This is a genomic window from Streptomyces sp. NPDC088733, from assembly GCF_044751185.1.
Taxonomy (GTDB): Bacteria; Actinomycetota; Actinomycetes; order Streptomycetales; family Streptomycetaceae; genus Actinacidiphila.
Genome location: NZ_JBIVLH010000031.1, coordinates 1 through 55632, shown reverse-complemented (window position 1 = coordinate 55632; position 55632 = coordinate 1). Strand labels below are relative to the sequence as shown.

55 protein-coding genes and 1 pseudogene (1 of these 56 only partly in view) are annotated in these 55632 nt (G+C 73.0%); 33 read left to right on the top strand and 23 right to left on the bottom strand.

The genetic code is table 11. The features are described from left to right. The 6 genes from ACIP64_RS36665 to ACIP64_RS36640 all read right to left on the bottom strand — a co-directional run. Positions 1–516, bottom strand: partial view of a GDSL-type esterase/lipase family protein gene (locus ACIP64_RS36665; protein WP_401595821.1) — the start only. It extends 666 nt beyond the left edge of the window; the window shows 516 of its 1182 coding nt (coding positions 1–516); the start codon lies at positions 514–516; the stop codon falls past the left edge of the window. 52 nt (positions 517–568) lie between these two features. After that, positions 569–1555 carry a zinc-binding dehydrogenase gene (locus ACIP64_RS36660; RefSeq protein ID WP_401595819.1) on the bottom strand — a complete coding sequence of 329 codons (987 nt, stop codon included), beginning with the start codon at positions 1553–1555 and terminating at the stop codon, positions 569–571. Positions 1556–1653: 98 nt separating this feature from the next. Beyond that, the gene (locus ACIP64_RS36655; protein WP_401595817.1) at positions 1654–2097 is read right to left on the bottom strand and encodes an SHOCT domain-containing protein; all 444 of its coding nucleotides are present in this window, start codon (positions 2095–2097) and stop codon (positions 1654–1656) included. Positions 2098–2167: 70 nt separating this feature from the next. Beyond that, complete coding sequence (locus tag ACIP64_RS36650) at positions 2168–2662, bottom strand: hypothetical protein (protein ID WP_401595815.1); 495 nt, start codon at positions 2660–2662, stop codon at positions 2168–2170. Next, on the bottom strand, positions 2659–3213 hold the full coding sequence (locus ACIP64_RS36645) for a GNAT family N-acetyltransferase (RefSeq protein ID WP_401595813.1): 555 nt from the start codon (positions 3211–3213) through the stop codon (positions 2659–2661). Before ACIP64_RS36645 ends, ACIP64_RS36650 begins: the two co-directional genes overlap by 4 nt. 56 nt (positions 3214–3269) lie before the next feature. Beyond that, on the bottom strand, positions 3270–3845 hold the full coding sequence (locus tag ACIP64_RS36640; RefSeq protein ID WP_401595810.1) for a TerD family protein: 576 nt from the start codon (positions 3843–3845) through the stop codon (positions 3270–3272). Positions 3846–3979: 134 nt separating this feature from the next. Here ACIP64_RS36640 and arfB point away from each other — a divergent pair, with 134 nt between their 5' ends. Then, on the top strand, positions 3980–4423 hold the full coding sequence (gene arfB, locus ACIP64_RS36635) for an alternative ribosome rescue aminoacyl-tRNA hydrolase ArfB (RefSeq protein WP_401595807.1): 444 nt from the start codon (positions 3980–3982) through the stop codon (positions 4421–4423). Positions 4424–4441: 18 nt separating this feature from the next. On the opposite strand, the gene ACIP64_RS36630 is transcribed toward arfB, so the two are convergent. Continuing rightward, the gene (locus ACIP64_RS36630) at positions 4442–4915 is read right to left on the bottom strand and encodes a flavin reductase family protein (RefSeq protein WP_401595887.1); all 474 of its coding nucleotides are present in this window, start codon (positions 4913–4915) and stop codon (positions 4442–4444) included. 432 nt (positions 4916–5347) lie between these two features. Here ACIP64_RS36630 and cdgB point away from each other — a divergent pair, with 432 nt between their 5' ends. The 4 genes from cdgB to ACIP64_RS36610 all read left to right on the top strand — a co-directional run bounded on the left by cdgB (position 5348) and on the right by ACIP64_RS36610 (position 9748). Next, positions 5348–6991 (top strand): diguanylate cyclase CdgB, encoded by a 1644-nt coding sequence (gene cdgB, locus ACIP64_RS36625; protein ID WP_401595805.1) that lies wholly within the window; start codon positions 5348–5350, stop codon positions 6989–6991. 122 nt (positions 6992–7113) lie between these two features. Further along, positions 7114–8307, top strand: a complete 1194-nt coding sequence (locus ACIP64_RS36620) for a sensor histidine kinase (RefSeq protein ID WP_401595802.1) — start codon at positions 7114–7116, stop codon at positions 8305–8307. Between the two features lie 88 nt (positions 8308–8395). Beyond that, on the top strand, positions 8396–9100 hold the full coding sequence (locus ACIP64_RS36615; RefSeq protein ID WP_401595799.1) for a response regulator: 705 nt from the start codon (positions 8396–8398) through the stop codon (positions 9098–9100). Between the two features lie 90 nt (positions 9101–9190). After that, complete coding sequence (locus ACIP64_RS36610) at positions 9191–9748, top strand: HD domain-containing protein (RefSeq protein WP_401595797.1); 558 nt, start codon at positions 9191–9193, stop codon at positions 9746–9748. A gap of 299 nt (positions 9749–10047) precedes the next feature. Here the strand turns inward: ACIP64_RS36610 and ACIP64_RS36605 are convergent, their stop codons facing one another. After that, the gene (locus ACIP64_RS36605; RefSeq protein WP_401595794.1) at positions 10048–11178 is read right to left on the bottom strand and encodes a threonine aldolase family protein; all 1131 of its coding nucleotides are present in this window, start codon (positions 11176–11178) and stop codon (positions 10048–10050) included. Positions 11179–11279: 101 nt separating this feature from the next. On the opposite strand from ACIP64_RS36605, the gene ACIP64_RS36600 reads away from it, so the two are divergent. The 10 genes from ACIP64_RS36600 (at position 11280) to ACIP64_RS36555 (ending at position 19326) form a co-directional block, all read left to right on the top strand. After that, positions 11280–12269 carry a Rossmann-like and DUF2520 domain-containing protein gene (locus ACIP64_RS36600; protein WP_401595792.1) on the top strand — a complete coding sequence of 330 codons (990 nt, stop codon included), beginning with the start codon at positions 11280–11282 and terminating at the stop codon, positions 12267–12269. Beyond that, the gene (gene panC, locus ACIP64_RS36595; protein WP_401595789.1) at positions 12266–13120 is read left to right on the top strand and encodes a pantoate--beta-alanine ligase; all 855 of its coding nucleotides are present in this window, start codon (positions 12266–12268) and stop codon (positions 13118–13120) included. Before ACIP64_RS36600 ends, panC begins: the two co-directional genes overlap by 4 nt. Continuing rightward, entirely contained in the window at positions 13117–14889 is a 1773-nt protein-coding gene (locus ACIP64_RS36590; protein ID WP_401595786.1) for an L-aspartate oxidase, read from the top strand. Before panC ends, ACIP64_RS36590 begins: the two co-directional genes overlap by 4 nt. Then, entirely contained in the window at positions 14886–15911 is a 1026-nt protein-coding gene (nadC, locus tag ACIP64_RS36585) for a carboxylating nicotinate-nucleotide diphosphorylase (RefSeq protein WP_401595783.1), read from the top strand. Before ACIP64_RS36590 ends, nadC begins: the two co-directional genes overlap by 4 nt. Next, positions 15911–16708: a type III pantothenate kinase gene (locus tag ACIP64_RS36580; protein WP_401595780.1), complete on the top strand. Its 798-nt coding sequence runs from the start codon at positions 15911–15913 to the stop codon at positions 16706–16708. The genes nadC and ACIP64_RS36580 overlap by 1 nt, the downstream gene beginning before the upstream one ends. A gap of 128 nt (positions 16709–16836) precedes the next feature. Beyond that, a complete protein-coding gene (locus tag ACIP64_RS36575) occupies positions 16837–17541 on the top strand; it encodes a hypothetical protein (protein WP_401595777.1) in 705 nt (234 codons plus the stop codon). Positions 17542–17611: 70 nt separating this feature from the next. After that, the gene (locus ACIP64_RS36570; RefSeq protein ID WP_401595774.1) at positions 17612–17800 is read left to right on the top strand and encodes a hypothetical protein; all 189 of its coding nucleotides are present in this window, start codon (positions 17612–17614) and stop codon (positions 17798–17800) included. Positions 17801–17858: 58 nt separating this feature from the next. Continuing rightward, complete coding sequence (locus tag ACIP64_RS36565; RefSeq protein WP_401595771.1) at positions 17859–18290, top strand: BlaI/MecI/CopY family transcriptional regulator; 432 nt, start codon at positions 17859–17861, stop codon at positions 18288–18290. Positions 18291–18299: 9 nt separating this feature from the next. Further along, entirely contained in the window at positions 18300–18818 is a 519-nt protein-coding gene (locus tag ACIP64_RS36560; RefSeq protein WP_401595768.1) for an amino-acid N-acetyltransferase, read from the top strand. A 166-nt stretch (positions 18819–18984) separates the two neighbouring features. Continuing rightward, a complete protein-coding gene (locus tag ACIP64_RS36555) occupies positions 18985–19326 on the top strand; it encodes an Lsr2 family protein (RefSeq protein WP_360910298.1) in 342 nt (113 codons plus the stop codon). On the opposite strand, the gene ACIP64_RS36550 is transcribed toward ACIP64_RS36555, so the two are convergent. Further along, complete coding sequence (locus tag ACIP64_RS36550; RefSeq protein WP_401595765.1) at positions 19257–19823, bottom strand: SCO3374 family protein; 567 nt, start codon at positions 19821–19823, stop codon at positions 19257–19259. The two genes, ACIP64_RS36555 and ACIP64_RS36550, sit on opposite strands and share 70 nt — an antisense overlap. 442 nt (positions 19824–20265) lie before the next feature. On the opposite strand from ACIP64_RS36550, the gene ACIP64_RS36545 reads away from it, so the two are divergent. The 3 genes from ACIP64_RS36545 (at position 20266) to ACIP64_RS36535 (ending at position 25760) form a co-directional block, all read left to right on the top strand. Next, entirely contained in the window at positions 20266–22794 is a 2529-nt protein-coding gene (locus tag ACIP64_RS36545; protein ID WP_401595762.1) for an ATP-dependent Clp protease ATP-binding subunit, read from the top strand. Between the two features lie 331 nt (positions 22795–23125). Beyond that, on the top strand, positions 23126–24781 hold the full coding sequence (locus ACIP64_RS36540) for a ricin-type beta-trefoil lectin domain protein (RefSeq protein ID WP_401595759.1): 1656 nt from the start codon (positions 23126–23128) through the stop codon (positions 24779–24781). Positions 24782–25085: 304 nt separating this feature from the next. Beyond that, positions 25086–25760 (top strand): M23 family metallopeptidase, encoded by a 675-nt coding sequence (locus ACIP64_RS36535; RefSeq protein ID WP_401595756.1) that lies wholly within the window; start codon positions 25086–25088, stop codon positions 25758–25760. Positions 25761–25822: 62 nt separating this feature from the next. On the opposite strand, the pseudogene ACIP64_RS36530 reads toward ACIP64_RS36535, so the two are convergent. Next, positions 25823–26395 (bottom strand): annotated as a pseudogene (locus ACIP64_RS36530) (TetR/AcrR family transcriptional regulator); the annotation flags it as partial. Positions 26396–26519: 124 nt separating this feature from the next. Here ACIP64_RS36530 and ACIP64_RS36525 point away from each other — a divergent pair. The 3 genes from ACIP64_RS36525 to ACIP64_RS36515 all read left to right on the top strand — a co-directional run bounded on the left by ACIP64_RS36525 (position 26520) and on the right by ACIP64_RS36515 (position 29115). Then, on the top strand, positions 26520–28082 hold the full coding sequence (locus tag ACIP64_RS36525; RefSeq protein WP_401595753.1) for an MDR family MFS transporter: 1563 nt from the start codon (positions 26520–26522) through the stop codon (positions 28080–28082). A gap of 90 nt (positions 28083–28172) precedes the next feature. Continuing rightward, entirely contained in the window at positions 28173–28589 is a 417-nt protein-coding gene (locus tag ACIP64_RS36520; RefSeq protein ID WP_401595750.1) for a helix-turn-helix transcriptional regulator, read from the top strand. 55 nt (positions 28590–28644) lie between these two features. Beyond that, positions 28645–29115, top strand: coding sequence for a VOC family protein (locus tag ACIP64_RS36515; RefSeq protein ID WP_401595747.1), 471 nt, complete (start codon positions 28645–28647; stop codon positions 29113–29115). Positions 29116–29128: 13 nt separating this feature from the next. On the opposite strand, the gene ACIP64_RS36510 is transcribed toward ACIP64_RS36515, so the two are convergent. From ACIP64_RS36510 to ACIP64_RS36490, 5 genes are all read right to left on the bottom strand, one after another. Then, positions 29129–30382, bottom strand: a complete 1254-nt coding sequence (locus ACIP64_RS36510) for a sensor histidine kinase (protein ID WP_401595744.1) — start codon at positions 30380–30382, stop codon at positions 29129–29131. Positions 30383–30387: 5 nt separating this feature from the next. Continuing rightward, positions 30388–31071: a two-component system response regulator CseB gene (cseB, locus tag ACIP64_RS36505; protein WP_401595741.1), complete on the bottom strand. Its 684-nt coding sequence runs from the start codon at positions 31069–31071 to the stop codon at positions 30388–30390. Beyond that, positions 31064–31816 carry a hypothetical protein gene (locus ACIP64_RS36500; protein ID WP_401595739.1) on the bottom strand — a complete coding sequence of 251 codons (753 nt, stop codon included), beginning with the start codon at positions 31814–31816 and terminating at the stop codon, positions 31064–31066. Before ACIP64_RS36500 ends, cseB begins: the two co-directional genes overlap by 8 nt. Further along, positions 31801–32370 (bottom strand): SigE family RNA polymerase sigma factor, encoded by a 570-nt coding sequence (locus ACIP64_RS36495; protein WP_401595736.1) that lies wholly within the window; start codon positions 32368–32370, stop codon positions 31801–31803. Before ACIP64_RS36495 ends, ACIP64_RS36500 begins: the two co-directional genes overlap by 16 nt. Positions 32371–32527: 157 nt before the next feature. Continuing rightward, entirely contained in the window at positions 32528–33406 is an 879-nt protein-coding gene (locus ACIP64_RS36490) for an A/G-specific adenine glycosylase (RefSeq protein ID WP_360910322.1), read from the bottom strand. A gap of 195 nt (positions 33407–33601) precedes the next feature. Between ACIP64_RS36490 and ACIP64_RS36485 the strand changes: the two genes are divergently transcribed. Continuing rightward, a complete protein-coding gene (locus tag ACIP64_RS36485) occupies positions 33602–34432 on the top strand; it encodes a hypothetical protein (protein ID WP_401595732.1) in 831 nt (276 codons plus the stop codon). A 72-nt stretch (positions 34433–34504) separates the two neighbouring features. On the opposite strand, the gene disA is transcribed toward ACIP64_RS36485, so the two are convergent. Together disA and radA are read right to left on the bottom strand one after the other, a co-directional pair. After that, positions 34505–35635, bottom strand: coding sequence for a DNA integrity scanning diadenylate cyclase DisA (disA, locus tag ACIP64_RS36480; protein ID WP_360910326.1), 1131 nt, complete (start codon positions 35633–35635; stop codon positions 34505–34507). 66 nt (positions 35636–35701) lie between these two features. Continuing rightward, the gene (radA, locus tag ACIP64_RS36475) at positions 35702–37090 is read right to left on the bottom strand and encodes a DNA repair protein RadA (protein ID WP_401595729.1); all 1389 of its coding nucleotides are present in this window, start codon (positions 37088–37090) and stop codon (positions 35702–35704) included. Between the two features lie 226 nt (positions 37091–37316). Between radA and ACIP64_RS36470 the strand changes: the two genes are divergently transcribed. Next, positions 37317–39014, top strand: a complete 1698-nt coding sequence (locus ACIP64_RS36470; protein ID WP_401595726.1) for a sigma-70 family RNA polymerase sigma factor — start codon at positions 37317–37319, stop codon at positions 39012–39014. On the opposite strand, the gene ACIP64_RS36465 is transcribed toward ACIP64_RS36470, so the two are convergent. Beyond that, on the bottom strand, positions 39011–39862 hold the full coding sequence (locus ACIP64_RS36465; protein WP_401595724.1) for a hypothetical protein: 852 nt from the start codon (positions 39860–39862) through the stop codon (positions 39011–39013). The genes ACIP64_RS36470 and ACIP64_RS36465 overlap by 4 nt on opposite strands. A gap of 101 nt (positions 39863–39963) precedes the next feature. Here ACIP64_RS36465 and ACIP64_RS36460 point away from each other — a divergent pair, with 101 nt between their 5' ends. From ACIP64_RS36460 to ilvD, 4 genes are all read left to right on the top strand, one after another. Further along, positions 39964–40902: a Ppx/GppA family phosphatase gene (locus tag ACIP64_RS36460; protein WP_401595721.1), complete on the top strand. Its 939-nt coding sequence runs from the start codon at positions 39964–39966 to the stop codon at positions 40900–40902. A gap of 157 nt (positions 40903–41059) precedes the next feature. Continuing rightward, complete coding sequence (locus tag ACIP64_RS36455; RefSeq protein ID WP_401595885.1) at positions 41060–41863, top strand: sugar phosphate isomerase/epimerase family protein; 804 nt, start codon at positions 41060–41062, stop codon at positions 41861–41863. Then, the gene (locus ACIP64_RS36450; RefSeq protein ID WP_401595718.1) at positions 41863–42537 is read left to right on the top strand and encodes a TetR family transcriptional regulator; all 675 of its coding nucleotides are present in this window, start codon (positions 41863–41865) and stop codon (positions 42535–42537) included. The genes ACIP64_RS36455 and ACIP64_RS36450 overlap by 1 nt, the downstream gene beginning before the upstream one ends. Before the next feature lie 133 nt (positions 42538–42670). Next, positions 42671–44524, top strand: coding sequence for a dihydroxy-acid dehydratase (ilvD, locus tag ACIP64_RS36445; RefSeq protein ID WP_401595716.1), 1854 nt, complete (start codon positions 42671–42673; stop codon positions 44522–44524). Between the two features lie 45 nt (positions 44525–44569). Here the strand turns inward: ilvD and ACIP64_RS36440 are convergent, their stop codons facing one another. Continuing rightward, a complete protein-coding gene (locus ACIP64_RS36440) occupies positions 44570–46777 on the bottom strand; it encodes a serine/threonine-protein kinase (RefSeq protein WP_401595713.1) in 2208 nt (735 codons plus the stop codon). Positions 46778–46899: 122 nt separating this feature from the next. On the opposite strand from ACIP64_RS36440, the gene ACIP64_RS36435 reads away from it, so the two are divergent. The 3 genes from ACIP64_RS36435 to ACIP64_RS36425 all read left to right on the top strand — a co-directional run bounded on the left by ACIP64_RS36435 (position 46900) and on the right by ACIP64_RS36425 (position 48554). Next, on the top strand, positions 46900–47217 hold the full coding sequence (locus ACIP64_RS36435) for an SH3 domain-containing protein (RefSeq protein WP_401595711.1): 318 nt from the start codon (positions 46900–46902) through the stop codon (positions 47215–47217). Positions 47218–47361: 144 nt separating this feature from the next. Next, on the top strand, positions 47362–47667 hold the full coding sequence (locus ACIP64_RS36430) for an SH3 domain-containing protein (RefSeq protein ID WP_401595882.1): 306 nt from the start codon (positions 47362–47364) through the stop codon (positions 47665–47667). Positions 47668–47729: 62 nt separating this feature from the next. After that, positions 47730–48554, top strand: coding sequence for a class I SAM-dependent methyltransferase (locus ACIP64_RS36425; RefSeq protein ID WP_401595708.1), 825 nt, complete (start codon positions 47730–47732; stop codon positions 48552–48554). Here the strand turns inward: ACIP64_RS36425 and ACIP64_RS36420 are convergent. The 3 genes from ACIP64_RS36420 to ACIP64_RS36410 form a co-directional block, all read right to left on the bottom strand. Beyond that, complete coding sequence (locus ACIP64_RS36420) at positions 48551–49027, bottom strand: hypothetical protein (RefSeq protein WP_401595706.1); 477 nt, start codon at positions 49025–49027, stop codon at positions 48551–48553. The two genes, ACIP64_RS36425 and ACIP64_RS36420, sit on opposite strands and share 4 nt — an antisense overlap. A gap of 185 nt (positions 49028–49212) precedes the next feature. Further along, positions 49213–50697, bottom strand: coding sequence for a SulP family inorganic anion transporter (locus ACIP64_RS36415; protein WP_401595704.1), 1485 nt, complete (start codon positions 50695–50697; stop codon positions 49213–49215). 330 nt (positions 50698–51027) lie between these two features. Then, the gene (locus ACIP64_RS36410; RefSeq protein ID WP_401595702.1) at positions 51028–51411 is read right to left on the bottom strand and encodes a hypothetical protein; all 384 of its coding nucleotides are present in this window, start codon (positions 51409–51411) and stop codon (positions 51028–51030) included. A gap of 159 nt (positions 51412–51570) precedes the next feature. Here ACIP64_RS36410 and ACIP64_RS36405 point away from each other — a divergent pair, with 159 nt between their 5' ends. From ACIP64_RS36405 to proC, 3 genes are all read left to right on the top strand, one after another. Then, complete coding sequence (locus ACIP64_RS36405) at positions 51571–52377, top strand: ABC transporter ATP-binding protein (RefSeq protein ID WP_401595699.1); 807 nt, start codon at positions 51571–51573, stop codon at positions 52375–52377. Beyond that, complete coding sequence (locus ACIP64_RS36400; protein WP_401595697.1) at positions 52374–53111, top strand: ABC transporter permease; 738 nt, start codon at positions 52374–52376, stop codon at positions 53109–53111. The genes ACIP64_RS36405 and ACIP64_RS36400 overlap by 4 nt, the downstream gene beginning before the upstream one ends. A gap of 93 nt (positions 53112–53204) precedes the next feature. Next, the gene (proC, locus tag ACIP64_RS36395; RefSeq protein WP_360910359.1) at positions 53205–54014 is read left to right on the top strand and encodes a pyrroline-5-carboxylate reductase; all 810 of its coding nucleotides are present in this window, start codon (positions 53205–53207) and stop codon (positions 54012–54014) included. 55 nt (positions 54015–54069) lie between these two features. On the opposite strand, the gene trpS is transcribed toward proC, so the two are convergent. Then, positions 54070–55068: a tryptophan--tRNA ligase gene (gene trpS / locus ACIP64_RS36390; protein ID WP_401595694.1), complete on the bottom strand. Its 999-nt coding sequence runs from the start codon at positions 55066–55068 to the stop codon at positions 54070–54072. Positions 55069–55632 lie beyond the last annotated feature (564 nt).

Below are 55632 nucleotides of genomic sequence, written 5' to 3'. Positions count from 1 at the left end.
CCGCGGCGGGAGCACCTCGGCGTCCGCCCGCAGCCCGACCACTTCCGTACGGGTCTGCTGGGGCAGCCACAGTTCGAGGTCCTTCTCGCCCTCCGGCAGGCCCGCGAAGCGCACCCGGCCCGGCCGCCCCCGCTGCCGGCGCGCGGGCGGCGCGAAGAGGTCCGGCTTGTGCAGGACATGGCCGCGCGGGGCGGGCCGCGTCCCCGCGTACACGCCGTCCACGGTCAGGTCGACCGCGCCCGCGGGCAGCGGCTCCGGGCTGCCGTCGAGCTGCCACACCGAGGTCAGCAGCTCCAGTTCGACGGCGCGGGCCGCGGTACGGAACGCCAGCCGCACGCCGGACGGCAGCGCGGTGACCTCGTCCATGAAGACGTCCGGGTACTGCGAGCGCGTCCACGCGGGCAGCCGGCGCGGCAGCAGACCGGCCTCGGTGCGCTCCAGGTCGAGGGCGCCCCGGAACTCCACCGGCCCGCCGTCGAGCGGGATCTCGCGCAGGGTGCGCAGGGCAGTTGTCATGATTTCTCCCTGCCCGCGACCCGCGCCCTGCACACCGCGGCGCCCCGGCCCGTCAGGGGATCAGGACGACCTTGCCCGTCGTGCCCCGGGTCTCCAGCGCGCTGTGGGCGGCCGCCGCGTCCGCGAGCGGGAAGCGGTGGACCGTCGGCCGCAGCCGTCCGGCCGCCGCCTCGGCCAGGGCCTCCTCCTCCAGGGCGCGCAGGCCGCCGGGACCGCCGGCCCGCGCCATCGCGGGCCCGAGGACCACCGCGGAGGTGATGCCGCGCGCGGCCCGTTCCTCCTCGGGCAGGGCCGGCGACCCGCCGGAGGCCCACCCGTACACCACATGCCGCCCGCCGCGGCCGAGCAGGCCGACCGCCCCGCGCCCGAGGTCCCCGGAGACCGCGTCGAAGACGACGGTGGCGGCCCGCCCGCCCAGCGCGGCCCGCGCGGTGTCCGTCCACCCGTCCGCGGTGTAGTCGACGGCCGCGCCGGCGCCGGACTCCCGGACCCGCGCGGCCTTCGCCGGGCCGCCGGCGAGCCCGAGCACGGTGGCCCCGGCGTTCCGGGCGGCCTGGACGAGCAGGGTGCCGATGCCGCCCGCGGCCGCGGTCACGACGGCCACGTCCTCCGGCCCGAGAGGGGCCTGCCGCAGGATGCCCATGGCCGTACGGCCGGTGCCGACCATGGCGACGGCCTCGGCGAAGCCCAGCCCGTCCGGCAGGACGTGCAGCCGCTCGACGGAGGTCACGGCGCGTTCGGCGTAGCCCCCGGGCACCATGCCCAGGTGGGCGACGACACGCCGGCCGAGCCACTCGCGGCCGGTGCCCTCCCCGACCGCGTCGACGGTGCCGGCGACCTCGCGCCCGGGGACCGTCGGCAGGTCGGGCAGCGGATAGGGCCCGTCGAAGGCGCCGGAGCGCAGCGCGGTGTCGATCACGTGGACCCCGGCCGCGGCGACCGCGATCCGCACCTGCCCGGGGCCGGGTTCGGGGTCCGCGGTCTGCTCGTACCTCAGGTTGGCGGCGGGGCCGAAGGCATGGAGACGGATGGCGTGCACGAAGTGCCCCCCAGGGAGATGCGGACAGATGTGCGGGCGGCCGGACCGGGTCCGCACCGCCCACTGTTCGTCCTCAACCGTGCTTGAGGTCAACCGCGTCACGCGAGGATGCGCGCCTTGGCCTTCTGGTACTCGTCCTCGGTGATGTGCCCGTTGCTCTTCAGGTCGGCGAGCTTGGCGAGCTGGTCGACCGGGCTCCCGGCGGACGCGTGCGCACCTGCCGTGCCCGCCGTACCGGTGGAGCTGCCGTCACCGCCGCTCGCGGCAGCCTCCCGGACGTACTGCTTGAACGCCGCGTCCGCCTCCTTGACCTGCTTCTGATCGCGTTCGGCCATGCTCTTGCCGCGGGCGATCACGTAGACCAGCACACCGAGGAACGGCAGGAAGACGAGGACGATGATCCAGCCCGCCTTGGCCCAGCCGCTCAGCGAGTGGTCGCGGAACAGGTCGCCGATGATCCGGAAGAGCAGGAAGAACCACAACACCCAGCAGAAGATCAGGAGCATGGTCCAGAACAGGTTCAGCAACGGGTAGTCGTCCATGGCCCCAGTGGACGGCGGCCCCCCGGGCGCCGCACTCCGGATGCGCCCGTCCGGGCGATCCGTGGACGGGTCAGACGCGCGGGAAACGGGCCTGCAGGTCCCAGATCGCCGGGTTGGCGTCCAGGCCGTCGTGCAGGTCGGTGAGGTCCGCGACCAGGTCGTGCAGGAAGTCGCGGGCCTCGCGCCGCAGGTCGCTGTGCGCGAAGGCGAGCGGCGGCTCGTCCGGGGCCCAGTCGGCGACGACGTCCACCCAGCCGAAGCGGCGCTCGAAGCGCAGCCGGTCGGTCGACTCCGTGAAGTCCAGTTCCGCGTGCTGGGGGCGGGCCGCGCGGCCGCCGAGCGGGTCGCGGTCCAGCTGCTCGACGATGTCGCACAGCGCCCACGCGAAGTCCAGGACCGGGACCCATCCCCAGGCTGTGGACAGTTCGCGGTCGGCCTTGACGTCCGCCAGGTAGACGTCACCGCAGAACAGGTCGTGGCGCAGGGTCCGCACGTCCGCGGTGCGGTAGTCGGTCTGCGGCGGGTCGGGGAAGCGGCGGGAGAGCGAGTAGCCGAGGTCGATCACCCGCCGATGGTACGTGCCGGCCCCGCGGGCAGGTCCTTGTGCAGGACGGCGCAGGGGCGGCCCCTCTCGCGGTCCTCGCGGTGGTCCACGACCCGGTAGCCGAGCGCCGTCCAGAAGGCGAGCCCGCCGGGGTTGCCTTCGAGCACCGCCAGGCGCACCCCGTCCCGCCCCGCGGCGCGCAGGCGCTCCTCGACGCGTCCGGCGAGCTCCCGGCCCAGGCCCGTCCGCTGCCGGCCGCCGTGCACCATCAGCAGGCCGATCCACGGGTACGGGTCGAGCGGGTCCGGGTGCTCGGCCAGGGTGACGGCGAGGCCCGCCAGGGCGCCGTCGGCCGCGCCACGGGCGAGCAGCACCTCCGCGGCGGGGTGCGCCCGCTCGGCGTCGAGGGCCGCGGCGACCTGGTCCGGGGTGACGCGGTCCGGGTCCGGGAAGTCGCCGCTCGCGCGGTGGAAGGCGGCGTTGGAGGCGTACAGCTCCGTCAGCCCGCCGAGCAGGGCGCCGCCCAAGGGGATGCGGGGCGCGAGGGGTTCGAGCGGTGCGAGCAAGGACATGCCCCGCACGCCGGTCGCGTGCGGGGCACCAGTCGCCCGGTTGTCGGCGGGGTCGTTCAGAGAGCGACGCCGAAGTCGGTGGCGATGCCCGCCAGACCCGAGGCGTAGCCCTGGCCCACGGCGCGGAACTTCCACTCGGCGCCGCTGCGGTAGAGCTCGCCGAAGACCATGGCGGTCTCGGTGGCGGCGTCCTCGCTCAGGTCGTAGCGGGCGATCTCGGCGCCGCCGGCCTGGTTGATGATGCGGATGTAGGCGTTGCGGACCTGGCCGAAGTTCTGGGTGCGCGTCTCGGCGTCGTAGATGGAGACCGGGAAGACGATGCGCTCGAGGTCGGCGGGCAGCGCCGCCAGGTTGACGTTGATCGCCTCGTCGTCGCCCGCGCCCTCGCCGGTGCGGTTGTCGCCGGTGTGGACGATGGACTGGTCGGGGGTCTGCTTGTTGTTGAAGAAGACGAAGTGGGCCTCGGAGTAGACCTTGCCGCCCGTGTTGAGCGCGATGGCGCTGGCGTCGAGGTCGAAGTCCGTGCCGGTCGTCGTGCGGACGTCCCAGCCCAGGCCGACCGTGACGGCCGTCAGGCCCGGAGCTTCCTTGGTGAGCGAGACGTTGCCGCCCTTGGACAGGCTTACAGCCATGGGAGTCCCCTCCGTGATGTCGGTCGTACGTGCCGACGCTGACGCTACCTTCACCGGGGTGAACGCGGTCAGGGGCGCGCACGGTTCCTTAACGGCGCGAAAACCCTGTGACGGGGGCGCCCCCTGCCGGGATCATGGGGAGCATGTCCGGATCGCTGCCGCTCGTCGTCCGCGGCTCGGTCTCCGTCCCGGAGGCCGAGCTCCAGTGGCGTTTCTCCAGGTCGTCCGGGCCGGGCGGCCAGCATGTGAACACCTCCGACAGCCAGGTGGAGCTGCGCTTCGACCTGGCCGCCACGGAGTGCCTGCCGCCGGTGTGGAAGGAACGCGCCCTGGAGCGCCTCGCCTCCCGCCTGGTGGGCGGTGTCGTGGTCGTACGGGCCTCGGAGCACCGCTCGCAGTGGCGCAACCGGGAGACGGCCCTGACCCGTCTCGCGGCGCTGCTCGCCGAGGCCACCGCGCCGCCGCCGAAGGTGCGCCGGCCGACGAGGATCCCGCGCGGGATCAACGAGCGGCGGCTGCGGGAGAAGAAGCAGCGCGGCGAGACCAAGCGCGGGCGCGACCCGCGGGGCTGGGGCTGAGCCGCGCGGGCCCCTGGCTCAGCTCAGGTGCCGGTAGCGGCCGCGGAAGTACACCAGGGGCGCGCCGTCGGCGCTGGGCGTGCGGGCGGCCAGCACCCGCCCGACCACCAGGGTGTGGTCGCCGGCCGTCACGCGCTGGTCGGTCTCGCACTCCAGGACCGCCAGGGCCCCGCCGAGTACGGGCGCGCCCGAGGCCTCGCCGCGGTAGTAGGCCACGTCCTCGAAGAGCAGGCGGTCGCTGATGCGGCCGCGCATCGCGAAGCGCCCGGCGATGTGCCGCTGGCTCTCGCTGAGCACGGAGACGGCCCAGCGCGGGCAGCGCTCCAGCACGTCGTCCATCCGGGAGTTCTCGCGCAGGCTCACCAGCACCATCGGCGGGTCCAGGGAGACCGAGACGAAGGCGGTCGCGGTCATGCCGACGTCCTCGCCGTTCGGGCCGTCCTCGGGGTCGTGCGCGGTCACGAGGACGACACCCGCGGCGAGTCGGCTCATCGCGGCGCGGAAGGCTTCGCCGTCCACGGCCGGGGGCTCTGGCTCGGAACCGTCGGGCACGGTCCCAGGATGCGGGATCACGGGCGGGGAGGTGATTGACTGTGGCACGCCACGACGCTAGCCGTACGGACGCCGGACCCGCATCGGACTTGGGATCGAGCCTGGTCCTAGGACCTCCCCCCGGACCGCGATTCCGCCGTCCGACCCCCGCTCACCTGGCCGCTTGTGTTCAATGGGTGAGGCGCCCCCCGGCGGGCTCTACGCTGCGTGATCGGAACACGACAATCATCTGTGACTTGAGTCACAGGTGACATGAATTGTTGACCCTGTGTACCGGTCGTGGTGCTCGCTGTGATTCAGTTGCGGTGGGAATCGGACCACAACGGACCACAAGCAGTCTCAGGAGTTGTCGTCGAGGGCCCGGGAGAGCGCATGGACACCGAGTCGGAGCCGTATGTCCGCCTCGCGACCCTGCGCCAGGTGCACCAGGTGGTGGCGGACCTCAACACCGGGCGCAGTCTCGCCGACACCCTGCAGGCCGTCGCCGACGGGGTGGTCAAGGGGCTGGGCTTCGAGCTGGCTGTGGTCAACCTGGTCCGCCCGGACAGCGACCTGGTGGTCGCCGCCGTCGCCGGGAGCGCCGCCGCCGAGGCCCTGATGGCCGGACGCGTGGGCTCGCGCGCCTCGTGGGAGCGCCGGCTGAGCATGGGCGAGCACTGGGGCGCGCTGCGCTTCATACCCCACCACGAGGGCTGGGTGCTGGACGGCGACGACGTCCCCAGCTGGCCCGGCGACGGGCCGTTGCCCCGCTTCCCCGACGAATGGCACCCCGAGGACCGGCTGCTCGCCCCGATGTACGCCAATCCCTCCGGGGCCGGCGAACTGATCGGCGTGATCTCCGTGGACCGCCCGGTGGGCGGCCGCCGCCCCGGCCCCTGGGGCCGCGAGGCGCTGCAGATGTACGCCTTCCAGGCCGCCATCGCCATCAGCAACGCGCGTCTACGTGCAAATATGCAACGCGCGCTGGTCCGCCTGGAGCGCGAGCAGCAGGCCCTGCGCGCCAGCGAGGAGAGCTTCCGGCAGGCCTTCGAGTACGCCCCCAGCGGCATGGCCGTCGCCGAGATGGGCGGGGACCAGCACGGCAAGCTCGTGCGGACCAACGACGCGCTGTGCCGGCTGCTCGGCCGCCCCGCGGCCGTGCTGCGCCGCCACTCCTTCGCCGACCTCGTCCACCCCGAGGACGTCGGCGTCCTGCTGCGCACCAGCGCCGAGGGCGGCCGCGCCGAGCTGCGGCTGCAGCGCCGCGACGGCTCCTACCTGTGGGTGAGCCTGCGCAACTCCGTCGTCGCCGACACCGCTGACGGCCCCCGCTTCCTGCTCACCCACGTCGAGGACATCGAGGAGCGCAAGGGCCGCGAACTGGCCCTCGCCCACCGCGCCAGCCACGACTCGCTCACCGGCCTGCCCAACAGCGCGGAACTGCGTGCCCGGCTGTCCGGCAGGATCTGCTCCCGGCCGCAGGCCCCGGACGCCGACGGCCACACCGCCGCGGACGCGGGCGACGAGTTCGCGTACAGCTACGGCTTCGACCCGATCGAGGGCGGCGTGCCCCCGCTGGCCGGCTACGACCACCACACGCACACGGTCCCGCCTGCCGACGACCCCGAGGGCGGCAAGGGCCTCGCGGTGCTCTTCTGCGACCTCGACGGCTTCAAGTCGATCAACGACCGGTTCGGCCACCACACCGGCGACGCCGTCCTCATCGAGGTCGCCCGCCGGCTCACGAGCGCCGTACGCGATGGTGACACCGTTGCCAGGCTCGGTGGCGACGAGTTCGTCGTCCTCGCCGACGGCCTGGGCCGCGAGGACGCCGAGGACCTCGCCGTGCGGCTGCGGAACGCGATCATCCCCCCGATCCGCTTCGAGGGCCGGGCGGTCCGGGTCGGGGCGAGCTTCGGCATCGGCTGGGCGGGCTGCGGGATGACCGCCGACGAGGTGCTGCACTCCGCCGACCAGCGCATGTACATCGAGAAGCGGTCCCGCAACGGCACGCGCAGCCACCGCCGGGCCGGCTGACCGGTCCCGCACCCCGCGCCCGATTCCTCCTCCCCGACGGCCCCACGTCCAACCTGCGGAGTACCCGGGATCGCTCTGCCGGTTGACTCCCGCACACGTGCGGCGTGCCTACGCTGGGTTACGTGCAGCGTCTCTACGACTTCCTCCGCCGGCACCCGACATGGGTCGACACCTTCTGGGCCGTCGCCCTGCTCGGGTTGTCGAGCCTGTGGATGGCGGCGGGGGACCTCGCACCGGACACGCGGGCCGCGGCCATCCCGCTGTCGCTGGCGCTGTCCCTGGTGGTCGCGCTGCGCCGCCGGGCACCGGAGCGGATGCTGCTGCTGACGATCGTGGTCGGCGTCGCGCAGCTGGTGGCCGATGTCCGGGTGAACCCGGGCGACTTCGCCATGCTCGTGATCATCTACACCGTCGCCGCCAACAGCGCGCTCTGGGCGTCCCGGCTGGCCCTGGTCGGCGGCCTCCTGGCCTCGCCCATCGCGTCGGTGCGCTGGCCCGACGACCGCCAGAGCGGCTGGGCGCAGATCGTCGGGGCGGTCTTCGTGGCCATCCCCTTCGCGCTGGCCTGGGTCATCGGCGACAGCCTGCGCACCCGGCGCGCCTACTACGCGGAGCTGGAGGAGCGGGCCGCCCGCCTCCAGCGCGAACGCGAGGCCCAGTCGAAGGCCGCGGTCGCGGCCGAACGCGCCCGCATCGCCCGGGAGCTGCACGACGTCGTCGCGCACAATGTGTCGGTCATGGTCGTCCAGGCCGACGGCGCGGCCTATGTGCTGGACGCCTCGCCCGAGCAGGCCAAGCAGGCCCTGGAGACCATCTCCAGCACCGGCCGCCAGGCGCTCACCGAGATGCGCCGGCTGCTGGGCCTCCTGCGCACCGGGGACGCCGCCGGCGGCGAGTACGTCCCGCAGCCCGGTGTCGACCAGCTCGGCGACCTCGTGGAGCAGGTGCGCGGCGCCGGACTGCCGGTGGTCTTCGAGGTCGAGGGCGACTCGCGCCCGCTGGCCAGCGGCGTGGAGCTGACCGCGTACCGGATCGTCCAGGAGGCCCTGACCAACACCCGCAAGCACGGCGGCCCGGACGTGCGGGCCAATGTGCGGCTCACCTTCCGCGACAGCGAACTGGCCCTGCTGATCGAGGACGACGGACGCGGCGCCCAGCAGGAGCTGTACGAGTCGGGCGGCGAGGACGGGCAGGGCCAGGGCCTGATCGGCATGCGGGAACGGGTCGGCATGGTCGCCGGCACCCTCGACGCCGGCCCGCGGCCCGGCGGCGGCTTCCGGATCAGCGCGGTGCTGCCCGTGAAGGCCGCGCGGTAGCGGCGGCGTGCCGGGCCGGCCGGCGCAGGACCCGACAACCCGAGACAACCCGACACGACCCGACCCAGGGAAAGAGGCACCGCTACCCATGGCGATCCGCGTGATGCTCGTCGACGACCAGGTGTTGCTGCGCACCGGCTTCCGCATGGTGCTGCAGGCCCAGCCCGACATGGAGGTCGTCGCCGAGGCGGGTGACGGCGCGGAGGCCGTGGAGACGCTGCGCTCCACCGCGGTGGACGTCGTGCTGATGGACGTCCGCATGCCCAGGCTCGACGGCGTGGAGGCGACCCGGCTGATCTGCGGTGCCGCCGACGGCACCGCGCCCCGTGGCCGGGAGCCCGGCGACGGCCCGCGCGTGCTGATCCTGACCACCTTCGACCTCGACGAGTACGCCTTCTCCGCGCTCAAGGCGGGCGCCAGCGGCTTCATGCTCAAGGACGTCCCGCCGGACGAACTGCTGGCCGCCATCCGGGCCGTCCACAGCGGCGACGCGGTCGTCGCGCCCAGCACCACCCGCCGCCTGCTGGACCGCTTCACGCCCCTGCTGCCGAGCGTGTCGCAGCCGACCCACAAGGAGCTGGACCGGCTGACCGACCGCGAGCGCGAGGTGCTGCTGCTGGTCGCCCAGGGCCTGTCCAACGGGGAGATCGCCGCGAAGCTGGTGCTCAGCGAGGCGACCGTGAAGACGCACGTCGGCCGCATCCTCACCAAGCTCGGCCTGCGCGACCGCGTGCAGGCCGTCGTCCTGGCCTACGAGACCGGCCTCGTCAAGGCCGGCGGCGGCGCAGGGTAGCCCCCTGCCCGGCATGCGGCGGATCGGGTGATACCGGGCGGACGTCCGGCGTACACCCGCCGGACGGATCGCTGGGGCAGCGTGACGGCCATGAACCGGGATCACACGCCGTCCTCCGTCGACGGGCTCATGGCACTGCTGGCCGACTGCGAGGACGCCTGGGACACCCCGGACCGCTCCGGCGACCCGGTGGACATCCTCGACCACGGCCTCCAGGTCGCCGCCGTCCTCGCCGAGCGCCACCCCGGCGACGAGGAACTCCAGGTCGCCGGTCTCGTCCACGACATCGGGCACTACCTGTACCCCGGGGACGAGGCCGGCCACGGCGAGCACGCCGCCGCGGCCGTCGCCGGCCTCCTCGGCGAGCGGGTGGCCCGTCTGGTCGCCCTCCACATCCCGGCAAAGCGCTACCTGGCGGCCACCGACGCCGCCCTCGCCCTCTCCCCGGAGAGCGCCCGCACCCTGGGCTGCCAGGGCGGCCCGATGACGCCGGGGGAGGCCGCCGCCTTCGAGGCCGCCCCCGACTTCGAGGCGGCGGTCGCCCTGCGCCGCGCCGACGACGCCGGCAAGATCGTCGGCTTGCGGGCGCCGGGCCTCGGCCACTGGCGGCCCGTCGTCGAGCGGGTCGCCGCGGCGGCGGCCCGCTAGGGCCGGGTTCGACAGCTCGGCGCTCCCAAGGACCGGGGGAGTCGCCCGCATCGTCCGAGCGGTCCGGCCGCGCCGACCATCGCGCCGACGAGGCCGGCAAGATCGTCGGCCTGCGGGCGCCGGGCCTCGGCCACTGGCGGCGCGCCAGGGCCGGGTCCGACCGTTGGGAGGCGCCCCCCGGCGGGTACTTCCCCGGCTTTCCGCCGGGGAGAGCCGCCCGCATCGTCCGAGCGGCTGCGCCTTGCGGCGCACCGCACCTGGGGGAGCCGCGGGATCTGCCCTCCGGGTCGAAGCCGGCCCTAGGAGTCCTTGCGGACCTCGCGCACGAAGCCGAGGAAGTCGTCCACGGCGCCGGCGACGTCCTCCGCGTCCCACTCCAGGGCCGAGGCGGCGACCGTCACCTCGGTCATGGCCGTCCCCGGTGCCTCGCCGGCCGACCAGCGGCCGAAGAGCGCGGTGCGGGTCTGCTCCGCCTGCCGCACGCCCGCCTCGTTGAGCACCTCGGGCGCCTCGGCGAGCCAGACCTGGAACTGGTGGGTGTGCGGCACGTCCGGGTGCACCTGGGACCAGCCGGCCTGCGCCAGGCTCCGGCGCAGGGCCGCCGCGACGGTCTTGGCATGGGCCACGTACTCCGGCAGCCGGGGCAGTTCGCGGTCCAGGCCGTCCAGCGCGGCCAGGACGGTGGGCCACTGCTGGAACAGCAGCCCGCCGTAGCGGTGGCGCCAGGCGCGGAACTCGGCGGCCAGGTCGGACGGGGCCGCCAGGGCGGCGCCCGCGACACCGCCGAGCGACTTGTAGAACGAGACGTAGACGCTGTCGGCCAGGCCCGCGATCTCCTCCAGCGGCTTCCCGAAGTGCGGCGGGCACTCCCACAGCCGGGCGCCGTCGAAGTGGACGACCGCGTCGCGCTCGCGCGCGGCCTCCACGACCGCCGTCAGGTCCTCCCAGGAGGGCAGGACGAAACCGGCGTCGCGCAGCGGCAGTTCCAGCATGAGCGTGCCGAAGGGCTCGTCCAGCTCGCGTATCTCCTGGGCGTCCGGCAGCCGCCGCGCGGTGGTCGGGTGCACGGTCCGCAGCCCGCTGAGCGCCGACAGCGCGCCGCGCTCGTGCCGTTCGGGGTGGGCCAGCGGGTGCAGGGCGACGGTGGGGTTGCCGGTGCGGCCCGCCCAGCAGCGCAGCGCGACCTGCTGGGCCATGGTGCCGGTCGGGAACCAGACCGCCTCCTCGGTGCCGAGCAGCCGGGCCACCCGCTGCTCCACCTCGGCGACGACGCCGTCGCCGTACATGTCGGTGGGTGCGTCCAGCCCGTCCCGGGCCGCCAGCCGGGTCAGCCGCTCCCGCATCGTGGGGTACTTGCCGTGCGACAGCACCCGGTCGCTGGCGTTGACGGCGGCGATCCGCCGCGCCTTCTCGTCGTCCACAGAGGTCATGCCCCGATCCTGCCGTGCCGGAGGGAGCCGGGGAACATTCGCGTAGCATTGACGAGAACGTCCGGTACCCCCGCGAGGACTGGAACGGAAGGCAAGCCAGCGTGAACGCATCGCACTCCCCGGGGCCCCTGCCCCCCGACGTGGAGGCCCGCCCCGCGCGGCTCACGGTCGGCGTCGTCGGCGCGGGGCGGGTCGGTCCCGCGCTCGCGGCCGCGCTGCGGATGGCGGGGCACCGCCCCGTCGCCGCGTCCGGTGTCTCCGACGCCTCGCGCCGCCGGGCCGCCGCGCTGCTGCCCGACGTGCCGCTGGTGGAGCCCGCCGAGGTGCTGGCCCGCGCCGACCTGGTGCTGCTGACCGTGCCTGACGACGCGCTGCCGGACCTGGTGACGGGGCTCGCCGGGACCGGGGCGGTCCGGCCGGGCCAGCTGCTGGTGCACACCTCCGGCCGGTACGGCACGGGCGTCCTGGCCCCCGCCCTGCGCGCGGGCGCGCTGCCGCTCGCGCTGCACCCGGCGATGACCTTCACCGGCACCTCTGTCGACGTGCAGCGGCTGGCCGGCTGCTCCTTCGGCGTCACGGCCCCGCAGGAGCTGCGGATGGCCGCCGAGGCGCTGGTCATCGAGATGGGCGGCGAGCCCGAGTGGATCGAGGAGTCGGCCCGGCCGCTCTACCACGCGGGCCTGGCCATCGGCGCCAACCACCTGGTCACCCTGGTCGCGCAGTCCATGGAACTGCTGCGCGCCTCCGGCGTCGCCGAGCCCGGCCGGATGCTCGGCCCGCTGCTCGGCGCCGCCCTCGACAACGCCCTGCGCTCCGGCGACGCCGCGCTGACCGGCCCCGTGGCCCGCGGCGACGCCGGTACGGTCGCCGCCCATCTGGCCGAACTGCGCGTCCACGCGCCGGAGATGGCGGCCTCCTATCTCGCGATGGCCCGCGCCACCGCGGACCGGGCGCTGGCCGGCGGCATGCTGAAGGCGGAGTTCGCCGAGGCGCTGCTCGGCGTCCTCGCCGACGGAACCGGCGGCACCGGCGGAACGGACGGAACCGGCGGGCCCGGTGCGGCCGGCGGCGGGGATCGGGGAGAGCGATGACGGAACTGGTCCACACCGCGCGCGAGCTGAGGGCGGCCGTCGGCGGCCGGTCCGGCGCCACGGGCGTGGTGATGACGATGGGCGCCCTGCACGAGGGCCACGCGACCCTGGTCCGTACCGCCCGCGAACGGGTCGGCGACGGCACCGTGGTCGTCACCGTCTTCGTCAACCCGCTCCAGTTCGGCCCGAACGAGGACTTCGACCGCTACCCGCGCACCCTCGACGCCGACCTGAAGGTCGCCGAACAGGCGGGCGCGGACGTGGTGTTCGCCCCCTCGGCGGACGAGGTGTACCCCGGCGGGCAGCCCCAGGTGCGGATCAGCGCCGGGCCGATGGGCGAGCGCTACGAGGGCGCCTCCCGCCCCGGCCACTTCGACGGGATGCTCACCGTCGTCGCCAAGCTGCTCCACCTGACCCGGCCCGACATCGCCTTCTACGGCCAGAAGGACGCCCAGCAGCTCGCCCTGATCCGGCGCATGGCCACCGACCTGAACTTCCCCGTCGAGATCGCCGGTGTCCCCACCGTGCGCGAGCCGGACGGCCTGGCCCTGTCCAGCCGCAACCGCTACCTCTCGGAAGGGGAGCGCCGCACCGCTTTGGTGCTGTCCCGCGCCCTGTTCGCCGGCCGTGACGCCGCCGGGCGGGGGCCGGAGGCCGTACGGGCCGCCGCCCGGGCGGTCCTGGACGGGGAACAGGGCGTGGGCGTGGACTACCTGGCCCTCGCCGACCCCCGCGACTTCTCCGAGGCGGCCCCGGACCACACCGGGCCGGCGGTGCTCGCCGTCGCCGCCCGGGTCGGCGCGACGCGACTGATCGACAACCTGCCACTCGACTTCGGAGGCGCCCTGTGAGCTCCACCGGCATACGGCTGCTCGCCCCCGCGCCCGGCTGGGCGCACGAGGCCGACGTGGTGGTGGTCGGCTCCGGCGTCGCCGGGCTGACGGTCGCGCTGCGCTGCGCCGCGCAGGGGGCCAGGGTCACCGTCGTGACCAAGGCCCACCTCGACGACGGTTCCACCCGCTGGGCCCAGGGCGGCATCGCCGCGGCCCTCGGCGAGGGCGACACCCCGGCGCAGCACCTGGACGACACGTTGGTGGCGGGCGCCGGGCTGTGCGACGAGGAGGCGGTCCGCGTCCTGGTCACCGAGGGCCCCGACGCGGTGCGCCGGCTGATGGCGACGGGCGCGCACTTCGACACCAGCGAGACCACCGGCGAGGTTCTGCTGACCCGCGAGGGCGGCCACCACCGCCGCCGCATCGCGCACGCGGGCGGCGACGCGACGGGCGCGGAGATCTCCCGGGCCCTGATCGAGGCCGTACGCGAGGCCAGGATCGAGTTCATCGAGAACGCGCTGGTCCTGGATCTGCTCACCGACGCCGACGGCAACACCGCGGGGGTGAGCCTGCACGTCATGGGCGCGGGGCAGCGCGACGGGGTCGGCTCGGTCCGGGCCCGGGCCGTGGTGCTGGCCACCGGCGGCATGGGCCAGGTGTTCTCCGCGACGACCAACCCCGCGGTGTCGACCGGTGACGGCGTGGCGCTGGCGCTGCGCGCCGGGGCGGAGGTGTCGGACCTGGAGTTCGTGCAGTTCCATCCGACGGTGCTCTTCCTCGGCACGGACGCCGAGGGCCAGCAGCCGCTGGTCTCCGAGGCGGTGCGCGGCGAGGGCGCCCACCTCGTGGACGCCGACGGCGTGCGCTTCATGCTGGGGCAGCACGAGCTGGCCGAGCTGGCCCCGCGGGACATCGTCGCCAAGGGCATCACGCGCAGGATGCAGGAGACCGGCGCCGACCACATGTTCCTGGACGGCCGCCATTTCGGGGCCGAGATGTGGAGCAAGCGCTTCCCCACGATCCTGGCCGCCTGCCGCGCCCACGGCATCGACCCGGTGACCGAGCCGATCCCGGTCGCCCCGGCCGCGCACTACGCCTCCGGCGGCGTCCGCACCGACCTGCACGGCCGTACGACCGTGCCGGGCCTGTACGCCTGCGGCGAGGTCGCCTGCACCGGTGTGCACGGCGCCAACCGGCTGGCGTCGAACTCCCTGCTCGAAGGGCTGGTCTTCGCCGAGCGGATCGCCGCCGACATCGCCGCCCGCCCGGCGGACCCCGGCGCCCCGGTGATCCCGGCCCCGAGCCGCTTCCCGCTGCTGCCCTCCGAGGCGCGGTACGCGATCCAGCGGATCATGACGCGCGGGGCGGGCGTGCTGCGCAGCGCCGCCAGCCTGGAGGAGGCGGCCGGGGCGCTGCACCGGATGTACGCCGACGCCGCCGAGCTGCTGGAGCGCGACGGCAAGACCGCCGAGCCCTGCGTGGAGACCTGGGAGGCGTCCAACCTCTGCCTGGTCTCCCGGGTGCTCGTCGAGGCCGCCCGGCGCCGTGAGGAGACCCGCGGCTGCCACTGGCGCGAGGACCGGCCGGAGCGGGACGACGCCGCCTGGCGGCGGCACATCGTCGCCACCCTCGACCCGCCCGCCTCCCGCGGCCTCCGGCCGGGCGGGGCGGTGCCCGCCGCACCCGCTACTCTCACCATCCGCACCACCGACACAGCGGACTTCGCCCCCGGCCCCCGGCCCGGGGGAGCCCACCCGACCCGCCCTGGAACGGAGCAGCAGCGATGAGCACGCCCGAGCACCCCCTCCTGCAGATCGGCGGCCCGAGCGGCGGCGGGGGCGGTGGCTGCGGTGACGGCTGCGGCTGCGGCGCCGGCGACGAGCACGGGTACGACCCCCACGAGTGCGGCCTCGACCCGGGCCTGGCCCAGCTGCTGGCGGAGTCCGGCCTGGACCCGGTGCTGGTCGAGGACATCGCGCACATGGCGATCGAGGAGGACCTGGACGGCGGGGTGGACGTCACCACCGTCGCCACGATCCCCGAGGACGCCTTCGCCACCGGCGACTTCACCGCCCGTGAGGCGGGCGTGGTGGCCGGGCTGCGGGTCGCCGAGGCGATCCTGTCCGTGGTGTGCGACGACGAGTTCGAGGTGGAACGGCACGTCGAGGACGGCGACCGGGTCGAGGCCGGCGAGGTGCTGCTCTCCGTCCGCAGCCGGACGAGGGACCTGCTGACCGCGGAGCGCAGCGCGCTCAACCTGCTGTGCCGCCTGTCGGGCATCGCCACCACGACCCGCCGCTGGGCGGACCTGCTGGAGGGCACGAAGACCCGGGTGCGCGACACCCGCAAGACCACCCCGGGCCTGCGCGCGCTGGAGAAGTACGCGGTGCGCTGCGGCGGCGGCGTCAACCACCGCATGTCGCTGTCGGACGCGGCGCTGGTCAAGGACAACCACGTGGTCGCCGCGGGCGGCGTCGCGGCCGCCTTCAAGGCCGTGCGGGACGCGTTCCCGGAGCTGGCCGTCGAGGTCGAGGCCGACACCCTGCACCAGGTCCGCGAGGTCCTGGAGGCCGGCGCGGACCTGATCCTGCTGGACAACTTCACCCCCGCCGAGACCGAGGAGGCCGTCGCGCTGGTCGCCGGCCGCGCCGCGCTGGAGTCCTCGGGCCGGATCACCCTGGAGACCGCCCGGGCCTACGCCGAGACCGGTGTGGACTACCTGGCGGTGGGCGCCCTGACCCACTCCTCGCCGATCCTCGACATCGGCCTCGACCTGCGCGCCGAGGGCGAAGGGCCGGAGTGGGGCTGATGCTTCTCACCATCGACGTCGGCAACACCCACACCGTGCTGGGGCTGTTCGACGGGGACGAGATCGTCGAGCACTGGCGGGTCTCCACCGACCCGCGCCGTACGGCGGACGAGCTGGCGGTGCTGATGCAGGGCCTGATGGGCATGCACCCCCTGCTCGGCGAGGAGCTCGGCGACAACATCCACGGCATCGCGATCTGCTCGACGGTGCCCTCCGTGCTGCACGAGCTGCGCGAGGTGACCCGCCGCTACTACGGCGACGTCCCCGCGGTCCTCGTGGAGCCCGGGGTGAAGACCGGGGTCCCGGTGCTGGCCGACAACCCGAAGGAGGTCGGCTCCGACCGGATCATCAACTCGCTGGCCGCCGTGCACCTGTACGGCGGCCCGTGCATCGTCGTGGACTTCGGCACGGCCACCACGTTCGACGCGGTCACCGCGCGCGGCGAGTACGCGGGCGGTGCCATCGCCCCCGGCATCGAGATCTCGGTGGACGCGCTCGGGGCGCGGGGCGCGCAGCTGCGCAAGGTCGAGCTGACCCGGCCGCGCAGTGTCATCGGCAAGAACACCATCGAGGCGATGCAGTCCGGCATCCTGTACGGCTTCGCGGGCCAGGTGGACGGCGTGACCGAGCGGATGGCCCGGGAGCTGGCGGACGACCCCGACGACGTCACCGTCATCGCCACCGGCGGCCTGGCGCCCCTGGTGCTGGGCGAGTCGGCGGCCATCGACGTCCACGAGCCGTGGCTGACGCTCATCGGGCTGCGCCTGGTCTACGAGCGCAACGTCCAGGCGCCCTGACGGGCATCCGACCGGATCTGACGGGCGCCCGGCGGGCACGGGGCGAGCTGTCGGGCGGCTGCCGGCACGGCGCGCCCGGGCATATCTGGTTACGCGTATTTTGTCCGCTTAGTACGTAAAGTCAGTGCATGCCCACGCCACACGGGTCCCGAGGCGGAATGGCGTTCAGCGCGGATGAACTGCGCGTGCTCCGGCGCGCCCTCTCAGCGGCCCTCCAGTCCAGCACCACGACCCCCACGCCCGACGATGTGCGGGAGTATCTGCGTCTTGTCGAGGACGTGGACGAGGCGGCCCGGGAGGCCGGGCGGCTGCGCACCTTCCTGCTCGCGGAGCTCGCCCGCTACCGGGCGGCGCTGCCCGGCAGCGCGGCCGGCTACCTCGAGCGGCTGACCGGTGCGCTCGACACGGGCTACGTCCCCGTGCCGGACGACCTCGCGGCGCTGCGCATGCTGCGCACCCATCCGTCCTCCGCGGCCGAGACGCACCGCCGGTACGGCGTACTGCGCCGCTGCGAGCACCTCGCGGAGCTGGACGTCCGCGCCCGGCTCGCGGCCCGCATCCCGGCGCCTGCCGCGCCGCCCGTCACGGCGCGCCCGGGGCGCACCAGGCTGCGTGCCCTGCCCGGCGGCCGGACCGCCGCCGACGACCCCGCGGAACGCGGTGGGGGCCGGGAACCGAAGCCGGCGCCGCGGCCGGACCCGAGAACGCCGCCGGCCGATCCCGGCAGCCCCGAGCACGACGAGCCCAAGCGCAAGGTGCCCACCCCGGCGGAGATCTTCCCGCCGCGCCGGCGCACCCCGCCCCGGCCGCCGGAGCAGCTCGCCACGGGCTGACCCGGTTCCTCAGGGCCGACCGGGCCGACCGGGCGCCGGGGCCGCGCGGGGGCGTGGCTACTCTGGTCGCATGGACTACGTCTCCGCGCTCGTGCCCCCCGCCGTGATGGCCATCGCGTTCACCTTCCTCATCAGGACGCTGATCAAGAGCCAGGGCGGGGCCAACAAGGCCAAGGAGGACGCGGTGGTCGACGCCGCGCTCTCCGCGAACGCCGCCGCTCCGGCCCCCCGGCCGGGCGGCGCCGAACCCCGGGTCTGATCCCCGGGGTTCTCCGGCGTTCCGGGGCATTCCGCCCGATTGCCACTAGTATTCGGGTGTGCCCCGTCCTCTGGGAGACCTCGAAGACGCCGTCATGACACGGGTGTGGCGCTGGAACCGCCCGGTGACGGTACGCGAAGTGCTCGAAGATCTGCGTCAGGAGCGCTCCATCGCGTACACGACGGTCATGACCGTAATGGACAACCTCCATCAGAAGGGCTGGCTGCGCCGGGAAGCCGAAGGGCGCGCCTATCGCTATGAGGCGGTTTCCACGCGTGCCGCTTACTCCGCCGCGCTGATGCACGAGGCGTGGGCCGCGAGTGACAACCCGGCGGCCGCTCTTGTCGCCTTCTTCGGGATGATGTCGGCGGAACAGCGAGAAGCGCTCCGCGACGCAATGCGCGTCGTCCAATCCGCTGAACCCGCTCAACCCGCTCAACCCGCAGAACACGCCGACCCCGGCGGGACACCGGGATCGGGCGGACGATAGCGTCCGCACATGCCCGTCGCTTCAAATGACGTCACCATCCGCCGGGCGCGCACAGGTGATGTGCCGGCCGTCCGGCGACTGCTCGATGCCTATGTCCGGGACCGCATCCTCCTGGACAAGCCGACCGTCACGCTTTACGAGGACATCCAGGAGTTCTGGGTCGCCGAACGCGACCAGGACGCCGAGGTCGTGGCCTGCGGGGCGCTCCACGTCATGTGGGAGGACCTCGCCGAGGTGCGCACTCTGGCGGTCGACCCGGTCCACCACGGCAACGGCATCGGGCATCTCGTACTGGAGAAGCTGCTGCAGACCGCGCGTTGGCTGGGAGTGCGGAGAATTTTCTGCCTCACCTTCGAAGTGGACTTCTTCGTGAAGCACGGCTTCGTGCAGATCGGTCAGACGCCGGTCGACGGCGATGTCTTCGGGGAGCTGCTGCGGTCAAAGGACGAGGGCGTGGCCGAGTTCCTCGACCTCGAACGAGTGAAACCGAACACCTTGGGCAACAGCCGGATGCTGTTGCATCTCTGACGCCGCTCCGCGGCCGCCTCCGGGACAACAGTATGTCCGATACGTTCCCTGGCGGAAGACCGTGTGCGGGGTGATGGGCCGGAGCAGTTCGGGCAAGGGGTTTGAGTTTTCCGGGAAAAGGCGGTTTGCTTTTACCGGTTATCCGTATTCGATGAAAGGGAAGCCGGTGGCACAGAAGGTTCAGGTCCTTCTTGTTGACGACCTCGACGGCGGCGAGGCGGATGAGACCGTGACGTTCGCACTCGATGGAGTGACTTACGAGATCGATCTCACCACCGACAACGCCGACAAGCTCCGCGGCCTGCTGGGCCCCTACGTGGACGGCGGCCGGCGCACCGGTGGCCGTGCGGGCCGCGGCCGCACCGTGAAGGCCGCCTCCCGCGGCGGCTCGGCGAGCCAGGACACCGCGAAGATCCGTGCCTGGGCCAAGGAAGCGGGCTACGAGGTCAACGACCGCGGCCGCGTCCCGGCGCAGATCCGCGAGGCGTACGAGAAGGAGCACGGCTGACCGGTCCGGCCGGTGCGCAGCCGGACCCGGTGGCAGGCGTTCGCCAGCGCGGACACCAGGGCCACCAGGCCGACGGGTCCCCCGTCGGCCGGGCAGCCCGCGACCGTCATGGCGGGCAAGTGCGGCGCGCCCGTGTGGCTGTGCCCGCCCCTGGCGGGCGGACGCAGCCACACGGGCGCGCCGTCGTTCCGCGGGGCGGCGGCCGCTCCGGGCCGCGCGGGCGCCTCGCCCGCCTCGTCCTCCTGGAGCGGCACCAGGTCCAGCGGGACGCCGGTCCACTCCAGCCAGTCCAGCAGCCCGGGCAGTTCCGCGGCGCCGCCCGCGGCCACGTAGAACCGCATGCGCGGCCCCTCCAGGGCCACGGGCCCGGTCCGCGGGGCCGGGAAGCGGTCCAGCACCTCGTACCCGGCCGCCGCGGGCACGTCGAGGGCGTCCATGCCCGTCGTGCCTGTGGTGACCGCCGTGCCCGGCGTGTCCGCCGTGTCCGTGCCTCGCAAGCCCTGCATGACGTGCGCAACGCCGCGGACCCGGCCACGGTTACGAGGGCCGTCACCAGGAGTACCCGGGTGCCGGTATCCGTCACTGTCCGTGAATTCCCCGGACGCAAGCCTGTTCGCCTGTAGCAGACAGCGGGCGCGCTTCTCGCATGGACTGTCGGTGGGAGCGGGTAAGAAAATACCTAGTGGGAAGGGACGACGGTCGTGTCGGACAGGCGGGGCGTTCGCCCTCGGCGTACTGGACAAAGGGCTATCCGCCTGGCCTGCGGGAACATCGTCTCGCACCATCAAGTTGTGGCTGTTGTCGACGGCGCGGGGGGTAAACGACCTCGCGAGGTGTCGACGGTTGAAGTGAGCTGCCCCGCTGTGCGGGACTAGCATGCGGAAGGACAGGGAGGGGACACGCCCCTAACTGCCCGACCGCTCTGAGGAGCGATTAACGATGTTCGAGAGGTTCACCGACCGCGCGCGGCGGGTTGTCGTCCTGGCTCAGGAAGAAGCCCGGATGCTCAACCACAACTACATCGGCACCGAGCACATCCTCCTGGGCCTTATCCACGAGGGTGAGGGTGTCGCCGCTAAGGCCCTGGAGAGCCTCGGGATTTCGCTCGAGGCGGTCCGCCAGCAGGTCGAGGAGATCATCGGTCAGGGCCAGCAGGCCCCTTCCGGTCACATCCCCTTCACCCCCCGGGCCAAGAAGGTCCTGGAGCTGTCGCTCCGTGAGGCCCTCCAGCTCGGCCACAACTACATCGGCACGGAGCACATCCTGCTCGGCCTGATCCGCGAGGGTGAGGGTGTCGCCGCCCAGGTCCTCGTGAAGCTGGGCGCCGATCTGAACCGGGTGCGGCAGCAGGTCATCCAGCTGCTCTCCGGCTACCAGGGCAAGGAGGCCGCCACCGCCGGCGGTCCCGCCGAGGGCACCCCCTCGACCTCGCTCGTCCTGGACCAGTTCGGCCGCAACCTCACCCAGGCCGCTCGTGAGACCAAGCTCGACCCGGTGATCGGGCGCGAGAAGGAGATCGAGCGCGTGATGCAGGTGCTGTCGCGCCGCACCAAGAACAACCCCGTCCTCATCGGCGAGCCCGGCGTCGGCAAGACCGCCGTCGTCGAGGGCCTGGCCCAGGCCATCGTCAAGGGCGAGGTCCCCGAGACGCTGAAGGACAAGCAGCTCTACACGCTGGACCTCGGCGCCCTGGTCGCCGGCTCCCGCTACCGCGGTGACTTCGAGGAGCGCCTGAAGAAGGTGCTCAAGGAGATCCGCACCCGCGGCGACATCATCCTGTTCATCGACGAGCTCCACACCCTGGTGGGTGCGGGTGCCGCCGAGGGCGCGATCGACGCCGCCTCGATCCTCAAGCCGATGCTCGCCCGCGGTGAGCTGCAGACCATCGGCGCCACCACGCTCGACGAGTACCGCAAGCACCTGGAGAAGGACGCGGCCCTGGAGCGCCGCTTCCAGCCCATCCAGGTCGCGGAGCCGTCGCTGCCGCACACCATCGAGATCCTCAAGGGCCTGCGGGACCGCTACGAGGCCCACCACCGCGTGTCCATCACGGACGCCGCCCTGGTGGCCGCGGCGACCCTCGCCGACCGCTACATCTCGGACCGCTTCCTGCCGGACAAGGCGATCGACCTGATCGACGAGGCCGGCTCCCGGATGCGCATCCGCCGGATGACCGCTCCGCCGGACCTGCGCGAGTTCGACGAGAAGATCGCCGACGTGCGCCGGGAGAAGGAGTCCGCGATCGACTCGCAGGACTTCGAGAAGGCCGCCTCGCTGCGCGACAAGGAGAAGCAGCTCCTTGCCGGCAAGACCAAGCGCGAGAAGGAGTGGAAGGCCGGCGACATGGACGTCGTCGCCGAGGTCGACGAGGAGCTGATCGCCGAGGTCCTGGCCACCGCCACGGGCATCCCGGTCTTCAAGCTCACCGAGGAGGAGTCCTCGCGTCTGCTGCGCATGGAGGACGAGCTGCACAAGCGCGTCATCGGCCAGAAGGACGCGATCAAGGCCCTGTCGCAGGCGATCCGCCGTACGCGGGCCGGCCTGAAGGACCCCAAGCGCCCCGGTGGCTCGTTCATCTTCGCCGGCCCGTCCGGTGTCGGTAAGACCGAGCTCTCCAAGACGCTCGCCGAGTTCCTCTTCGGCGACGAGGACGCGCTGATCCAGCTCGACATGTCCGAGTTCAGCGAGAAGCACACCGTCTCGCGGCTGTTCGGCTCCCCGCCCGGATACGTCGGCTACGAGGAGGGCGGCCAGCTCACCGAGAAGGTGCGCCGCAAGCCGTTCTCCGTCGTCCTCTTCGACGAGGTCGAGAAGGCCCACCCGGACATCTTCAACAGCCTGCTGCAGATCCTGGAGGACGGTCGGCTGACCGACTCCCAGGGCCGGGTCGTGGACTTCAAGAACACGGTCATCATCATGACCACCAACCTCGGCACCCGGGACATCTCCAAGGGCTTCAACCTCGGCTTCGCGGCCGCGGGTGACGTCAAGACCGGGTACGAGCGGATGAAGGCCAAGGTCGGCGAGGAGCTCAAGCAGCACTTCCGCCCCGAGTTCCTGAACCGTGTCGACGACATCGTGGTCTTCCACCAGCTCAGCGAGGAAGACATCATCCAGATCGTCGACCTCATGATCGCCCGGGTGGACGAGCGCCTCAAGGACAAGGACATGGGCATCGAGCTCAGCCCCGAGGCCAAGTCCCTGCTCGCCAAGCGCGGCTACGACCCCGTGCTGGGTGCCCGTCCGCTGCGCCGGACGATCCAGCGCGAGATCGAGGACGTGCTCTCCGAGAAGATCCTCTTCGGTGAGCTGCGCACCGGTCACATCGTGGTCGTGGGCACCGAGGGCGAGGGCGAGAACATCAAGTTCACCTTCCGCGGTGAGGAGAAGGTGGCCGTCGCCGACGCCCCGCCGGTCGAGGCGGCCGGCAGCGGCGGCTCGGGCCCGAACCTGAGCAAGGACGCGTAAGCGCGCCGTAGAACACCGGGGCCGGCCCCGTCCGTACACAAGTACGGGCGGGGCCGGCTCATTTGTGTTCCCGATGAACCCACCCTTGTTGTGCTCGTCTGATTTATGGAAAGGTGAGCCCTGCTCGCGCGCGGGAATCCTTCTGTCTTCCTTCTCCGTGGGCCGGTGTCGCGCCGTCATTCCCGCAGGCATTCCCGATGAGCCGATCCAGGCGAAGGGAGAGAGCACACCTCCCGGTGCCCCGGTCCCGCGTCCCCCCACGTAGCTGCGTGCCCGCCGGTGGAATGGTTCGTACTTTTCCCCGTGCGGCGAACGCGGAAGGAAACGCTCGTTGAAGGATTCGTTCTCCTCGAATTCCCCGCACCCCGGCCATTTGTTCGACGTTCCGGACGAGGCCCTGTCGGTGGAGCTCAGAAACTTCTCGGGAAAACCAGCCGTCCACCAGCCCTTCGAGGAGTTGCTGGCCCGCCATTGGCGGCCGGTCTTCGAGTACGCGGAGTTGTGCGCCGTCTCCGGGCACACGGCGGGCATCCTCGCGTCGGCCGCCTTCACCCGGGTCTTCGTCGACACGCTGCGGCTGACCGGGCCGTCGGCCGCATGGCGCCCGGAGCTCCTGGTCACCGTCCACCGCATCGCGGAGGAATGGGCCACCGACCGCCGGCGCGCCTCGCTCCACCGCGGGCTGCGGCTGCGCGGCGACCAGACCGATCCGCGCCTGGCCGTCCCGGACAACCGCCGGCTGGTCCACCGGGCGTTCCAGCGGCTCCCCGAACCGGCCCGCTGCCTGCTCTGGCACGTCGAGGTCGATGCGGAGACCCTCGCCGTGCCGGCCGCCCTGCTCGGCGTCGGCCAGGAGAAGGCCGCCGGGCAACTGGAGCTCGCGCGCACCCGCTTCCGTGAGGCCTGTGTCCAGGCCCACCGCGACCTGGCCCCGTACGAGAGCTGCCTGCAGTTCAGCCGGCTGCTCGACATCTCCGTCCACCGGGGCGGCGCCGGGCTCGTGCCCGATCTGCAGCGCCACATCGCCAAGTGCGACCACTGCCGCTACGCCGCCGAGCAACTCGACCACTCCGGCGAGCGTTTGGGCACGCTGATCGCCGAGGCGGTGCTGGTCTGGGAGGCACGGACCTATCTCGACTCCCGCCCCGCGCGCCGTGCGGCGCGTGACAACGATGCCGCGGCCGCGGCGGGCGGCCGCCCCGGCGGCCCGTCGGGGCCCCGGCACGGAGGCCGGCGCCGGAAGGCCGGCGGGCTGCTGCGCCGGCGGCCGGGAGCGGCCGGCGCGGCGGCCCTGGGGGTCGGCGGGGTCGTCCTGCTCGTGTCGGCAGTCGCCGGTATCGCCGGGCTCCTCTCGGACGGCGGCACCGACGACCGGGCCTCGGCGGGCGTCTTCCCGGGCGCGTCCTTCCCCGCCTCCGCCTCCCTCTCGGTCCCCGCCTCGCCCTCGGAGCCGGCCAGGGCGCCGGGCTCCGGCGCCGTCACCGCCGACCCGGTGCCGGGCGGGGGGCTGCGGGGGCGGCTGCGCAACCAGGGCAGCGACCTGTGCGTCGACCTGACCGGGCGCGGGACGGTCCTGGGCACGACGGCGCGCACCGCGGTGTGCGACTCCGCGGCCACCCAGTTCTGGACGTACGAACGGGACGGGCTGCTGCGCAGCGTCGCCGAGCCCTCGTACTGCCTCAACTCGCACCGGGGCGCGGCGCTCGAACTGGGGCTGTGCACCGCCTCGTTCGTCACCGGCGCCGAGGACGTGCGCTACGACCTGACGCTCACCGGCGACCTCGTGCCGCGCTGGAACCAGCAGCTGGCCGTGGCGCCCGACGGTGCGGAACAGGGGGCTGGGGTCGTCCTCGCGCCGCGCGACAGCCGCCCCGCGCAGCGCTGGTCCCTGGACGCCTCGGTGGTCCCGTCGCGCTTCCGGTCGGTCGCGGACGGCCGCACGGCCATTGTCCTTGCCGGGCTGAATTCCGCCGAAGAAAGGCTGTGACGGCTTTTCCCGATGCGTGGCGCGGGCCACAGGACTTTGGTCCCCAGGGGCGGCCTTTCGTCCCCCGGGGGCCATTTCCTTTGGTCCCGCGGGCGGTGACCTGACCCACGTGACCTGGGACACGTACGAAGGTCATTAGAGGAGTGCGGCCCGGTGGGGCAGGGGTCGGGGCCGCATCCGGGGAAATGCCTACTATGCGGAATAGTGGATGCGGGGGTTTGTCCCCGCCAGGAATACCGGGTTACCTGTGACTCGCGGCCGACAACCGCGAGGACTTTTCCGGCTATTTCCGCGAGGTAATTGCATGCTCAAGCCCAACTTCTCCAACTCCGTCATCCGCGGCCGCGGCGCCGTCGTGACCGCCGGCGTCGTGGCGTCGCTGGCGCTCGGCGCAGCGGGCACGGCCATGGCAGCCGGGACCCAGGACGCGGGGCTGCTGGGGACGGGCGCGGCCGGCAAGCTGGCGGAGGCCACCCGGGCCCAGGCCGACGGCCAGCAGCGCGCCGCCGTGGCGAACAAGGCCGAACACCAGCGCACCGTGCTGCACGCCGCGCACCAGGAGCAGCGGCTCTCCGCGGCCTGGATGACCCCGGTCAAGCACTACCAGCTCTCGGCCGGCTACATGAAGGACGGCGCCCACTGGGCGCACAAGCACTCCGGCCAGGACTTCGCCGTCGCCATCGGCACCGACGTGCACGCCGTGCACAGCGGCACCGTCGTGACGGCGGGCTGGGGCGGCGCGTACGGCAACAACATCGTCATCCGCCACGCCGACAACACGTACTCGCAGTACGGCCACCTGTCGAAGATCCAGGTGCGCGTCGGCGAGCACGTGAACACCGGCGAGCAGATCGCCCTGTCCGGCAACACCGGCAACAGCACCGGCCCGCACCTGCACTTCGAGATCCGTACGACCCCGTACTACGGCTCGTCGGTGAGCCCGCTGCCGTTCCTTCGGGCCGAGGGCGTCTCGGTCTGACCCTCCCGTGATCCCTCTTCCGGATCACCTGCTTCATCCGCTTCACCCGCTCCGCCCTGCCCCCGGTCACCCCGGTAGGTCTCGGCGATGAGCCCCTGGGCGACCTCGAGGACGGCTGCGCGCTTCTCCTCGGGGTCGCCCTCGATGTTCTGCATCGTGAACATGCCCGCGTGCATGGCGAAGACGGCGGTGATCGAGCGGACCTGGTCGGTCAGCGGCGCCTCGGGGTCGCGCAGCAGCGCGTGCACGGCGAACAGCTTGGACTTGAAGGCCTCGCCGATGCTGAGGTCGCGGACCGTGGCCTGGTTCTCCTGGATGAAGCGGAAGAGCGGCCCCGAGACCCACAGCGCCTCGCTGTAGCGCCGCAGCACCTCCTGCTTGGTCTCCAGGGTGCGGGGCTGGCCGGCCGCCCACTCGATCAGCTCGTCGACCGGGGAGGTCAGGTCCTCCACGATGCTGATGAGGATGTCTTCCTTGGTCTTGAAGTGGTAGTACAGCGCCGCCTTGGTGACGTCGAGGTGCTCGGCGATCTCGCGCAGCGACGTCTTCTCGTACCCCTGCTGGGCGAACAGCTCGAGCGCGACGTCCTGGATGCGACGGCGCGTATCACCTCTGCGCGTGTGCGGCGTGGCCATGGGCGAACTTTAACTTACTTGACGCCCGGCTAGTAAGCGGCTTACATTCAGGATGCCCGGGGCAACTAGCCGGGCGGCAGGTAAGCAACTCACGGCAAATGCGTGACAAGTAGGGGAGCTTGTAATGGCGGACACCGCCGAGGCACCGCAGCGCAGCGTGCGTGTGGTGTTGTTCGGGCTGATGATCGCGATGCTGCTCGCGATGCTCGACAACATGATCGTCGGCACGGCGATGCCCACCATCGTCGGCGAACTGGGCGGCCTGGAGCACCTGTCGTGGGTGGTCACCGCTTACACCCTTGCGACGGCCGCGTCGACGCCCATCTGGGGCAAGCTCGGCGACATGTACGGCCGCAAGGGCATCTTCATGGCGTCGATCGTGCTCTTCCTGATCGGCTCGGCGCTCTCCGGCATGGCGCAGGACATGGGCCAGCTGATCGCCTTCCGCGCCATCCAGGGCCTGGGCGCCGGCGGCCTGATCGTCGGCGTCATGGCGATCATCGGTGACCTGATCCCGCCCCGCGAGCGCGGCAAGTACCAGGGCATGATGGCCGGCGTCATGGCGGTCGCCATGATCGGCGGCCCGCTGGTCGGCGGCAGCATCACCGACAACTGGGGCTGGCGCTGGAGCTTCTACATCAACCTGCCGCTCGGTGTGGTCGCGCTCTTCGTGATCTCCGCGGTGCTGCACCTGCCGAAGAAGCGGGTCCAGGCCCGCATCGACTACCTCGGCGCGATCCTGCTCACCATCAGCATCACCTCGCTCGTCCTGCTGACCACCTGGGGCGGCAAGGAGTACCCCTGGGCGTCCGTCCAGATCTTCGGACTGCTCGCGCTCGGCCTGGTCGCGCTCGCCGCCTTCCTGTTCGCCGAGACCCGCGCGGCGGAGCCCGTGATGCCGCTGCACATCTTCCACAGCCGCAACTTCTCGCTGATCTCGGTGATCGGCTTCCTGGTCGGCTTCGTGATGTTCGGCGCGCTCACCTTCCTGCCGCTGTACCAGCAGACCGTCCAGGGCGCCTCGGCGACCAACTCCGGCCTGCTGCTCCTGCCGATGCTGCTGTCGATGATGGTGGTCTCGCTCATCGCGGGCCGGGTCACCACGCAGACCGGCAAGTACAAGATCTTCCCGATCATCGGCGGCGCCCTGATCACCGCCGGGCTCCTGCTCCTGTCGACCATGGACACCGGTACCTCCCGCTTCGTCTCCGGCGTGTGGATGGCCGTGCTCGGCGCCGGCATGGGCTTCCTGATGCAGATCACCATGCTGATCGCGCAGAACAGCGTCGAGATGAAGGACATCGGCGTCGGCTCCTCGTCCTCCACCCTGTTCCGCACCATCGGCGGTTCCTTCGGTGTCGCGCTTTTCGGCTCGATTTTCGTGGACAAGCTGCAGGACACCATGACCGCCCGGTTGGGCAACGCCGGGGCGGCGGTCGGCGGCGGGTCCGGCCAGATGGACCCGAAGAGCCTGGCCAAGCTGCCCGAGGCGGTACGGGACGCGTACCTCCACGCGGTCGCCAGCGGTACGCACTCCGTCTTCCTGTGGGGCGCGGCGCTCAGCGTCGTCGGCTTCGTCCTCGCGTTCTTCGTCAAGGAGATCCCGCTGCGCGGCGGCCCGGCCGCGAAGGCCCCCGAGGACAAGGACGGCGAGCAGGAGGTCATGGCAGCGGTCGAGGCCTTCTGAGCCCCGCCCCCGCCCGCCGCTTCGTCCGGCACCCGCAGTGACCCGTGCTCGCACGGGGGTCGTGTCCGACCCCCGTGCGAGCATCGTCGTATGGCGGTGAATCTCCGGCTCCTGCGGCAGCTGCGGCTGGCCAAGGACGCGATGGACCGCGACTGGGCCCAGCCGCTGGACCTGGACGCGGTGGCCGCGCACGCCGGCTACTCCCGCTACCACTTCGTGCGCTCCTTCAAAGCGGTGTACGGGGAGACCCCCGGGCAGTACCTGAGCCGGCGCCGCATCGAGCGCGCGCAGGAGATGCTGCGCACGGCGGACCTGGCCGTCACCGAGATCTGCACACTCGTGGGCTTCTCCGGCCTCGGCACCTTCTCCAGCCGCTTCAAGCAGCACACCGGGCTCACCCCGACCGAGTACCGCCGCCGGCACCTCGGCCGCGGCGCGGCCCTGATACCCGGGTGCTACGCCCTGTTCTGGGCCGGCGGATTCCGCAATTCCGGAGAAGCGCCGTGAGGCGGCCCCCGCCTAGCGTGGAGGGGCAAGCACGCGACCCCCTCAGGAGCAGGTCATGACCACTGGGATCACCGGTATCTCCATCGTCACCGTCTGGGTGCAGGACCAGGAACGCGCCAAGGAGTTCTACTGCGACAAGCTCGGTTTCGAGGTCCGCACGGACATGAGCATGGGGGCGATGCGCTGGCTGACCGTGGGCCCCAAGGAGCAGCCCGACGTCGAGATCACCCTCATGGTGCCCGGCCCGCCCGCGCTCGACCCCGAGTCCGCCGAGCAGCTCAGCTCGCTGGTGGCCAAGGGCGTCCTCGGCGCGGGCGTGCTCCGTACCGACGACATCCACGCCACCTACCGCGACCTCAAGGGCAAGGGCGTCACCTTCCTCCAGGAGCCCCAGGAGCGCCCCTACGGCACCGAGGCGATCATGCGCGACGACTCCGGCAACTGGTTCAGCCTCACCCAGCGGCGCGACGGGCTGGACCTCAGCAAGGAGTGGGGCGAGGGCACGCAGGAGCGGATCGAGGGCTGAGCCCGGCCGCGGCCTAGTCCCGGGGGAGCAGCAGCCGGGCGACGGCGCCGCCGTCGGGGGCGTTGCGGAAGGTGAGGCGGGCGCCGAGGACGCGGGTCTGCCCGGCGGCGATCGTCAGCCCGAGGCCGTGGCCGCCGCCGCGGTCGCTGCTGCCGGTGCGGAAGCGGCTGGGGCCGTCGCGGAGCAGGGCCTCGGGGAAACCCGGGCCGTGGTCGCGGACCTCCAGGTAGGGGCCGTCCACCGTGACCTCGACGGGCGGCCTGCCGTGCCGCACGGCGTTGCCGAGCAGATTGGCCAGCACGCGCTCCAGGCGCCGGGGATCGGTGCGCACGACCGCGTCGTCGCGCACGTCCACGGTGGCCGAGGGGGCGACGGCGGCGACCCGGCGGCGCACGAAGCCACCGAGGGCGACGTCCTGGAGATCGGCCTGCTCGGCCGCGCCGTCGAGCCGGGCGACCTCCAGCACGTCCTCGACGAGGGTGCGCAGCGCCTGCGCCCGGTCCCGGACCAGTTCCGCGGGGCGCCCCGGGGGCAGCAGTTCGGCGGCGGTGACCAGACCCGTCACGGGGGTGCGCAGTTCGTGGGCGATGTCGGCGGTGACCCGGCGCTCGGCCTCCAGGCGCCCGGCCAGGGCGTCCGCCATGGCGTCCACCGCGCGGGCGAGTTCGTCCGTCTCGTCGCGGACCCGGCCGCCGATGGCCTCCCGGACCCGTACCCGGGTCTCCCCGTCCGCCACCCGGCCGGCGGCCACGGCGGCCTTCCGCAGCCGGCGCGAGAGCTGGCCGCCGATGAGGACGCCGAGCGCGGTGCCGCCGACGACGACCGCGGTGGAGCCGATGACCAGCGCCTGGTCCAGATCCTCCAGGACCGAGAAGCGGTCGGTGAAGGTGGTCTTCAGCGAAAGGATCTTGCCGTCCGCGAGCGGGGTCTCCGCCCACACCACCGGCGCCCCGCCGGTGTCGGCGACAAAGGTGGCCCGCTTGCCCTCGCGCGCCAGCCGGGTCAGCGGGGCGGGCAGCGCCGGGTCGTTCAGCTGGGCGTCGATGGTGAGCCGGCCGGTGGACTCGTAGATCCGCTGCGCGAACTGCACCCGCTCGTTCTGCACGTCGCGGGAGTTGTCGATCATGCTGGCGCGGGCCGCGTTGTGCACCACCAGGCTCAGGACGAGCGCGACCAGCGCGGAGACCACGGCGATGGCCGCGCACACCTTCCAGCGCAGACCGATCTTCGGCAGTGGGCGGAGCCTGCCGGCCCGGCGTGCGGTCACCGGGCTCAGCCCCGCAGCTTGTAGCCGAAGCCGCGCACGGTCTCGATCCGGTCCTGACCGACCTTGGCCCGCAGCCGCTGCACATGGACGTCCACCACGCGCGTGTCGCCGCCCCACGCGTAGTCCCAGACCCGCTCCAGCAGCCTGTCCCGGGAGAGCACCGTGCCGGGCGCCGCCGAGAACTCCAGCAGCAGCCGCATCTCCGTCGGGGTCAGCGCCAGCCGCTCGCCGCCGCGCCGCACCTCCATGCCCTCCGGGTCCACCTCCAGGTCGCCGAAGGCCAAGACCCCGGTCCCGGCCGGCTCCTCGCCGGCGGCGGCAAGCCGGAAGCGGCGCAGCACGGCCCGCATCCGGGCGGTGAGCACGGCCCCGTCGAAGGGCTTGGTCACGTAGTCGTCGGCACCCGCCTCCAGGCCGAGCACCACGTCGATCGCGTCGGCCCGCGCCGACAGCATGATCACCGGCACGGTGGACTCGTCCCGGATGCGCCGGCACAGGCTCACCCCGTCCAGCCCCGGCACCATCACGTCCAGCAGCGCCAGATCGGGCCTGCGGGCACGGAACGCGTCCAGCCCGGACAGCCCGTCGGGCACCGCGGTCACCTCGAAGCCGTCCCGCTCCAGCGCCAGGGTCGTGGCCTCGCGGATGACGTCGTCGTCCTCGACGAACAGGACGTGCGTGTCAGCCATGGGAGGTGTCCTCGGTGCCGCTCTCGTAGTCACGGTGGCTGAAGGAGGTCTCGGAGAAGCGCCTCCCGTTCCACCGGTAGGTGGTGATGTCCTCGCCGGAGGGGTTCGACACCGCGTCCTGCGGTTCGTAGACCTGGTGGGTGACCTTGAGGGCGCCGTCGCTGATCTCGGCGTAGACGGGGGGCTGCTCGTCGGCGAAGACGTTGACGTACCGGCCGTGCTCGCGGCGGTAGACGTACGCGCCGATGCCCACCCCGTCGCCGCACGTCGAGACCGTGACGACGAGGTCGTCCGCGCCCCTGCCCGTCAGGTCGCCGTAGCGGTCGTCGACGGGGTACAGCGGCCCGGGGGCCGGGGAGGGCGCCACCGTGGGGGCGCTCCCGGCGGCGCCGTCGCGGGTGGCGTCGAGGGCGGTCGAGCCGGGGACCGAGGAGGCGGCCACGCACGCCACCAGCCGCGCGCGGATGTCCTCGGCGACCTTGGGGTCGGACTGCACCAGGCGCACCGCGTTCGCGACAGGCGTGCGCGCGGGGCCCGGGGAGACGCCGTCGGAGGACCGGCGCGCCGGCGCGACCGGTGTGACACCCGTGGACAGGGGGCCCGGCCCCGGGAGCGCGGAGGCGAGCGCCGTGCCCTCCTCGCGGACCCCGCCGGCGTCACGGCAGCCGGTCACCGCGACCAGCGCCGACCCGCACACCGCGACCGCGGCGACGGCGGCGCCGACCGGGACTATGCTGCGGCGCACACACCCTCCGTCCTGACGACTCCGGGCCCTTCGGACCTTCCGTACCCATTGCTCTGCCGTTCGAGGTCGGCGCGCAGTCGCGCCAGCGCCCGGTGCAGTGTGCTTTTCACGGTACCCACCGACATGCCCAGAACGTGAGCGGTCTCCTCCGTGCTCAGCTGCCGGTAGTGGCGCAGCAGCACCACCTGGCGCTGCTTGGGCGCCAGGTGCTGCAGCGCCTCCAGCAGCATGGCGCGGTCCGCGCGCTGCTCGGCGCCGTCGTCGACGGCGCTCTCGGGCAGTTCGGGGGTCGGCACCTCCTCCAGGCGCCGGGCCCGCCACCACTCGGTACGGGTGTTGATCATCACCCGGCGCATGTAGGCGTCGGCGAGGTTCTTGTCGGCGATGTCGTCCCACCGGGGGAAGGTGCGGGCGAGCGCGGTCTGGACGAGGTCCTGCGCCTCGATCGGGTCGGGGACGAGACGGCGGGCGCTGCGCAGCAGGGCGTCCTGACGGCTCCGTACGTACTCCTCGAAGTCCATCACCTGGGCTGACCCCTCGGCGTTCGCCCCCATGGCGTTCCTCCGCTCCGCGCGTTCCATCACGACGCGGCCGACGCTACGGAGGGCATGTACGGCTTTCGCCACCGCAGCCGCACAGCGGCCGCACAGGAACCCATCGGTTGTGTAACGGGCGGGCTTTCCGGCCCGGGGTGGGAACGGGGGCGCCTGCTCAGCCCGGCAGCCGGTACACCCCGCCCGCCAGGGGCTCCACCAGGCCGTCGGCGACCAGCCCGTCCAGGGCCCTGGCGCGCTGCACCGGCTCGTGCCAGACCGCGTCCAGGGCCGCCTGCGGCACCGGGGCGGTCGCGTCGCGCAGCACCGCCAGCAGCTTGCCGCGTACCTGCCGGTCGGTTCCCGCGTACGTCTGGCCGCGGCGCGGTGGGCCCTCGTGCGCCGGGGAACCGGCCAGCCGCCAGGCGCACTGCGCGGCGATCGGGCAGCGCACGCACTCCGGGCCGCGCGCGGTGCAGACGAGCGCTCCCAGTTCCATCGTGGCGGCGGCCCAGCGGGCCGCGGTCGCCTCGTCGGCGGGCAGCAGGCGCTGGGCGACCTTGCGCTCGGCGGCGGTCGTGGCGTTCGGCGGGTACTCCACGCCGGTCACCGCGCGCGCGAACACCCGCCGCACATTGGTGTCCAGCACCGCGTGCCGCTGCCCGTACGCGAACGAGGCGACGGCCGCCGCCGTGTACTCGCCGATGCCCGGGAGGGCCAGCAACTCGCCGTGGTCGGTGGGGACTTCGCCGTCATGGAGGTGGGCGATCGCGGTGGCGGCGGCGTGCAGCCGCAGCGCCCGGCGCGGATAGCCCAGCCGGCCCCAGGCGCGGACCGCCTCGCCGGAGGGCTCGGCGGCGAGCGCGGCCGGGTCCGGCCAGCGCTCCAGCCACTGCTCGTACACCGGCAGCACCCGCGCCACCGGCGTCTGCTGGAGCATGAACTCGCTCACCATGACGCCCCAGGCGCCTGCCTCGGGGCGGCGCCACGGCAGGTCCCGGGCGTTCTCGTCGAACCAGTCGATCACGGGGGAGTGGAGATCACGGTGCTCGCTCATAGCGTCATCGATCCTACGGCCCCGGAACCCGCCCGGCAGGCAGGGGAGATCTGCTGATCAATCACACAAGTTGCCTGCGTGCCGCGCGTGCCTTGGTCCGATTCAAGGGAAAGCGCATAAGGTTTGCGCGTGGGCTCTGTGCGCAATCCCGTGGGACCTCTCCCGTCGTCCATCTACTGGCGACGACGGGCGGTTGTGGCGCTCCTCCTCCTGGTGATCACCGCGTTGGTGGTGTGGGCCGTCAACTTCCGTGACGGAGGCGGCGGAAGCAGGGCGGGCGGTCCCGGCGGTCACACCCCCGTGCCCTCCATCACGCCCGGTCCGTCCGCCAGCGGGCCGCTCAACAGCTCCCGTCCCGGCGGCTCGATCGGCGGCTCCTCCTCGGGCGGCGGTTCCAGCGACGGCGCCGGTGACTCCGGTGCCACGGACGGCAGTTCGTCCGGCGGCGGCACCGGCGACACCGGTGGCAGCGACGCCGGCGGCAGCTCCGGCGACTCCGGCGCGAACGGGGGTTCGGCCGACGGCGGCACGGACTCCTCCTCCGGCGGCGGCTCCTCCAGCGGGGTCTCCGGGAGCGGCGGCAGCGGCAGCGGGGGCGGCGTGCAGCTGCCCGCCGGCTCCAGCCTGCCGAACTGCGCCGCCTCGTCCGTCACGCTCGGCCTGCGCAGCGAGCGGAACTCCTACGAGCCCGGCGAGAAGCCCACGTTCGTGCTGACCGCCACCAACTCCTCCGACGTCAGCTGCAAGCTGGACTTCGGGCCGGCCGCCGCCGTGTTCACCGTCTCCGACACGGACGACAACCACCGCTGGGCCAGCGACGACTGCCCGAGGAACCGGTCCGGCTACCTGCTGCAGGTGCCGGCGCACAGCTCGACCACCTACGAGCTGCGCTGGGACCGGACGACCAGCTCGCCGCAGTGCGCGACCCCCAAGGTCAGGACCGCACCGCTGGGCACCTACCTGGTCGAGGCGAAGCTGCCCGGCTTCCAGGCCAAGCAGACGTCCTTCGTCCTCAAGGACGCCTGACCGGGACGGACACCAGGCCGGCGCGGCACCCCGGGACACCCCGGGCGGCGGGCGCCGGCCCGGTCGCCGGACTCAGACGTAGCGCTCCAGGATCGAGGACTCCGCCAGGCGCGACAGGCCCTCGCGGACCGAACGGGCGCGGGCCTCGCCGACGCCGTCGACGGTCTGCAGATCGTCCACGCTGGCCGCGAGCAGCTTCTGCAGTCCGCCGAAGTGCTCCACCAGGCGCTCCACGATCGTGTTCGGCAGCCGGGGCACCTTGGCCAGCAGCCGGTAGCCGCGCGGGGAGACCGCGGAGTCCAGCGCCTCGGGGGAGCCGGCGTAGCCCAGCGCCCGGGCCACGGTGGGCAGTTCGAGCAGTTCGCCCTGGGGGAGCGAGTCCAGCTCGGAGAGGGCCTCGGTGACCGTGCGGCTGCGCTTGGCGGTCGGCTCGGGCACGTAGTCGCGCACGACGAGTTCCCGCTCGGGCTCGACGCCCGCGATCAGCTCGTCCAGCTGGAGCGAGAGCAGCCGGCCGTCGGTGCCCAGCTCGACCACGTACTCCGCGATCTCGGTGGCGATCCGGCGCACCATCTCCAGGCGCTGCGCGACCGCGGTGACGTCGCGGACCGTGACCAGGTCCTCGATCTCCAGGGCGGACAGCGTGCCCGCGACCTCGTCCAGCCGCAGCTTGTAGCGCTCCAGGGTGGCCAGCGCCTGGTTGGCGCGGGAGAGGATCGCCGCGGAGTCCTCCAGGACGCGGCGCTGACCGTCGACGTACAGCGCGATCAGGCGCATCGACTGGCTGACGGAGACGACCGGGAAACCGGTCTGGATGGAGACCCGCTGCGCGGTGCGGTGGCGGGTGCCGGTCTCCTCGGTGGGGATCGCGGCGTCCGGGACGAGCTGGACGCCGGCCCGCACGATCTTGGTGATGTCCTTGTCGAGGATCAGGGCGCCGTCGAGCTTGCACAGCTCGCGCAGGCGCGTCGCGGAGAACTCGACGTCCAGGACGAAACCGCCGGTGCACAGCGACTCGGTGAGCTTGTCCATGCCCAGGACGATCAGGCCGCCGGTGTTGCCGCGCAGGACCCGTTCCAGGCCGTCGCGCAGGCTGGTGCCGGGAGCCACGGCGCTCAGGGAGGCGCGCATCAGGCTGTCAGTACCGGAGCCCTCGCGACCCCAGGCTTTCCCGGGAGCTGCCGCCCGGTCATTGGCTGCCACTGCTCTCCTCCGGTCGTACGGATGCCCGGATGGGCGAGACCAGGGCAAAGTTTACCGTCGGAAGGCTCAGGGACGGGGGGCCCTCTTGGGCAGGACGCGCAGGGCGTCCCCTATGTCCGTCACTTCCGTCACCTTCATCCCCGTCGGGATTTTGCCCGGGTCCGGCGGAACGAGGGCGTGGGTGAAGCCCAGCCGGGCCGCCTCGGCGAGCCGCCGCTGCACGCCGGTGACCCTTCTGACCTCGCCCGCGAGGCCCACCTCGCCCACGGCGACCAGGTTCTTCGGCAGCGGGGTGTCGATCGCGGCGCTCGCCAGCGCCAGGGCCACGGCGAGGTCCGCGGCGGGCTCGCCGAGCTTCACCCCGCCGACGGTGGCGGTGTAGATGTCCTGCTTGCCGATCGACCGGATGCGGCCGCGCTGCTCCAGCACCGCCAGCATCATCGACACGCGCGAGTTCTCCAGGCCGGAGGTCGTACGGCGCGGCGAGGGGATCTGGGTGTCCACGGTCAGCGCCTGCACCTCGGCGACCAGCGGGCGCTTGCCCTCCAGCGTCACCGTCAGGCAGGTGCCGGGCACCGGCTCGTCGCGCCGGGTCAGGAACAGGCCCGAGGGATCGGCCAGGCCCGTGATGCCCTCGTCGTGCAGTTCGAAGCAGCCGACCTCGTCGGTGGCGCCGTAGCGGTTCTTGATGCCGCGGATCAGCCGCAGGCGGGCGTGCCGGTCGCCCTCGAAGGACAGCACCACGTCCACCAGGTGCTCCAGCAGGCGGGGCCCGGCGATCGCGCCGTCCTTGGTGACGTGGCCGACGAGCAGCGTCGACATGCCGCGTTCCTTCGACGCCCGGATGAGCGCGCCCGCGACCTCGCGGACCTGGGCCATGCCGCCGGGGGCGCCGTCGATCTCCGGTGAGGCGACGGTCTGCACCGAGTCCAGGACGAGCAGCGCGGGCTTGACGTCGTCCAGGTGCCCCAGCACCGCGGAGAGGTCGGTCTCGGCGGCGAGGTAGAGATCGTCGGACAGGGCGCTGATGCGGTCGGCCCGCAGCCGCACCTGCGACGCGGACTCCTCACCGGTCACATAGAGCGTGCGCGCCTGGGGCCCGGCCGCCTTCGCGGCGACGTCCAGCAGCAGCGTCGACTTGCCGACGCCCGGCTCGCCCGCGAGCAGCACCACCGCGCCGGGGACCAGCCCGCCGCCGAGCACCCGGTCCAGTTCCGGCACGCCCGTGCCGCGCGCGGTCGCCTGGCGGCCGTCCACCTGCGCGATCGGCTTGGCCGGCGTCGTGACGCGGCCCGCCGCGGTCGTGCGCACCGGCGAGGCGCCGCCGTACTCCTCGATCGTGCCCCACGCCTGGCACTCGCCGCAGCGGCCGAGCCACTTGACGGTGGTCCAGCCGCATTCCGTGCAGCGGTAGGACGGTCGGTCCTTCGAGGCGGGGCGAGTCCGGGCAGCCATGCGGTGCACGGTATCGGTTGCCACTGACAGAGCAGGCAGCGCCGGCAGCGCCGACCGCGTTTCCAGCAGCCCCGGCACCGCCCGAAAGCGCTCGCGCACACGGGCGAGAGGTCGCCCCCGGGGGTGATCGGGGTGTGCTCTTTCGGGGGGGATCACCACCCAATTGGGTTAAAGCCCGCCGTGACGGCTGAGGGTGTACGGACCGTGGGCCTACCGTCACGGAGTGATGAGCAGCAGGCCTGAGACACCCTCGCAGACAACCGGCGCGCACCGCCGACACCGCGCGCCGGTCCAGCGCGGCCGCGCCGCGGCGGGCGGCGGGGCCGGCCCGGCGGCGGGACGGCGGCGGCCGCACGGCACGCTGCCCTCGCAGCCGCCCGCCCACTACGAGCCGTACCTGGACGGGCTGTTCACCTACTGCCTGTCGGTGCTGTGCGAGCACGACGCCGCGGCCGTGGCCCTCGGCGACGTCCTGGCCGTCGCCGAGCGGCAGCGCGCCCGGCTGCGCGACCCCGAGCTGCGCCGCCCCTGGCTGTACGCGCTGGCCCGCTGGGCCTGCCTGCGCACGCTGGCGGACGGCCGCCCGGTGTCGGTGAAGGCCTCCGCGGAGGTGGCCGCCCGGCGCCGCGGCGAGCTGTCCGCGCTGGCCTGGCCCGAGGCGGCCGGCACGACGCCGGAGCAGCGCGAGGTGCTGGAGCTGGCGGTCCGGCACCAGCTGGCCCCGCACGAGGTCGCGCTGGTCGTCGGCCTGGAGCCGGACGCCACGAGGGCGTTGCTGGCGCAGGCCGCCTGCGAGGTGGAGCGGACCCGGGCCGCCCTGGCCGTCGTCGAACTGGGCAACTGCCCCGCGGTCGCCCGGCTCGCCGGGGACGCCCGGGTGCTGCTCGGCACGGCCCTGCGCCGCGAGCTCGTCCACCACGTGGACGTCTGCTCGCACTGCCGGCTCACCGCGGAGCGCGCGGTCGCCGCCGGCCCGTGGCCGGGCCTGGCCACGACTGCCGCGACCGCCGTGCTGGCGACCGTCGAGGCACCGCGCTCGGCCGCGTACGCCGCCCTGCTGCACGCCATGCGCGGCGGCATCGGCCGCACCCGCCAGGGCACCCCGCGCTTCGACCGGCACGGCTTCCCCATGGACCTGAAGGAACGCACCGCGCGCCGCGCCCGGATGCGGCACCGCGCGGTGACCTCCACGGTGGTGGCGGCCGTGGTGGCGGCCCCGGTGCTGGCGCTGTGGGCGGCGTACCACGGGGCGCCGCTGGCCCCGGGGCAGAAGGGGGAAGGTTCCTTCACCGCCGCCGAGGGCGAGGGGCCGGACGGCTTCCCGTACGAGAAGGCCGGTGTGGCGGGCAGCGCCGAGCGCGGGCGCTCCCAGCGCGGCGGCCACGGACGGCTGTCGGTGTCGGTCGCCTCGGCCTCCCCCGCGGCGGAGGACGACGTGTCCGCGCCACCGTCCGGCAGGGACGATTCGGCATCGCCGTCGAGCTCCCCCAGCAAGGCCGGCGACCCGGGCGGCGGCCACGGCGGCCGCCCCGGCCACCGTCAGGGACGCCTCGTCATCGCCGCCCGCAGCGAGGGCGACGTGACCGTCATCACGCTCAAGGCGGAGGGCGACCGGGCGGTGCGCTGGTCGGCGGCGCGGTCGGCGCCCTGGCTGCGGCTCAGTCGCCGCCACGGCATGCTGCGGCCGGGGGACACCACGACGATCACGGTGTCGGTGGACCGCGACCGGGAGCCGGCGGGGGCATGGACGGCGCGGATCGTCTTCGACCCCTCGGGCGGCGTCGTCACCATCAACGGGACGGGGACCCCGTCGCAGCCGCCGTCCTCCCCCGACCCCTCGCCCCCGCCGTCCACGTCGCCGACGCCGGATCCCTCACCGTCCGGCTCGCCCAGCGGCGAGCCGTCCGGATCCCCGTCGTCCTAGCCCTGCTCCTGCTCTTGCTCCTGCGGCCGGCTCCGGTCCCGCAGCGGGGCCGGGTCGGCCGGGTGCGGTGCCATCGGCAACAGGGAGGCGAGGCGCTGCTCGCAGAGCTCGACGAGCGCCGCGTAGCCCTGCGCGCCCATGAGTTCGGTGAGTTCCGCGCGGTACGAGACATAGACCGGGTCGCCCGCGCCGTGCGCCGAGCGCGCGCCGGTGCACCACCAGTGCAGATCGTGGCCGCCCGGGCCCCAGCCGCGCCGGTCGTACTCGCCGATGGAGATCTGCAGCACGCGCGTGTCGTCGGGCCGGTCGATCCAGTCGTACGTACGGCGGATCGGCAGCTGCCAGCAGACGTCCGGCTTGGTCTCCAGCGGCTCGCGGCCCTCCCGGAGCGCCAGCAGGTGCAGCGCGCAGCCCGCGCCGGCCGCGAAGCCCGGGCGGTTGAGGAAGACGCACGCGCCCTTGTGGCGCCGGGTCTGCCGGTCGCCGTCCTCGTTGACCTCGGCCCAGCCGCCCTTCGCGCCCTCCTGCGCGGCGACGTCGTGGAACTGCCACAGCTCGGGGGTGAGCCGGTCCACGTGCCCCGCCACCCGCTTCTCGTCGTCGTCGTCCGAGAAGTGCGCGCCCAGGGTGCAGCATCCGTCACTCGCCCGACCCGCCTGGATGCCCTCGCAGCCGCTTCCGAAGATGCAGTTCCAGCGCGAGGTGAGCCAGGTCAGGTCGCAGCGGAAGATCTGTTCGTCGTCGGCCGGATCGGGGAACTCCACCCATGCGCGCGGGAAGTCGAGGCCGACTTCGTCCTCGGTCACCGGGTGTTCCTGCCGCTTCGTCGCCTTTTTCGCCTTCGCCACGATGTCAGGGTAAGCATGTGGAGCATCTTCAGTGGTCACCCGCGCGGCAGCGCGCACCCCGCATGTCCCGGGAAACCACCCGGAGCAGTAGGTTTCCGGGCATGAGACTCGGTGTCCTCGACGTGGGTTCCAATACCGTCCACCTGCTGGTCATGGACGCGCACCCTGGTGCGCGCCCGCTGCCCGCCTACTCCCACAAGGCGGAGCTGCGGCTGGCGGAGCTGCTGGACGAGCGCGGAGCCATTTGCGAGGACGGCGTGCGGCGGCTGGTCTCCCAGATCGCCGACGCGCTGATGGTGGCCGAGGACAAGGGCGTCGAGGAGGTCCTGCCGTTCGCCACGTCCGCGGTCCGCGAGGCGGCCAACGGCGACGAGGTACTGGCCCGGGTGGCCGAGCAGACCGGTGTCGATCTCACCGTGCTCTCCGGCGAGGACGAGGCGCGGCTCACCTTCCTGGCCGCCCGCCGCTGGTTCGGCTGGTCCGCGGGACGGCTGCTGATGCTCGACATCGGCGGCGGCTCGCTGGAGGTCGCGTACGGCATGGACGAGGAGCCGGTCGCCGCCGTCTCCCTGCCGCTCGGCGCGGGCCGGCTCACCAGCGGATGGCTCCCGGGCGACCCACCCGCCGGTGACGACGTCCGCTCGCTGCGCAAGCACGTACGGGCCGAGATCGCCCGCACCGTCGCCGGGTTCAGCCGCGTCGGGGCGCCCGACCACGTCGTCGGCACCTCCAAGACCTTCAAGCAGCTCGCCCGCATCGCCGGCGCCGCCCGTTCCGCCGAGGGCCTCTACATCCAGCGCACGCTGACCCGCAAGTCGCTCGCCGACTGGGTGCCCCGGCTGGCGGCGATGACCGAGGGCGCCCGCAAGGAGCTGCCCGGCGTCTCGGAGGGCCGCGCCCGGCAGTTGCTCGCCGGCGCCCTCGTCGCGGACGCGGCGATGGACCTGTACGGCGTGACGGAACTGGAGATCTGCCCCTGGGCGCTGCGCGAGGGCGTCATCCTGCGGCGGCTGGACCTGATGGTCAGCGAGCGGGTCTGACCGTTCGGCGGCCCGCTGCGGACTCGTGCGGAACCGGCGTCCCGCGCCGTGTCGATCGCGTCACGTCGGTCCGGTGCGATGTGCCGTTCGGCGGACCGGCCGCCGTACGCTGTTCCCCGTGGCAGCCCCTGACCCTGTGGACCCGAACGAACACACCGTGCGCGTACCCGATGCGAAGGTCGCGCTGTCCACGGCGTCCGTGTACCCCGAGTCGACGGCGACGGCCTTCGAGATCGCGGCCCGGCTCGGGTACGACGGTGTCGAGGTCATGGTGTGGACCGACCCGGTCAGCCAGGACGTCGAGGCGCTGCGCCGGCTGTCGGACTACCACGGCATCCCGGTGCTCGCCGTGCACGCGCCCTGCCTGCTGATCACGCAGCGCGTCTGGTCGACCGACCCGTGGGTGAAGCTCCAGCGGGCCCGCGCGGCCGCGGAGAAGCTGGGCGCGTCGACGGTCGTCGTCCACCCGCCGTTCCGCTGGCAGCGCGCGTACGCCCGGGACTTCGTCTCCGGTATCTGGCGGATGGCCGGCGAGACGGACGTGCGGTTCGCGGTGGAGAACATGTACCCGTGGCGCTACCGCGACCGCGAGATGCTCGCGTACGCCCCCGACTGGGACCCCACCGGCGAGGACTACCGGCACTTCACCATCGACCTGTCGCACACGGCCACCGCCCGTACCGAGACCATGGAGATGCTGGGGCGCATGGGCGACCGGCTCGGCCACGTGCACCTCGCCGACGGCAGCGGCTCCGGCAAGGACGAGCACCTGGTGCCCGGGCGCGGCACGCAGCCGTGCGCCGAACTGCTGGAACGCCTCGCGACCGGCGGCTTCGACGGGCATGTGGTGATCGAGGTGAACACCCGGCGCGCGATGTCCGCCGCCGAACGCGAGGCCGACCTCGCCGAGGCGCTGGCCTTCACCCGGCTGCACCTGGCCGCCGCGGCGCAGGTGGGCTGATGCCGCAGGAGTCCCCGGAGTCCCCGGAGTACGCGGAGAGCACGGCCGGCACCGGCCGGCGCGGCCGCGGCCGCCCCGCGGGAGCCCGGTCGGGCACGCCCGAGACGCGGGACCGCATCCTGGCCGCGGCGCGCGAGGAGTTCTCCGCCCGGGGCTACGACAAGACCTCGATCCGCTCCATCGCCCGCTCGGCCGGCGTCGACGCGGCCCTGGTGCACCACTACTTCGGGGCCAAGGAGCAGGTCTTCGCCGCCTCGATCGAGATGACCTTCGAGCCGGCGTTCGGCGTGCCCGACGTGCTGGCGGCCGGTCCCGACGGCGTGGGCGAGCGGCTGGCCCGCTTCTTCGTGAGCATCTGGGAGAACCCGGTCACCCGGGCGCCCATGCTCGCCGTGATGCGCTCGGCGGTCTCCAACGAGACGGCGGCGAGCGTGCTGCGCGGCATCGTGCTGCGGCGGATGCTGGAGCGCGTGGCGGCGGAGCTGAAGGTCCCCGACCCGCGGCTGCGGGCCGAACTGGCCGCCTCGCAGATGATCGGCATCGCGATGATGCGCTACGTCGTGCGCATCGAGCCGCTGGCGTCCGCGGACATCGAGGAGGTCGTCCGCCTCGTCGCGCCGACCCTCCAGCGTTACCTGGCGGACCCCGACCCCGGCGCTGCCGTCACGGGGTGAACCGCCGGGGCGGGGGCGGCACCGGCCTTCCAGTCCCTGGACGACACGTCCGCAATACGGACACACCGTCGCTCGCGGCGGCCCGGGGCGTAACCTCGAAAACTCCAGGATGGAAACGTAGGGAGTGGTCCCCGTGCCCGAGCTGAGGTCCCGCACAGTCACCCACGGCCGCAACATGGCGGGCGCGCGCGCCCTCATGCGGGCCTCGGGCGTAGCGAGCGAGGACATCGGCAAGCCGATCATCGCCGTGGCCAACAGCTTCACGGAGTTCGTGCCCGGGCACACGCACCTGCAGCCGGTCGGCCGCATCGTGAGCGAGGCGATCAAGGCCGCCGGCGCCGTGCCGCGCGAGTTCAACACCATCGCCGTCGACGACGGCATCGCCATGGGCCACGGCGGCATGCTCTACTCGCTGCCCTCCCGCGACCTGATCGCCGACTCCGTCGAGTACATGGTCGAGGCGCACTGCGCCGACGCGCTGATCTGCATCTCCAACTGCGACAAGATCACCCCGGGCATGCTGATGGCCGCCCTGCGCCTCAACATCCCCACCGTCTTCGTCTCCGGCGGCCCCATGGAGGCCGGCCGCGCGACCCTCGTTGACGGCACCGTGCGCACCCTCGACCTCATCGACGCGATCTCGGACGCCGTCAACGACAAGATCTCCGACGAGGACATCCTCCGCATCGAGGAGAACGCCTGCCCCACCTGCGGCTCGTGTTCCGGCATGTTCACCGCCAACTCGATGAACTGCCTCACCGAGGCGATGGGCCTGTCGCTGCCCGGCAACGGCTCGGTACTGGCCACCCACACCGCCCGCAAGGCGCTGTACGAGGACGCCGGCCGCACGGTCGTGGACCTCACCCGGCGCTACTACGAGCAGGACGACGAGTCCGTGCTGCCGCGCTCGATCGCCTCCTTCGAGGCCTTCGAGAACGCCATGGCCCTCGACATCGCCATGGGCGGCTCCACCAACACGATCCTCCACCTGCTCGCCGCCGCCCAGGAGGCGGGCGTCCCCTTCGGCCTGACCGACATCGACGCCGTCTCGCGCCGCGTGCCGTGCCTGGCCAAGGTCGCCCCCAACGTGGCGAAGAACCGCACGTACTACATGGAGGACGTGCACCGCGCCGGCGGCATCCCCGCCCTGCTGGGCGAACTCCACCGCGCCGGCCTGCTCAACGAGGACGTGCACGCCGTCCACTCCCCGTCGCTGGCCGACTGGCTCAAGACCTGGGACGTCCGCGGCGGCTCCCCCTCCGCCGAGGCCGAGGAACTCTGGCACGCCGCCCCCGGCTGCGTCCGCTCCGCCGAGGCGTTCTCCCAGTCCGAGCGCTGGGAGGCCCTGGACACCGACGGCGCCGAGGGCTGCATCCGCTCCGCCGAGCACGCCTACTCCAAGGACGGCGGCCTCGCCGTGCTGCACGGCAACCTCGCCGAGGACGGCTGCGTGGTGAAGACCGCCGGCGTCGACGAGTCCATCTGGACCTTCGAGGGACCGGCCGTGGTCTGCGAGTCCCAGGAGGAGGCCGTCGACAAGATCCTCCGCAAGGAGATCACGGAGGGCGACGTCGTCGTCATCCGCTACGAGGGCCCCAAGGGCGGCCCCGGCATGCAGGAGATGCTCTACCCCACGTCCTTCCTCAAGGGCCGCGGCCTCGGCAAGAGCTGCGCCCTGATCACCGACGGCCGCTTCTCCGGCGGCACTTCGGGGCTCTCGATCGGCCACGCCTCCCCCGAGGCGGCGTCCGGCGGCACGATCGCCCTCGTCGAGGACGGCGACCGCATCCGGATCGACATCCCCGGCCGCACCATCGAACTGCTCGTCACGGACGAGACCCTGGCCGCCCGCCGCGCCGCCCTCGGCGGCGTCTACGCCCCCAAGGCACGCGAGCGCAAGGTCTCCCTGGCGCTGAAGGCGTACGCGGCGATGGCCACCAGTGCCGACAAGGGCGCCGTCCGCGACGTCAGCAAGCTCGACGGCTGACCGCCGGGCGCGCGGCGTCCGCCGCACGGGACCCCTTCCGCGCTCTCACCAGCGGGAGGGGTCCTTCGCGTCCACCGCGAACACGGTGCCGTCGGGCGCGGTCGCGAACACCTTGCTGTCGGCGACGACGGGGGAGGGGGGCGCCTCCGTGTTCCCCTTGACCGTGTCGAGCCGGGGCTCGGTCTGGCCGAGGAAGGCGCCGCGTTCCGCGTCGACCGCCAGCACCCGCCCGTCGGCGGACGAGAAGTAGAGCCGGTCACCCGCCGCGACGGGCAGAGAGCCCCAACTCACGGCGGTCTCCAGACGCCACAGTTGGGCCTGCTGCGCGGAGCGGTCCGGACGTGACGTGTCGACGGCGAGCAGCGCGCCCCCGTACGCCAGCACGTACACCGTGTCGTTCCGCACCACCGCCTGGGCGGCGTCCAGGGGGCCGGTGAGCCGGAAACGGCGCACGGACCAGTCGGCGGTGTCCATGCGCACGACTCCGTCGGTGCGCGAGTAGTCGTCCATGGACGTGAGGAACAGGACGGTCCCCGTGCCTCCGACCGGTGCGAGCTGGCCCTCGAACTGCCGCTGCCGCCGCACGGTGCCGTCGGCCGGATCCACCACGCTCACCAGCGTGTGCCGGCCGTCGCCCGTGCTTTCGACGGCATAGAGCGGTCCCGAGTCGGCGTACCCGAAGAAGCGCGGGTGAGTGTGGCCGCTCAGGCTGCGCCGCCACCGCTCCTTGCCCGTGACCCCGTCCACGGCGGTGAGGACGCCGTCGTTGCGGCCGCCGAGCAGCACGGTCCTCCCGGTGTCCTGGAAGTCGCCCTTGTAGGAGGAGAGTTCCAGGGACCAGCGCTTGTCGCCCGTGGCCGGGTCGAGAGCCTCCAGCCGGGTGCGGTCGCCGGTCGTGACGTGCAGTACGCCGCCGTACAGGACGGGGCGGCTCGGCGCGATATCGCCACCGTGATCGCCGCTCGTGGCGACGGCCCACCGCAGCGTGCCGTCAGCGGGGTCCAGCCGCGCCGCTTCGACGCCCTGCCGCGTGCAGTACAGCGCCTGCGCGCCGTAAGTGCAGGCGGCCATCCCGCCCGTCCGCCCGTCCCCCAAGGGAGCTGCGGACCAGGGTGTGAAGACGGCGGCAGAGGTACCACCGCGGTCGCCCCCGCTCCCGCCCGTGTCCGCCTGCCCCGACGGGCCGAAGCGGGCCAGCGCGGTGAAGGCGCCGACCGCGGCCAGGGCGGTCACAGCCGCGGCGGCGGGCACGCGCCAGCGCTTGCCGCGGCGGAGCCCGGTCCCGGTGGTGGCCACGTCCTGCGACCCGGACGCCGCCGAGCCGTCGGGAACACGGTCCTGAAGCGGATGGCGGTGCGTCGACGCGGGGCGGTCCGCCATCAGGCCCTCGAGGTCGAAGGAGCTGAAGGTCTGGGTGTCGTACGAGGCGGAGATCTCCCTGAGTTCCGCCATCAGGGCATCCGGGGTCGGCCGATCGTCCGGGTCCTTGGCGAGGCAGCGCTCGATGAGCGGCCGGAGGTCGCTGGGTATGCCCTCCAACTGCGGCTCTTCGTGCACCACTTGGTACGCCACGATGTACGGGCTGTCCGAGGTGAACGGGCTCCGCCCCGTCGCGGCGTGGACGAGAACGCTCGCCATGGCGAACACGTCGGCGGCCGGCCCGACCGACCGGGGGTTCCGGAACTGCTCGGGTGCCATGAAGGGCGGCGTGCCGATGAGCTTGCCGGTCTCCGTGCGCAGGTCGCTGTCGGAAGGCCGCGAGATGCCGAAGTCGATCACTTTCGGACCGTCGGCGGCCAGCAGGACGTTGCTCGGTTTCAGGTCCCGGTGCACGACGTCGACGCGGTGAATGTCCCGCAACGCCTCGGCGAGGCCGGCCATCAGGTACCGCACCTGGGCCGGGGCCACCGAACCGTTCCGCTTCACGAACTGGGCGAGCGTGGGCCCGGGGATGTAGAGCGTCGCCATCCAGGGCCGCTCGGCGTCGGGGTCCGCGTCCACGACGGGCGCCGTGAAGGCCCCGCTCACCCGGCGCGCGGCGCCGACCTCCTGGCGGAAGCGCGCCCTGAACTCGGGGTCCGCCGCCAGTTCCTCGTGCACGACCTTGACGGCCAGACGCATGCCGGAGGTGGAGTGCGACAGGTGCACCACACCCATGCCACCGGCGCCGAGCCGGCTCTCCAGGCGGTACTGGCCGGCGTATTCCGGACGCTCCGCTTCCGGTCCGTTGCCGGGTCTGCCCGACGGCGGCATGACCCACCCCCGAGTTTTCGTCCGTGGCCGCAACCTAGGGAGCCTAACCGATCGTCCTTACGGCGAAGGCCCGGATTGCTAGCCTGCACTTGACAGAGCGTGAATCTTCACGGGGGAGAGCCATGGCCGAGAACAGTCTTGACGTGCCCGCCAAGGCCGCGAACGCGTCCGTCACAGCGGCTGCCGCAGCCGGTCTGGTGTACTACCCGGTGGCCCCGGACTGCCGTCTGAACGTCCGGAGCGGTCCCGGCACCGGCTACCAGATCGTCAGGACCCTGCCGCTCGACGCCAAGGTGCCGGTCTTCTGCCAGACGCCCGGCACGACGGTCAACGGCTACTACGGCACGAGCAGCATCTGGGACCGCATCGGCCCCGACCAGTACGTCTCCGACGCATACGTGCACACCGGCAGCGACGGGTACGTCGCGTCCCGCTGCTGACGTCGCACAGCCGACCACGATCCGACAGCTGTACGAGGTGCAGCGGTCCACCGCGGCACCTCGCCTTTGTCCCCTTCGCGAGGAGCAGGTGTGTTAACGACTGGCAAGAAACGGGGCGGCCTTCCGGCCGCGGTCGCGACCGGAGTGGCCGCGGCGCTCTTCCTGGTGCTGGGCGGGGCGGCCGACGCAGCGGCGGCCGACGTGATCTATTACCCCGTCGCCCCGGACACGCGCCTGAACGTCCGGACCGGTCCCGGGACGACTTTCCAGATCGTGAAGGTCCTCCCGTACGACGTGAAGGTCCCCGTCATCTGCCAGGCGCCCGGTGAAACGGTCGTCGGCTACTACGGCACGAGCAGCATCTGGGACCGGATCGCGCCGGGACAGTACGTGTCCGACGCGTACGTGCACACCGGCAGCGACGGCTACATAGCCGGCCGCTGCGGCTGACCCCTGTGGTGCGGTCCCCCGCCCATGGGTCGGGGGACCGCGCCGCGGGGAAGACAACCGGCATGACCTCACAGCCGACACACCGCCGCCGGTACGCCCAGTCGTTCAACGCCGTCGCCGCGCAGTACGCCGCCGCGCGGCCCGGATACCCCGGTGAGATGTTCGACGCCGTCGAGGAGATGGCGGGCCGCGGCCTCGCGGGTGCGGCCGTGCTGGACGTCGGGGCGGGGACGGGCATAGCGACCGCGCTGCTGCGGGCGCGCGGGGCGCACGTGACGGCGGTGGAGCCCGGCACCGGGATGGCGGCGCAGCTGCGGGCCGGGCAGCCGGGGGTGCCGCTCGTGCGCGGGGACGGGAACGCGCTGCCGTTCGCCGCGGGCGTCGCCGACTTCGTGACGTACGCGCAGGCATGGCACTGGACGGACCCGGCGCGTTCGGCGCCGGAGGCGGCGCGGGTGCTGCGGCCGGGCGGCGCGTTCGCGCTGTGGTGGAACCTGCCGGACACCGACGTGCCGTGGATCGTCGGGCAGGAGACCCGGTTGGCCGCCCGCGTGCCCGGTCACCACGAGTACGGCCTGTCCGGGGACGCCGAGAGCGTCCTGCGCTCGCTCGGTCCCGGTCTCGGCCTGAACCCGCGCTCCCGCTCCCTGCGCTGGACCCGTACGGTCCCGGTGGACACGCACCTGGCGATGCTGGGCAGCCGGTCCTACTTCGCCGTGATCGGCCCGGACGCCGCCGCCCGGATCCTGGAGGAGGAGCGGCGCGAGCTGCTGGCGGTCTTCCCCGACGGCCTGGTCGTGGAGCCGTACCGGGTCGCGCTGACCGTCGCCGTGAAGGACGGGAAGGACCGGACGGACCGGACGGACCGGACGGACCAGACGGACTAGCGGGCCCTGCGGGAGGCCGCCACCGCTCCGACGACGCCGACCACGCCCGAGACGAGGGCGCCGCGCCACAGACCGTCCCAGAGGCTGCCGAAGAAGCCCTCGGAGGTGAGGATCTGGCGCATCACGAGGTCGGTGACGAGCAGCATGCCGCCCGGTACCAGCGCGACGCGCCACGGGTGTTCGGCCGCCCAGCGGCGGATGCGGCCGTCGGACCGGGGGCCGCGCCCCGTCACCGCGCCGGCGCCGCCGACGAGGAAGAAGAGCATCAGCGCGACGGAGCAGGCCGCGGCGATGACCCGCAGTCCGAAGTGGCCGTCGATGACGGACAGGGTCAGGGAGACCCCGCCGCCGATGGCCCCGACCGCGGCGGCGGGCCGCCAGGGGCCGAGGGTGGCCGAGGCCAGCGCCAACTGGCGCGACTCGCCGCGGGTCACGTCCCGCGGCGGGCGGGAGGGATCAGTGGAACGGCTCATACCGCCACGGTCGCCCGGGGCCGCGCCGGAAGCCATAGGGGATGTCCCTGAGACGGCCCGGAGCCCGGTGTCAGGGCCGGGACGGTCCCGGCCCCGGCCCTGACACCGTTCCCGCAGGTTCCCGCACTGTCCTGCCCCGGGACGGGATCGCCGCCCGGGGCAGGAGTGCGGGGTGTCTCAGGTGCTCACGCCGCTGCCCGCTGCACCCGCACCGGGGTCACCCCTTCCTCGTTGTGCCGCTCGGCCCATCCGGCGAGCGCCATGCCGCAGGCGTGGTCGAGGTGGCGCAGCCGCCGCAGGTCGAGTTCCATGGCCCGGTTGCGCGGCAGCGCCTCCAACTGGTCGAGCAGCCTGGGCAGTCGCAGGAAGGTGGCGTTGCCCAGGACCCGTACGACGATCGGGCCGCCGCCGCGGTCATCGATCTCGACATGGGTGTGGGAGGTCTCCCACGCCGCCTTGACCACGGCCGTCAGCAGCCCGATCAGGACGCCCTCGAACATGTTGGTGGCGACGATCGCGACCGCCGTGATCACCAGGACGACGGCCTCGCCCCGGTGCTCGCGCCACAGCGGCACCAGTGCGCGGAACGGGACGAGCTTGCACCCCGCGTGCACCAGCACGCCCGCCAGGGCCGCGACCGGGATCACCCCGAGTGCGGCCGGCAGCAGCGCGGCGAACAGCAGCAGCCACACCCCGTGCAGCACGCGGGACGCCTTGGTGCGGGCGCCCGCCTGGACGTTGGCGGCGCTGCGCACGATCACGGCGGTCATCGGCAGGGCCCCGAGCGCCCCGCAGAGCGCGTTGCCCGCGCCCTGCGCGATCAGTTCCTTGTCGTAGTCGGTGCGCGGCCCGTCGTGGAGCCGGTCCACCGCCGCGGCGCTGAACAGGCTCTCGGCGGAGGCGATCAACGCGAACGCCAGCACGGTGCCGATCATCGACACGTTGGCCAGTTGGGCGAACTGCCCGGCGCCCGGGGGCTGGACGGAGTCGAGCAGCCCCCGTACCTCGACGCGGGCGACGGGCAGCCGCAGCAGCACCGCCGCCGCCGTGGCCAGCGCGACGGCGGCCAGCGGCCCGGGCAGTACGCGCGCGGCGCGCGGTATCCGGGGCCACAGCACCAGGACGGCGATCGTGCCGGCCCCCAGGAGGAGGGCGGTGAGCGCCGTGCCGGAGCCGGCCACGTCGCGGGCGAGCCCGGTGATCCCGGCGAGCTTGGCCGGGCCGGAGGCGGGTGCCTTGGCGTCCGCGAGTGCGTACACCTGCCCGGCGATCAGCACCAGGCCGATCCCGGCGAGCATGCCCTGCACGACGGCGACCGAGATCGCCCGGAACCAGCGGCCGAGCCGCAGGATGCCCATGAGCATCTGCAGCAGGCCCGCGACGAGCACGAGCACTCCGAGCGCCGGCAGTCCGAACTCCCGTACGGCCTCGAAGACCAGCACGGTGAGCCCGGCCGCCGGGCCGGACACCTGGAGGCTGCTGCCCGGCAGCAGCCCGGTGAAGAGTCCGCCCACGATGCCGGTGACGAGGCCGAGTTCGGCCGGGACCCCGGAGGCCACGGCGACTCCCACGCACAGGGGCAGGGCGACGAGGAAGACGACGAGCGAGGCCGTGAGGTCGGCACGGAGGGTCGTGGGCCGGGCGGGAACGCGCCGGATCAGGCGGTTCACCGGGGAGGGGCGGTGTCGGCGGACGGGTGGTGGGCGATCCGGGGTGGGGGGACGGTGCCGGGGCCGGAATGGCGGCCGGCGCCGGTCAGGGGTCGTGCCCGTGGGGCGTCGTGGGCAGGGTGGATGAAGGTCTTCATTTCGGGTGGCCTCCATTGCGCCCCGTCCTGGAAGCGGACGGGGCGTGCGTGGTGGAGCTGTGTGGGGGGTCGGGTGCCCGCGGCGGTGCCCGGACCGCGGCGCGGGGCAGCGGTCGGTTCGACGTCGCCGCAGCCGGTGATGGCCGGCGGGGACGACGTCAGAGGGCGACGGGCGGCGTCGGGACGCCGTCCGTCAGCAGCGGAACACCCCCAGGGCGACCGGTAGTTCGCCTGATCTGGTGAGCGGGACGGCCTGGCGCGCCGTGCGCGGTGCCGTGACGGTGGCGGGCCGGTGTCCGCCCGCGTTCACGACCGGGTCCTCGGCCGGGGAGCCGGTGCGCGGGGCCGGTGACGGGACGCCGAGCGCCCCGGGCACCACCAGGCCCGCGTCGTTGCCCTCCTGGCGGTGGCTCAGGCAGTGGCGTTGCTCGGACTGCGTGTACGCGGTCCTCGTTCCCGCCTCGCGGAGCGCCGTGGGTGCGGGCTCCGCGGCGGTGCTGCCGAGAGCCAGGAACAGGGAGAGCAGTATGCCGACGCCGGCGGCGACGACTCGTCCAACTCCCTTGCCACAGCGCACAGTTACCCCCGTCCCGAGGTGTCGCGGTCTCCATTCTGCCCGGTCGGCCCCTCTATTTTGCAAGCTCTTGAGGTTAACGCAGCGTAAATGATCCGTCACTCGAATGGATGTACTTGCCCTGTCTTGACGGGCGGTCGCCGCGGGAGCAGTATTCACCGCATGATGAATAAATCCGAGGACCCCGCGGCAGCGGCCCAGGGTCCCGCCGTCCATGCCGCCGGACTGACCGTCCTGCGCGGCGGCCGCACCGTCCTGGACGGCCTGGACTTCACCGTCCCCCGGGGGGAGATCACCGGACTGCTCGGCCCCAGCGGCTGCGGCAAGTCGACCCTCATGCGCGCCGTCGTCGGCACCCAGGCCCGTGTCACCGGCACCCTCGACGTGCTCGGCCGGCCCGCCGGCCACCGCGAACTGCGGTCCAGGATCGGCTACGTGACCCAGGCGCCGTCCGTCTACCTCGACCTGACGATCCGCCAGAACCTGGACTACTTCGCCTCCGTCCTCGGCGGCGAAGCCCGCGACCACGTCGAGCGGGCCATCGCCGACGTCGACCTCACCTCGCATGCGGGCGCCCTGGCGGGCAACCTCTCCGGAGGACAGCTCAATCGCGTCTCCCTGGCCGTCGCGCTGCTTGGCTCGCCCGAACTCCTCGTCCTGGACGAGCCCACCGTCGGCCTGGACCCCGTCCTCCGCCGCGACCTGTGGGAGCTCTTCCACCGCCTCGCCGCCGAACGCGGCGCCACGCTCGTCGTCTCCAGCCACGTCATGGACGAGGCCGAGCGCTGCCACCGCCTGCTGCTCATGCGCGACGGCCGCATCCTCGCCCAGGGCAGCCCCGACGCGCTGCGCTCCCGCACCGGCGCCGCCACCGTCGAGGAGGCCTTCCTCCGCCTCGTCGACGAGGCCTCCGGCCGCACGGCCCCGCACCCCGCGACCCCGAACGAGGCCGAGGAGGCCGTCCGATGAGCACGCACCGCACCCTCGCCACCGCCCGCCGCGTCCTGCTCCAGCTGCGCCACGACCCGCGCACCATCGCCCTCATGGTCGTCGTGCCCTGCGTGCTGCTGACGCTGCTGTCCTGGGTCTACGACGCCAGCCCCCGCACCTTCGACACCGTCGGGGCCTCGCTGCTCGGCATCTTCCCGCTCATCACGATGTTCCTGGTCACGTCCATCGCCACCCTCCGCGAACGCACCTCCGGCACGCTGGAACGCCTCCTGTCCATGCCGCTCGGCAAGGGCGACCTCCTCGCGGGGTACGCGCTCGCCTTCGGCGCCATCGCCGTCGTCCAGGCAGGGCTGGCCACCGGCCTCGCCGTCCTCACCCTCGGCCTGGACGTCACCGGGTCCGCCTGGCTGCTCCTGGTGGTCGCCCTCGCCGACGCCTGCCTCGGCACCGCACTCGGCCTCTTCGTCAGCGCCTTCGCCGCCAGCGAGTTCCAGGCCGTCCAGTTCATGCCCGCCGTCCTGCTGCCGCAGCTCCTGCTGTGCGGACTGCTCATGCCGCGCGGGCAGATGCAGCCCGTGCTGGAGGCCGTCTCCAATGTGCTGCCCATGTCGTACGCCGTCGACGGCATGCAGCAGGTGCTCACCCATACCGACATCACCGGCGACTTCGTCCGCGACCTCGCCGTCGTCGCGGGCAGTGCCGCCGTCGCCCTGGCACTCGGCGCCGCCACCCTGCGCCGCCGTACCGCCTGACGCACCCGCGCGGCCCGTCCCGGGGCCCGACCCGTCCGACCGCACCGTGGACAGCGACCCCGCCGCCGCCGTCCCCGGTGCGAAGATGGGCCCATGACCCAGAAAGTCGCCGTGCTCGGCACCGGGAAGATCGGCGAGGCCCTGCTCTCCGGGATGCTCCGCGCCGGATGGAAGCCGGAAAACCTCCTGGTCACCGCCCGCCGTCCGGCCCGCGCCGAGGAACTGCGCGCCCGCTACGGCGTCGAGGCCGTCTCCAACGACGAGGCCGCCAAGACCGCGGACACCCTCATCCTCGCCGTCAAGCCGCAGGACATGTCCGCCCTCCTGGACGAGCTGGCCCCGCACCTCGCCGCCGACCGCCTCGTCATCAGCGCCGCGGCCGGCGTGCCGACCTCCTTCTTCGAGGAACGCCTCGCCGCCGGCACCGCGGTCGTCCGCGTCATGCCCAACACCCCCGTGCTCGTCGACGAGGGCATGTCGGTCATCTCCGCGGGCAGCCACGCGGGCGAGCAGCACCTCGTCCGCACCGAGGAGATCTTCCAGCCGGTCGGCAAGACCCTGCGCATCCCCGAGTACCAGCAGGACGCCGCGACCGCGCTGTCCGGCTCCGGCCCCGCGTACTTCTACTTCCTGGTCGAGGCCATGACCGACGCCGGCATCCTCCTCGGCCTGCCCCGCGCCCAGGCCCACGACCTCATCGTGCAGTCCGCCATCGGCGCCGCCGTCATGCTCCGCGACAGCGGCGAGCACCCGGTCAAGCTGCGCGAGGCCGTCACCTCGCCGGCCGGCACCACCATCAACGCCATCCGCGAGCTGGAGAAGCACGGCGTGCGGCACGCCCTGATCGCCGCCCTGGAAGCCGCCCGCGACCGCAGCCGCGAGCTCGCCTCCGGCAACGGCTGACGCTCGGCGGGCCCCGCCGCCCCCGGCTTCCGGGAGCGGCGGGCCCGGCCGGCCCTCACGCGGGAGGCAGCAGCCCGATCGCCCGGTAGGCCGCGTCCACCGTCGGCCGCGCCAGTGCCCGCGCGCGCTCCGCCCCCGTACGGAGCACCGCGTCCACGTACCCCGGATCGGCCGCCAGCTCCGCATGGCGCTCCCGCAGCGGCCGCAGCTCCTCGACCACCGCCTCCGCCGTGTCCTTCTTCAACGCCCCGTACGAGTCGTAGTCCGCGGCGAGCTCCTGCGGCGTCCGGCCCGAACACGCCGACAGGATCTCCAGCAGGTTCGCCACGCCCGGCCGCTCCTCGGGGTCGTAGGCCATGTCCTGCCCGCTGTCGGTCACCGCCCGCATCACCTTCCTGCGGACCGTCTCCGGCTCGTCCAGCAGGTAGACGATCCCGGGACCCGTGTCGTCGGACTTCCCCATCTTCGAGGCGGGGTCCTGCAGGTTCATCACCCGGGCGGCCACCGCCGGCAGCACCGCGCGGGGCACCGTGAACACCGGCCCGTACCGCTGGTTGAAGCGCTCCGCCAGATCCCGGGTCAGCTCGACGTGCTGGGCCTGGTCGTCACCGACCGGCACCTCGTCCGCCCGGTACGCCAGGATGTCCGCCGCCATCAGCACCGGATAGGTCAGCAGCGACAGCCGCACGCTGCCGCCCCGCCGCTGCTCCTGGGCGGCCTTCTCCTTGTACTGGATCATCCGCCGCATCTCCCCGTCCGCGGCGGTGCACTCCAGGAGATAGGCGAGCCGGGTGTGCTCGTCCACATGGCTCTGGACGAACAGGGTGCACACCGCGGGGTCCAGCCCCGCGGCCAGCAGCAGGGTCGCGGCCTGCCGGCTGAGCCGGCGCACCCGGGCGGGATCGTGGTCCACCGTCAGCGCGTGCAGATCCACCACGCAGAAAAGGGACTCGGCCCGGTGCTGGTCCACCGCGGCCCACTGGCGCACCGCCCCCAGGTAGTTGCCCAGCGTCAGATGCCCGGTCGGCTTGATCCCGCTGAAGACCCGCGTCATCTCTGTCTCCTCCTGCTTCATGCTCGTCCGGCTCGGCGGACCGCAGGAGAAACGCAGACGGCCGCCGGAGCGGCGGCCGTTGGGTGCATGCGCTGACTGGTCGGCCGCCTCAGGCGGCCCACCACATGTCCGTGCGCGCATGCGTGGTCATGCCTCGACGGTAGCGCTCGAACGAGTTGCGGGCCACAGGTTTGAAGCACGTGCGGGCGTGGTGTAGTGTTCTCTAGCTGCCTCGGACGGGCGACCTTCCAACGGCAGCCACTCACGCCGCCTGGCGGCAAACCACTACCGCACGACTTCCCCACGGGGTCAATTTCGGCGTGCCGAAATTCGGTCCGAATGGCTCGATTATGAGTCGCGGGGGGAATCCGCTAAAGTAGTGGACACGCCGGAAGGCGCGAAACAAAAACCCCGCTCCAGCAGGGGGCCGGAAACGAAGAGCGGAAACGCGAAACGGATCTGGTAAGGTTGGAGACAACGAAGGGAAAGCCCGGAGGGGCCGGTGAAACGGTCTCGAAGGAAGCTTCCGTTCCTTGAGAACTCAACAGCGTGCCAAAAGTCAAC

Excerpts from the sequence above, each read along its gene's own strand:
- ACIP64_RS36655 (WP_401595817.1), bottom strand. The coding sequence starts at position 2,097 with ATGGACGACTACCCGTTGCTGAACCTGTTCTGGACCATGCTCCTGATC.
- ACIP64_RS36645 (WP_401595813.1), bottom strand. The coding sequence starts at position 3,213 with ATGTCCTTGCTCGCACCGCTCGAACCCCTCGCGCCCCGCATCCCCTTG.
- ACIP64_RS36640 (WP_401595810.1), bottom strand. The coding sequence starts at position 3,845 with ATGGCTGTAAGCCTGTCCAAGGGCGGCAACGTCTCGCTCACCAAGGAA.
- arfB (WP_401595807.1), top strand. The coding sequence starts at position 3,980 with ATGGGGAGCATGTCCGGATCGCTGCCGCTCGTCGTCCGCGGCTCGGTC.
- ACIP64_RS36630 (WP_401595887.1), bottom strand. The coding sequence starts at position 4,915 with ATGAGCCGACTCGCCGCGGGTGTCGTCCTCGTGACCGCGCACGACCCC.
- cdgB (WP_401595805.1), top strand. The coding sequence starts at position 5,348 with ATGGACACCGAGTCGGAGCCGTATGTCCGCCTCGCGACCCTGCGCCAG.
- ACIP64_RS36615 (WP_401595799.1), top strand. The coding sequence starts at position 8,396 with ATGGCGATCCGCGTGATGCTCGTCGACGACCAGGTGTTGCTGCGCACC.
- ACIP64_RS36610 (WP_401595797.1), top strand. The coding sequence starts at position 9,191 with ATGAACCGGGATCACACGCCGTCCTCCGTCGACGGGCTCATGGCACTG.
- ACIP64_RS36605 (WP_401595794.1), bottom strand. The coding sequence starts at position 11,178 with ATGACCTCTGTGGACGACGAGAAGGCGCGGCGGATCGCCGCCGTCAAC.
- panC (WP_401595789.1), top strand. The coding sequence starts at position 12,266 with ATGACGGAACTGGTCCACACCGCGCGCGAGCTGAGGGCGGCCGTCGGC.
- nadC (WP_401595783.1), top strand. The coding sequence starts at position 14,886 with ATGAGCACGCCCGAGCACCCCCTCCTGCAGATCGGCGGCCCGAGCGGC.
- ACIP64_RS36580 (WP_401595780.1), top strand. The coding sequence starts at position 15,911 with ATGCTTCTCACCATCGACGTCGGCAACACCCACACCGTGCTGGGGCTG.
- ACIP64_RS36575 (WP_401595777.1), top strand. The coding sequence starts at position 16,837 with ATGCCCACGCCACACGGGTCCCGAGGCGGAATGGCGTTCAGCGCGGAT.
- ACIP64_RS36570 (WP_401595774.1), top strand. The coding sequence starts at position 17,612 with ATGGACTACGTCTCCGCGCTCGTGCCCCCCGCCGTGATGGCCATCGCG.
- ACIP64_RS36560 (WP_401595768.1), top strand. The coding sequence starts at position 18,300 with ATGCCCGTCGCTTCAAATGACGTCACCATCCGCCGGGCGCGCACAGGT.
- ACIP64_RS36545 (WP_401595762.1), top strand. The coding sequence starts at position 20,266 with ATGTTCGAGAGGTTCACCGACCGCGCGCGGCGGGTTGTCGTCCTGGCT.
- ACIP64_RS36535 (WP_401595756.1), top strand. The coding sequence starts at position 25,086 with ATGCTCAAGCCCAACTTCTCCAACTCCGTCATCCGCGGCCGCGGCGCC.
- ACIP64_RS36525 (WP_401595753.1), top strand. The coding sequence starts at position 26,520 with ATGGCGGACACCGCCGAGGCACCGCAGCGCAGCGTGCGTGTGGTGTTG.
- ACIP64_RS36520 (WP_401595750.1), top strand. The coding sequence starts at position 28,173 with ATGGCGGTGAATCTCCGGCTCCTGCGGCAGCTGCGGCTGGCCAAGGAC.
- ACIP64_RS36515 (WP_401595747.1), top strand. The coding sequence starts at position 28,645 with ATGACCACTGGGATCACCGGTATCTCCATCGTCACCGTCTGGGTGCAG.
- cseB (WP_401595741.1), bottom strand. The coding sequence starts at position 31,071 with ATGGCTGACACGCACGTCCTGTTCGTCGAGGACGACGACGTCATCCGC.
- ACIP64_RS36495 (WP_401595736.1), bottom strand. The coding sequence starts at position 32,370 with ATGGGGGCGAACGCCGAGGGGTCAGCCCAGGTGATGGACTTCGAGGAG.
- ACIP64_RS36490 (WP_360910322.1), bottom strand. The coding sequence starts at position 33,406 with ATGAGCGAGCACCGTGATCTCCACTCCCCCGTGATCGACTGGTTCGAC.
- radA (WP_401595729.1), bottom strand. The coding sequence starts at position 37,090 with ATGGCTGCCCGGACTCGCCCCGCCTCGAAGGACCGACCGTCCTACCGC.
- ACIP64_RS36470 (WP_401595726.1), top strand. The coding sequence starts at position 37,317 with ATGAGCAGCAGGCCTGAGACACCCTCGCAGACAACCGGCGCGCACCGC.
- ACIP64_RS36460 (WP_401595721.1), top strand. The coding sequence starts at position 39,964 with ATGAGACTCGGTGTCCTCGACGTGGGTTCCAATACCGTCCACCTGCTG.
- ACIP64_RS36450 (WP_401595718.1), top strand. The coding sequence starts at position 41,863 with ATGCCGCAGGAGTCCCCGGAGTCCCCGGAGTACGCGGAGAGCACGGCC.
- ACIP64_RS36440 (WP_401595713.1), bottom strand. The coding sequence starts at position 46,777 with ATGCCGCCGTCGGGCAGACCCGGCAACGGACCGGAAGCGGAGCGTCCG.
- ACIP64_RS36435 (WP_401595711.1), top strand. The coding sequence starts at position 46,900 with ATGGCCGAGAACAGTCTTGACGTGCCCGCCAAGGCCGCGAACGCGTCC.
- ACIP64_RS36425 (WP_401595708.1), top strand. The coding sequence starts at position 47,730 with ATGACCTCACAGCCGACACACCGCCGCCGGTACGCCCAGTCGTTCAAC.
- ACIP64_RS36420 (WP_401595706.1), bottom strand. The coding sequence starts at position 49,027 with ATGAGCCGTTCCACTGATCCCTCCCGCCCGCCGCGGGACGTGACCCGC.
- ACIP64_RS36405 (WP_401595699.1), top strand. The coding sequence starts at position 51,571 with ATGATGAATAAATCCGAGGACCCCGCGGCAGCGGCCCAGGGTCCCGCC.
- ACIP64_RS36400 (WP_401595697.1), top strand. The coding sequence starts at position 52,374 with ATGAGCACGCACCGCACCCTCGCCACCGCCCGCCGCGTCCTGCTCCAG.
- proC (WP_360910359.1), top strand. The coding sequence starts at position 53,205 with ATGACCCAGAAAGTCGCCGTGCTCGGCACCGGGAAGATCGGCGAGGCC.
- trpS (WP_401595694.1), bottom strand. The coding sequence starts at position 55,068 with ATGACGCGGGTCTTCAGCGGGATCAAGCCGACCGGGCATCTGACGCTG.